General features: G+C 69.1%; 51 protein-coding genes, 1 tRNA gene and 1 other RNA gene. 24 read left to right on the top strand and 29 right to left on the bottom strand.

What is annotated here, in order from left to right; translation table 11 throughout:
* Positions 1–124 precede the first annotated feature (124 nt).
* The 3 genes from ACFWW9_RS07830 to ACFWW9_RS07820 form a co-directional block, all read right to left on the bottom strand.
* Positions 125–601 carry a Dps family protein gene (locus tag ACFWW9_RS07830; protein WP_390372965.1) on the bottom strand — a complete coding sequence of 159 codons (477 nt, stop codon included), beginning with the start codon at positions 599–601 and terminating at the stop codon, positions 125–127.
* A 17-nt stretch (positions 602–618) separates the two neighbouring features.
* Positions 619–1,044: an organic hydroperoxide resistance protein gene (locus tag ACFWW9_RS07825; protein ID WP_390372963.1), complete on the bottom strand. Its 426-nt coding sequence runs from the start codon at positions 1,042–1,044 to the stop codon at positions 619–621.
* 128 nt (positions 1,045–1,172) lie between these two features.
* Positions 1,173–1,733, bottom strand: coding sequence for an NADPH-dependent FMN reductase (locus ACFWW9_RS07820; RefSeq protein ID WP_390372961.1), 561 nt, complete (start codon positions 1,731–1,733; stop codon positions 1,173–1,175).
* Positions 1,734–1,854: 121 nt separating this feature from the next.
* Here ACFWW9_RS07820 and ACFWW9_RS07815 point away from each other — a divergent pair, with 121 nt between their 5' ends.
* On the top strand, positions 1,855–2,943 hold the full coding sequence (locus ACFWW9_RS07815; protein WP_390372959.1) for an alpha/beta hydrolase: 1,089 nt from the start codon (positions 1,855–1,857) through the stop codon (positions 2,941–2,943).
* Positions 2,944–2,980: 37 nt separating this feature from the next.
* Here the strand turns inward: ACFWW9_RS07815 and ACFWW9_RS07810 are convergent, their stop codons facing one another.
* Positions 2,981–4,429: a catalase gene (locus tag ACFWW9_RS07810; protein WP_390372956.1), complete on the bottom strand. Its 1,449-nt coding sequence runs from the start codon at positions 4,427–4,429 to the stop codon at positions 2,981–2,983.
* 149 nt (positions 4,430–4,578) lie between these two features.
* Between ACFWW9_RS07810 and ACFWW9_RS07805 the strand changes: the two genes are divergently transcribed.
* Positions 4,579–5,763 carry an MFS transporter gene (locus ACFWW9_RS07805; RefSeq protein WP_390372954.1) on the top strand — a complete coding sequence of 395 codons (1,185 nt, stop codon included), beginning with the start codon at positions 4,579–4,581 and terminating at the stop codon, positions 5,761–5,763.
* Here the strand turns inward: ACFWW9_RS07805 and ACFWW9_RS07800 are convergent, their stop codons facing one another.
* The 3 genes from ACFWW9_RS07800 to ACFWW9_RS07790 all read right to left on the bottom strand — a co-directional run bounded on the left by ACFWW9_RS07800 (position 5,764) and on the right by ACFWW9_RS07790 (position 9,621).
* Positions 5,764–7,230 carry a gluconokinase gene (locus ACFWW9_RS07800; protein WP_390372951.1) on the bottom strand — a complete coding sequence of 489 codons (1,467 nt, stop codon included), beginning with the start codon at positions 7,228–7,230 and terminating at the stop codon, positions 5,764–5,766.
* 61 nt (positions 7,231–7,291) lie between these two features.
* The gene (locus tag ACFWW9_RS07795; protein WP_390372949.1) at positions 7,292–8,359 is read right to left on the bottom strand and encodes an aspartate-semialdehyde dehydrogenase; all 1,068 of its coding nucleotides are present in this window, start codon (positions 8,357–8,359) and stop codon (positions 7,292–7,294) included.
* Positions 8,356–9,621, bottom strand: coding sequence for an aspartate kinase (locus ACFWW9_RS07790; RefSeq protein ID WP_390372946.1), 1,266 nt, complete (start codon positions 9,619–9,621; stop codon positions 8,356–8,358). The genes ACFWW9_RS07795 and ACFWW9_RS07790 overlap by 4 nt, the downstream gene beginning before the upstream one ends.
* Before the next feature lie 99 nt (positions 9,622–9,720).
* Between ACFWW9_RS07790 and ACFWW9_RS07785 the strand changes: the two genes are divergently transcribed.
* Both ACFWW9_RS07785 and ACFWW9_RS07780 read left to right on the top strand, forming a co-directional pair.
* A complete protein-coding gene (locus ACFWW9_RS07785; protein WP_390372943.1) occupies positions 9,721–10,929 on the top strand; it encodes a hypothetical protein in 1,209 nt (402 codons plus the stop codon).
* Positions 10,929–11,519, top strand: coding sequence for a nitroreductase family protein (locus ACFWW9_RS07780; protein WP_390372941.1), 591 nt, complete (start codon positions 10,929–10,931; stop codon positions 11,517–11,519). The genes ACFWW9_RS07785 and ACFWW9_RS07780 overlap by 1 nt, the downstream gene beginning before the upstream one ends.
* Here the strand turns inward: ACFWW9_RS07780 and ACFWW9_RS07775 are convergent.
* Positions 11,484–11,804 (bottom strand): hypothetical protein, encoded by a 321-nt coding sequence (locus ACFWW9_RS07775; RefSeq protein WP_390372938.1) that lies wholly within the window; start codon positions 11,802–11,804, stop codon positions 11,484–11,486. The genes ACFWW9_RS07780 and ACFWW9_RS07775 overlap by 36 nt on opposite strands.
* Before the next feature lie 35 nt (positions 11,805–11,839).
* A complete protein-coding gene (locus tag ACFWW9_RS07770) occupies positions 11,840–12,139 on the bottom strand; it encodes a hypothetical protein (protein WP_390372935.1) in 300 nt (99 codons plus the stop codon).
* A gap of 229 nt (positions 12,140–12,368) precedes the next feature.
* Between ACFWW9_RS07770 and leuA the strand changes: the two genes are divergently transcribed.
* A complete protein-coding gene (leuA, locus tag ACFWW9_RS07765) occupies positions 12,369–14,162 on the top strand; it encodes a 2-isopropylmalate synthase (protein ID WP_390372932.1) in 1,794 nt (597 codons plus the stop codon).
* Here the strand turns inward: leuA and ACFWW9_RS07760 are convergent.
* The gene (locus ACFWW9_RS07760) at positions 14,159–14,818 is read right to left on the bottom strand and encodes a DedA family protein (protein ID WP_390372929.1); all 660 of its coding nucleotides are present in this window, start codon (positions 14,816–14,818) and stop codon (positions 14,159–14,161) included. The two genes, leuA and ACFWW9_RS07760, sit on opposite strands and share 4 nt — an antisense overlap.
* A gap of 159 nt (positions 14,819–14,977) precedes the next feature.
* Between ACFWW9_RS07760 and ACFWW9_RS07755 the strand changes: the two genes are divergently transcribed.
* Entirely contained in the window at positions 14,978–15,571 is a 594-nt protein-coding gene (locus ACFWW9_RS07755) for a DedA family protein (protein ID WP_390372927.1), read from the top strand.
* On the opposite strand, the gene ACFWW9_RS07750 is transcribed toward ACFWW9_RS07755, so the two are convergent.
* Positions 15,543–16,142: a TetR/AcrR family transcriptional regulator gene (locus tag ACFWW9_RS07750; RefSeq protein WP_390372924.1), complete on the bottom strand. Its 600-nt coding sequence runs from the start codon at positions 16,140–16,142 to the stop codon at positions 15,543–15,545. The two genes, ACFWW9_RS07755 and ACFWW9_RS07750, sit on opposite strands and share 29 nt — an antisense overlap.
* Positions 16,143–16,228: 86 nt before the next feature.
* Between ACFWW9_RS07750 and ACFWW9_RS07745 the strand changes: the two genes are divergently transcribed.
* On the top strand, positions 16,229–16,777 hold the full coding sequence (locus ACFWW9_RS07745) for a TIGR03086 family metal-binding protein (protein WP_390372921.1): 549 nt from the start codon (positions 16,229–16,231) through the stop codon (positions 16,775–16,777).
* A 340-nt stretch (positions 16,778–17,117) separates the two neighbouring features.
* On the opposite strand, the gene ACFWW9_RS07740 is transcribed toward ACFWW9_RS07745, so the two are convergent.
* Genes ACFWW9_RS07740 through ACFWW9_RS07720 form a run of 5 tightly spaced genes read right to left on the bottom strand, consistent with a single transcriptional unit; the run spans position 17,118 to position 22,901 of the window.
* Positions 17,118–18,221 (bottom strand): ABC transporter ATP-binding protein, encoded by a 1,104-nt coding sequence (locus ACFWW9_RS07740; protein WP_390372917.1) that lies wholly within the window; start codon positions 18,219–18,221, stop codon positions 17,118–17,120.
* A complete protein-coding gene (locus ACFWW9_RS07735; protein ID WP_390372914.1) occupies positions 18,218–19,213 on the bottom strand; it encodes an ABC transporter ATP-binding protein in 996 nt (331 codons plus the stop codon). The genes ACFWW9_RS07740 and ACFWW9_RS07735 overlap by 4 nt, the downstream gene beginning before the upstream one ends.
* A 5-nt stretch (positions 19,214–19,218) precedes the next feature.
* Positions 19,219–20,154: an ABC transporter permease gene (locus tag ACFWW9_RS07730; protein ID WP_390372911.1), complete on the bottom strand. Its 936-nt coding sequence runs from the start codon at positions 20,152–20,154 to the stop codon at positions 19,219–19,221.
* Positions 20,155–20,158: 4 nt separating this feature from the next.
* Positions 20,159–21,163, bottom strand: a complete 1,005-nt coding sequence (locus ACFWW9_RS07725) for an ABC transporter permease (RefSeq protein WP_390372908.1) — start codon at positions 21,161–21,163, stop codon at positions 20,159–20,161.
* A 55-nt stretch (positions 21,164–21,218) separates the two neighbouring features.
* On the bottom strand, positions 21,219–22,901 hold the full coding sequence (locus ACFWW9_RS07720) for an ABC transporter substrate-binding protein (protein ID WP_390372904.1): 1,683 nt from the start codon (positions 22,899–22,901) through the stop codon (positions 21,219–21,221).
* A 262-nt stretch (positions 22,902–23,163) separates the two neighbouring features.
* On the opposite strand from ACFWW9_RS07720, the gene ACFWW9_RS07715 reads away from it, so the two are divergent.
* Positions 23,164–26,406: a BTAD domain-containing putative transcriptional regulator gene (locus ACFWW9_RS07715; protein WP_390372901.1), complete on the top strand. Its 3,243-nt coding sequence runs from the start codon at positions 23,164–23,166 to the stop codon at positions 26,404–26,406.
* Here ACFWW9_RS07715 and ACFWW9_RS07710 read toward each other — a convergent pair.
* Genes ACFWW9_RS07710 through ACFWW9_RS07700 form a run of 3 tightly spaced genes read right to left on the bottom strand, consistent with a single transcriptional unit; the run spans position 26,403 to position 27,837 of the window.
* On the bottom strand, positions 26,403–26,879 hold the full coding sequence (locus ACFWW9_RS07710) for a uridine kinase (RefSeq protein ID WP_390372898.1): 477 nt from the start codon (positions 26,877–26,879) through the stop codon (positions 26,403–26,405). The genes ACFWW9_RS07715 and ACFWW9_RS07710 overlap by 4 nt on opposite strands.
* Before the next feature lie 2 nt (positions 26,880–26,881).
* A complete protein-coding gene (recR, locus tag ACFWW9_RS07705) occupies positions 26,882–27,490 on the bottom strand; it encodes a recombination mediator RecR (protein WP_106185201.1) in 609 nt (202 codons plus the stop codon).
* Positions 27,490–27,837: a YbaB/EbfC family nucleoid-associated protein gene (locus tag ACFWW9_RS07700; RefSeq protein ID WP_330877550.1), complete on the bottom strand. Its 348-nt coding sequence runs from the start codon at positions 27,835–27,837 to the stop codon at positions 27,490–27,492. The genes recR and ACFWW9_RS07700 overlap by 1 nt, the downstream gene beginning before the upstream one ends.
* 70 nt (positions 27,838–27,907) lie before the next feature.
* On the opposite strand from ACFWW9_RS07700, the gene ACFWW9_RS07695 reads away from it, so the two are divergent.
* Complete coding sequence (locus tag ACFWW9_RS07695; protein ID WP_390372893.1) at positions 27,908–28,732, top strand: N-acetylmuramoyl-L-alanine amidase; 825 nt, start codon at positions 27,908–27,910, stop codon at positions 28,730–28,732.
* On the opposite strand, the gene ACFWW9_RS07690 is transcribed toward ACFWW9_RS07695, so the two are convergent.
* From ACFWW9_RS07690 to ffs, 6 genes are all read right to left on the bottom strand, one after another.
* A complete protein-coding gene (locus tag ACFWW9_RS07690) occupies positions 28,729–29,388 on the bottom strand; it encodes a response regulator (RefSeq protein WP_390372890.1) in 660 nt (219 codons plus the stop codon). The genes ACFWW9_RS07695 and ACFWW9_RS07690 overlap by 4 nt on opposite strands.
* On the bottom strand, positions 29,385–30,554 hold the full coding sequence (locus ACFWW9_RS07685; protein WP_390372887.1) for a sensor histidine kinase: 1,170 nt from the start codon (positions 30,552–30,554) through the stop codon (positions 29,385–29,387). The genes ACFWW9_RS07690 and ACFWW9_RS07685 overlap by 4 nt, the downstream gene beginning before the upstream one ends.
* Before the next feature lie 28 nt (positions 30,555–30,582).
* Positions 30,583–31,428, bottom strand: coding sequence for an ABC transporter permease subunit (locus ACFWW9_RS07680; protein ID WP_390372884.1), 846 nt, complete (start codon positions 31,426–31,428; stop codon positions 30,583–30,585).
* On the bottom strand, positions 31,428–32,354 hold the full coding sequence (locus ACFWW9_RS07675; RefSeq protein ID WP_390372881.1) for an ABC transporter ATP-binding protein: 927 nt from the start codon (positions 32,352–32,354) through the stop codon (positions 31,428–31,430). Before ACFWW9_RS07675 ends, ACFWW9_RS07680 begins: the two co-directional genes overlap by 1 nt.
* Positions 32,355–32,478: 124 nt before the next feature.
* Complete coding sequence (locus ACFWW9_RS07670; protein WP_390372879.1) at positions 32,479–34,497, bottom strand: DNA polymerase III subunit gamma and tau; 2,019 nt, start codon at positions 34,495–34,497, stop codon at positions 32,479–32,481.
* Positions 34,498–34,568: 71 nt separating this feature from the next.
* Positions 34,569–34,663: signal recognition particle sRNA small type (ffs, locus tag ACFWW9_RS07665), an RNA gene on the bottom strand.
* An 82-nt stretch (positions 34,664–34,745) separates the two neighbouring features.
* On the opposite strand from ffs, the gene ACFWW9_RS07660 reads away from it, so the two are divergent.
* Positions 34,746–34,830 (top strand) — tRNA-Ser (locus ACFWW9_RS07660).
* A gap of 93 nt (positions 34,831–34,923) precedes the next feature.
* Entirely contained in the window at positions 34,924–35,577 is a 654-nt protein-coding gene (locus tag ACFWW9_RS07655; protein ID WP_390372877.1) for a GPP34 family phosphoprotein, read from the top strand.
* Between the two features lie 45 nt (positions 35,578–35,622).
* Here the strand turns inward: ACFWW9_RS07655 and ACFWW9_RS07650 are convergent, their stop codons facing one another.
* Positions 35,623–38,103, bottom strand: coding sequence for an endonuclease/exonuclease/phosphatase family protein (locus ACFWW9_RS07650; RefSeq protein ID WP_390372874.1), 2,481 nt, complete (start codon positions 38,101–38,103; stop codon positions 35,623–35,625).
* 713 nt (positions 38,104–38,816) lie between these two features.
* Here ACFWW9_RS07650 and ACFWW9_RS07645 point away from each other — a divergent pair.
* On the top strand, positions 38,817–39,053 hold the full coding sequence (locus ACFWW9_RS07645; RefSeq protein WP_390372871.1) for a hypothetical protein: 237 nt from the start codon (positions 38,817–38,819) through the stop codon (positions 39,051–39,053).
* 1,224 nt (positions 39,054–40,277) lie between these two features.
* Here ACFWW9_RS07645 and ACFWW9_RS07640 read toward each other — a convergent pair.
* Positions 40,278–41,237, bottom strand: coding sequence for a hypothetical protein (locus ACFWW9_RS07640; RefSeq protein ID WP_390372869.1), 960 nt, complete (start codon positions 41,235–41,237; stop codon positions 40,278–40,280).
* 493 nt (positions 41,238–41,730) lie between these two features.
* On the opposite strand from ACFWW9_RS07640, the gene ACFWW9_RS07635 reads away from it, so the two are divergent.
* Positions 41,731–42,774 (top strand): hypothetical protein, encoded by a 1,044-nt coding sequence (locus tag ACFWW9_RS07635; protein ID WP_390372866.1) that lies wholly within the window; start codon positions 41,731–41,733, stop codon positions 42,772–42,774.
* 620 nt (positions 42,775–43,394) lie between these two features.
* On the opposite strand, the gene ACFWW9_RS07630 is transcribed toward ACFWW9_RS07635, so the two are convergent.
* Together ACFWW9_RS07630 and ACFWW9_RS07625 are read right to left on the bottom strand one after the other, a co-directional pair.
* Positions 43,395–44,153: a protein phosphatase 2C domain-containing protein gene (locus tag ACFWW9_RS07630; protein ID WP_390372863.1), complete on the bottom strand. Its 759-nt coding sequence runs from the start codon at positions 44,151–44,153 to the stop codon at positions 43,395–43,397.
* A 9-nt stretch (positions 44,154–44,162) separates the two neighbouring features.
* Entirely contained in the window at positions 44,163–44,936 is a 774-nt protein-coding gene (locus ACFWW9_RS07625) for a GntR family transcriptional regulator (protein ID WP_390372860.1), read from the bottom strand.
* A 121-nt stretch (positions 44,937–45,057) separates the two neighbouring features.
* On the opposite strand from ACFWW9_RS07625, the gene ACFWW9_RS07620 reads away from it, so the two are divergent.
* The 11 genes from ACFWW9_RS07620 to ACFWW9_RS07570 all read left to right on the top strand — a co-directional run bounded on the left by ACFWW9_RS07620 (position 45,058) and on the right by ACFWW9_RS07570 (position 52,755).
* Entirely contained in the window at positions 45,058–45,429 is a 372-nt protein-coding gene (locus ACFWW9_RS07620; RefSeq protein WP_390372857.1) for a hypothetical protein, read from the top strand.
* On the top strand, positions 45,429–45,932 hold the full coding sequence (locus ACFWW9_RS07615) for a Pycsar system effector family protein (protein ID WP_390372852.1): 504 nt from the start codon (positions 45,429–45,431) through the stop codon (positions 45,930–45,932). Before ACFWW9_RS07620 ends, ACFWW9_RS07615 begins: the two co-directional genes overlap by 1 nt.
* On the top strand, positions 45,932–46,372 hold the full coding sequence (locus tag ACFWW9_RS07610; protein ID WP_390372849.1) for an RRQRL motif-containing zinc-binding protein: 441 nt from the start codon (positions 45,932–45,934) through the stop codon (positions 46,370–46,372). Before ACFWW9_RS07615 ends, ACFWW9_RS07610 begins: the two co-directional genes overlap by 1 nt.
* A 118-nt stretch (positions 46,373–46,490) precedes the next feature.
* Positions 46,491–46,655 (top strand): hypothetical protein, encoded by a 165-nt coding sequence (locus tag ACFWW9_RS07605; RefSeq protein WP_390372847.1) that lies wholly within the window; start codon positions 46,491–46,493, stop codon positions 46,653–46,655.
* A 34-nt stretch (positions 46,656–46,689) separates the two neighbouring features.
* A complete protein-coding gene (locus tag ACFWW9_RS07600; RefSeq protein ID WP_390372844.1) occupies positions 46,690–47,148 on the top strand; it encodes an NUDIX domain-containing protein in 459 nt (152 codons plus the stop codon).
* 92 nt (positions 47,149–47,240) lie between these two features.
* On the top strand, positions 47,241–47,600 hold the full coding sequence (locus ACFWW9_RS07595; protein ID WP_390372842.1) for a hypothetical protein: 360 nt from the start codon (positions 47,241–47,243) through the stop codon (positions 47,598–47,600).
* Complete coding sequence (locus ACFWW9_RS07590; protein ID WP_390372840.1) at positions 47,597–47,863, top strand: hypothetical protein; 267 nt, start codon at positions 47,597–47,599, stop codon at positions 47,861–47,863. The genes ACFWW9_RS07595 and ACFWW9_RS07590 overlap by 4 nt, the downstream gene beginning before the upstream one ends.
* Entirely contained in the window at positions 47,860–49,062 is a 1,203-nt protein-coding gene (locus ACFWW9_RS07585) for a hypothetical protein (protein ID WP_390372838.1), read from the top strand. The genes ACFWW9_RS07590 and ACFWW9_RS07585 overlap by 4 nt, the downstream gene beginning before the upstream one ends.
* A gap of 52 nt (positions 49,063–49,114) precedes the next feature.
* Positions 49,115–51,337, top strand: coding sequence for a cell division protein FtsK (locus tag ACFWW9_RS07580; RefSeq protein ID WP_390372836.1), 2,223 nt, complete (start codon positions 49,115–49,117; stop codon positions 51,335–51,337).
* 137 nt (positions 51,338–51,474) lie between these two features.
* On the top strand, positions 51,475–51,765 hold the full coding sequence (locus ACFWW9_RS07575; protein WP_390372833.1) for a hypothetical protein: 291 nt from the start codon (positions 51,475–51,477) through the stop codon (positions 51,763–51,765).
* A 153-nt stretch (positions 51,766–51,918) separates the two neighbouring features.
* Positions 51,919–52,755, top strand: a complete 837-nt coding sequence (locus tag ACFWW9_RS07570; protein WP_390372830.1) for a hypothetical protein — start codon at positions 51,919–51,921, stop codon at positions 52,753–52,755.
* Positions 52,756–52,915: the final 160 nt, after the last annotated feature.

Here is a 52,915-nt window from a genome sequence, read left to right as displayed (position 1 = left end):
GGGTCGGTGGTTATGGTGTTGTCTATCAAGCAGCCGGCGGCCGCGGTGCCTTTCGCGCTGCGCCACCGGCCGACATAGCCCCGCCGGGCGCGGCCGCCGCGTAAAAACCGCGGCGCCCGCCACGTCACGCCTGCTGGGCCTGCCACATCCAGTGCGCCTGCTCGACCTGCTTGGTGATCTCGATCAGCAGGTCCTGGGTGACCAGGTCCGGCTTGTCCGTCGCCTCGATGCGCGTGCGGAGCCGCTCGATGAGCTGGGCGAGGATGCCGACGATCGAGCTGATCACCGTGTCCTCGTCCTGCCAGCCCTCCGGGAAGTCCAGCACGGAGTTCTCGGCGACCACGCGCACCTTGCCGTTGGGCGAGACGCCCAGCGCGCTGGCGCGCTCGGCCACCTCGTCGGTGTACGTCCGCGCGAACGTGACCAGCTCGTCGAGCTGGAGGTGCACGCTGCGGAAGTTCTTGCCGACGATGTTCCAGTGCGCCTGCTTGGCGATCAGGGACAGGTCGACCAGGTCGACGAGGGTGCTCTGGAGCACCTCGCCCACCGCGTCCTTCTCGGCCTGGCCGAGCGGGGAACTGATCGGTGACTTGACTGGCATGGCTTTCAGCGCCTCCTTCAGACGGTGGCGGTCACGGCCACCTCGATGTTGCCGCGAGTCGCGTTGGAGTACGGGCAGAGCTGGTGCGCGTCGTGGACGAGCTTGTCGGCCACGGACTGCTCGACGCCCTCGACGCGGGCGACCAGGTCCACGGTCAGGTGCATGCCCACCGCGTCGCCCTCGACGCGGCCGATGCCGACCTTCGCGGTCACCTCGGTCACGCCGATCTGGATCTTGGCGATGCGCGCCGACGCCCGCAGGGCGCCGTTGAAGCACGCGGCGTAGCCCGCGGCGAACAGCTGCTCCGGGTTGGTGCCGCCTCCGGGGCCGCCCATCTCCTGGGGGATCGCGACCAGCTCGTCCAGCACGCCGTCCGAGGAGCGGATCTCGCCGTTGCGGCCTTCCCCGACGGCGACGGCTTCGGCGGTGTAGAGCACGTTCATGGACGCTCTCCTTCGAGCTGAGGTGGTTTCCCGGAGTTTCTACTGCTTGGTAACCACTCCACAACCCTCTTCGACTCCCGGTGGTGGGGCAACTCACCCGGCGAAGGCGTACCCGAAGGCGTGACCGGTCAACCTGACTGTGACAGGGCGAACTCGGCCACCTGGCGGCCGATCACGCGGAGCGTCTCGGCCACCGCCGGGTCGGAGCAGCCGCCGTCCTCGTCGAACGTCACGTCACCGGAGTGCACGGCCGCGCCCAGCGGCGTGGGCCAGCCGCGCAGCGCGTGCACGATGGAGCGCAGCGCGGTCAACGTCGTGACGGACGCCTGCCACCCCTGCGCGGCGGCGACGCAGCCGACCGCGCGGCCCGTGAGGTACGGGCGTTCGTCGGTGCGGAGGTCCTCGACGTAGTCGAGCGCGTTCTTCACCAGCCCGGACACCGTGCCGTGGTAGCCGGGCGACACCAGCACCACGCCATCGGCCTCGCGCAGCGCCTTGACCAACCTGGACGCGGCTTCGGGCCGGTCGGCGACGTGCGGGTCGTAGAACGGGAGCACGAGGTCGGGGCCGGTCACCTCGACGGTGTGCGCACCGGCTTCCCGCGCGCCCGACAGCGCGATCCTCATCGCGCGCTCGGACTGCGAATTGGGGCGGATGGAGCCCCCGATGCCCACCACGGTGACCGTCATTCCTGGAGATCCTTCCACCTGCGCGAACCGACCGACCCCGACCGTACGACCTCCAGCGCGCTGGAGGTCCACTCGGTCGGGACCCTCGTCACACCGCCTACCGATGGGTAACATCCGTTCCATGTCGAAGCTCGCCGAGTCCGTGCCCACCGGCGTCCTCGCGGGCGCGCTGCGTTTCGCGTTCGGCCTCCCCGCCCCGCTGCGCCGGCTGGTCACCGGGAGGCCGATCGTCGTGGACGGCCAGCGCCTGCACCCGGACGCCCAGCTGCTGCTGCGACTGCAACAGCTCAGCGGCCTGGAGTGGGGCATGACCACGCCCGCGGAGGACCGCGTCGCCCTGGCCCAGACCAACGCCCTCGTCTGCGGCCCGGTCGTGCAGGGCGTGGCCGTCCGGCCGGTGCGCATCCCCCGTGAGGACGGCCAGATCCCCGGCCGCGTCTACGAGCCGGTCGGCCTGGCCCCGGACTCGGCGATGTTGATCTTCTACCACGGTGGCGGCTGGGTCAGCGGCGATCTCGACAGCCACGACAACCTGTGCCGCTTCCTGGCGCTGGAAGCGGGCGTCCGCGTCCTCGCGGTCGACTACCGCCTCGCTCCGGAACACCCGTTCCCGGCCGCCGTGGACGACGTCATGGTCGCCTTCGAGTGGGCCGTGGAGCACGCAGCCGACCTCCGGGTCGACCCGGCCCGCATCGCCTTGGGCGGCGACAGCGCGGGCGGCAACCTGGCCGCCGTGACCGCCCTGCGAGCGGCCCAAGCGGGCGGCCCGACCCCGGTGTTCCTGCTGCTCCTCTACCCGGCCGTGGACGCCTCGACCCGCCGCCGCTCCCGCGACCTGTTCGGCAACGGCTTCTTCCTCACCGACGCGAAGATGGACTGGTTCCGCGACCACTACGCCCCCGAGGCCGAGTCCTGGGTGGACCCGCGCCTCTCGGTGCTGCTGGCCGACGACCTCAGCGCGCTCCCGCCGACCTACCTGGCGACCGCGGGCTTCGACCCGCTGCGGGACGAGGGCGAGGCGTTCGCGGAGAAGCTGGCCAAGGCGGGCGTCCCGGTGGTCCTCCGCCGCCACGAGGGCCTGTTCCACGGCTTCGCCAACGTCCTGGGCCTGGGCGGCATCTACCGCGAGGCGGTCTCGGAGGCGGTCGGCTCGCTCCGGACCGGCCTGGCACTGGCCAACGCGCGGCAGGACGTGCCGAAGACCGCCTAGCCGAGTGGCCCTGGGCCAGGCCCAGGGCCACCCCCGGCTACTTCCCGAAAGCCGACGCGATCCGGTCCCCGGTCTCCTTGTCGATGTTCCGCCAGTACTCGAACACCCGCTCCAGCACCCGCTCGGACACCCCGTTCCCGGCGTGCCCGACGACGGTCTCCACCAGCCGGTCCCGCTGCTCGGCCATGAACACCTCGCGCACCAGCACCCCGGCCTGCCCGAAGTCGTCGTCCTCGACGTGCAGCTTGTAGGCCGCCCGCACCACGGCGTCCTCGACCCCGTAGGTGGAGGTCACCTCACCCGCCAGCGCGGGGTTGGCGTGCGGCCCGCCGTAGGAGTTGGGCGCGTAGACGGGATCGGACGCGTTGCCGTACCGCATCGCCCCGTCCTTGGAGTACGAGTTCACCGGCGACTTGGGCCGGTTCACCGGCAGCTGCGCGTAGTTCGCCCCGATCCGGTACCGGTGCGCGTCCGGGTAGGCGAAGATCCGCCCGATCAGCATCTTGTCCGGCGAGGTCCCGATCCCCGGCACCAGGTTCGTCGGCTCGAACGCCGCCTGCTCGATCTCCGCGAAGTAGTCCGCGGGGTTCCGGTCCAGTGTCAGCTTCCCGACCGTGATCAGCGGGTAGTCGGCGTGCGGCCACACCTTCGTCAGGTCGAACGGGTTGAACCGGTAGTTCTCCGCCTCCGCGTACGGCATCACCTGGACCTTGAGCGTCCACGACGGGAAGTCCCCGCCCTCGATCGCGTGCCACAGGTCGGCGCGGTGGGCGTCCGCGTCCTCCCCGGCGATCCGGGCGGCCTCCTCGGACGTCAACGTCTCGATGCCCTGGTCCGTCTTGAAGTGGTACTTCACCCAGAACTTCTCGCCCGCGGCGTTCTCCCACAGGTACGTGTGCGAGCCGTACCCGTTCTGGTGCCGCCACGTCTTCGGGATCCCGCGGTCCCCCATCAGCCACGTCACCTGGTGCGCGGTCTGCGGCTGCAACGTCCAGAAGTCCCACTGCATGTCGTGGTCGCGGCGCCCGGTGTCCACGCGGCGCTTCTGCGACCGGATGAAGTCCGGGAACTTGATCGGGTCGCGCAGGAAGAACACCGGGGTGTTGTTGCCGACGAGGTCGTAGTTGCCCTCGGAGGTGTAGAACTTCAGCGCGAAGCCGCGCGGGTCGCGCCACGTGTCGGGCGAGCCCAACTCCCCGGCGACGGTGGAGAAGCGCAGCAGCGTCTCGGTCTTCACGCCGGGCTGGAACAGGGCCGCGCGGGTGTACCGGCTGACGTCCTCGGTCGTCTCGAAGTGGCCGAAGGCGCCACCACCCTTGGCGTGCACGACCCGTTCGGGCACGCGTTCGCGGTTGAACTGCGCGTTCTTCTCGATCAGGTAGTGGTCCTGGAGCAGGATCGGCCCGTTGGCGCCCAGGGTCAGCGAGTGGTCGTCGCTCGCCACCGGGATGCCGACGTTGTTCGTGGTGGGACGCGGTCGGGTCACGGAGTAAGCCCCTCGTTCGTGGTGGTGACCGGCACTCCCGCACCGGCGGGGTCCCGGCGTCACGGCCAGTCCATGTGACCACGTTTACTGGAATGGGTCAAGAAAAGACCGGGGGTTAAGGAGTTGACCCGCTGAGGCACCATGGGGTCGTGAACCCCGCTAACTACCTCGACGTCCTCCGCCTGCCCAGGGTCCGCCCGTCGATGCTGCTGATGCTCCTCGCGAGGATCCCCACGACGGCCTCGGGCATGACGCTGACGCTGCACGTGGTGCTGGCGCTGGACAAGGGGTACGGCGCGGCGGGGCTGGTCGGCACGACGGGGACCATCGGGATCGCGCTGGGCGCGCCGCTCATGGGACGGCTCATCGACCGGCGCGGGCTGCGGACCGTGATGGTCCTGAGCACGGTCACCGAAGGCCTGTTCTGGTTCACCGCACCTTCCCTGTCCTACCCGGTGCTGCTGGTGACCTCGCTGCTGAGCGGGATCACCGTGCTGCCGATGATGTCCATCGGACGGCAGGTGCTGACCGCGCTGGTGCCGGTCGCGCAGCGGCGCACGGCGCTGGCGATGGACTCGATGGCCGTCGAGGTCTCGTACATGGCGGGCCCCGCGCTGGGCGTGCTGCTGACCACGACCGCCGACAGCCGGACCGCGCTGTGGGTCGTGGGCGCGGCGATGGTCGCGTCCGGTGTGGCGCTGTGGATCGCGAACCCGCCGGTCCGCAACGAGGAGGAGGCGTTCGCCGGGGAACGGCCGCCGCGGCGCGAGTGGTTGACGCCCGCGGTGCTGGCCCTGCTCGTGACGTCCTCCGGCGCGATCCTCGTGCTGGCGGGCACCGAGGTGGCGCTGGTCGCCGCCCTCCAGGAGCAGGGGCACGTCCGGTGGACCGGTGTGCTGGTCATCGGCATGTGCCTGGCCTCGATGGTCGGCGGCTTCGTCTACGGCGGGCTCGCCAAGGCCCCGACCCCGCGCTTCCTGATGGCCACGATGGGGCTGCTCGCGATCCCCGTCGGCCTCGCCACCGGGTCGCTGTGGCTGCTCGCGCTGGCGCTGCTCCCGGCGAACTTCCTGGCCGCGCCGATGATCGCCAGCAGCGGCGAGGTGCTCACCCGGTTGACGCCCGCGGCGGTCCGCGGCGAGGCGATGGGGTTGCAGGGGTCCGCGTTCACCGTGGGCGCGGCGTTCGGCGGCCCGCTGGCCGGGTTCGTGATCGACCACTCGTCGGCCGGGTGGGGCTTCGCGGCCGTCGGGGCGGCCGGGGCCGGGATCGCCGGGATCGGCGCGCTGGTGGACCGGCGGGCCGGTCGGCGCGAGGTCGTCGAGGTCGGCTGATCAGCGCGCCAGGTCCGCCGTGAGGTCGTGCAGCGCGTGGTAGACGCGCTCGACCAGCGGGCGGGTGCGGGCGAGGTGGCGGACCGCCTCCGGGTCGGGCGCGATCGTCTTGGTCGGCACGACGAGGTCCGCCGCCGCGGTCAGCGACGGCAGCACGTCCAGGGCGCGCCAGGCGATCAGCGCCGCGCCGACGCCGGAGCCCTCGCTGTCGTCGGCGAGTTCCAGCTCCATGCCGAACGCCGAGGCCAGCACCGTGGCCCACAGGTCGTTGCGGAACGCGCCGCCGGTGACGCGGATGCTGTCCACGCGGGCCCCGGTGGAGCGGACGCCGTCCAGCACCAGCGCCAACTGCTGGCCCACGCCCTCCACCAGGGCGCGGGTGATCTCCGCGCGACCGTGTTCGCGGCGCAGGCCCACGAGGGTGGCGCGCGGGTCCGGGTCCCACCACGGCGCGCGCTCGGCCAGGAGGTACGGCAGGGCCACGAGCCCGTTCGCCCCCACCGGGACCGCGGCGGCCTCGTCGAGCAGCGCGCTCACGTCGACCCCGAACGTCTCGGCGGCCCACTGCGCCACGACGCCGCCGTTGCTGATCGCGCCGCCCAGCACCCACAGGCCCTCGCCGATGGCGTAGCAGAACACCCGGCCCCGCTCGTCCACACCGGGCTGGTCGCGCACGACCCGCAGCGCGCCGCTGGTGCCCAGCGACAGCGCCGCCACACCCGGAGCCACCGCGCCCACGCCGAGGTTCGCCATCGGACCGTCGCCGCCGCCCATGACGACCGGCAGCCCCACGGGCAGGCCGGGGACCACGGCGGTCAGCGGCGCGGAGTCGGTGGGGGCCAGCAGTTCCGGCAGCTGCGCGGCCGTGACGCCCGCGAACGCCAGGGACTCCGGGTGCCACGCGAGGCGGTGGATGTCCATCAGACCGGTGCCGGACCCCGAGGAGTGCTCGGTGGCGAAGCGGCCGGTGAGGCGGAGACCGATGAAGTCCTTCAGGCCGCACCAGCGGGCCGACGACGCCAGGTCCGGGTGGTGCTGCGAGAACCAGGCCAGTTTGGACAGCGGCGCGAACGGGTGGATGGGCGTGCCGGTGATCCGGTGCAGCGCGGTGCCCTCGGCGGTGCCGCGCAGCCGGGCGGTCTGCTCGGTGGCGCGGTTGTCGGCCCAGCTCAACGACCCGGTCAGCGGCTCGCCGTCGGCGTCGACCGCCAGCAGGGTGTGCATGGCCCCGGTCAACGACAGGGCGACCACGTCCACACCGGACTGGGCGCACCACGCCGCGACCTCGCGCAGGGCCAGGAGCGCGGCCTCCAGGACCTGGAGCGGGTCGTGGGTGGCCTCGCCCGACGGTGTCGTGCGGAGCGGGTAGCCGTGCTCGGCGCCGAACAGCACCCGAGCCCGCTGGTCCACCGCGATGACCTTCGTCGCGGTGGTGCCGAGGTCCACACCGAGCACTGCCTGCGTCATGCGGGAGACGGTAATCGACGGGGCGCTCCCGACGTGTCGGAAGCGCCCCGCGATCGGAGGATCAGAGCCGGTCGACCAGGCCCTCGGCGATCTCGTAGGTGTTGAGCGCCGCGCCCTTGCGCAGGTTGTCGCCGCAGACGAAGAAGTCCAGCGTGTTCGGGAAGTCCAGCGCCTGCCGGACCCGCCCGACGTACGTCGGGTCCTCGCCGACGACGTCCACCGGCGTCGGGAACTGCTTCACGGTCGGGTCGTCGACCAGCACGATGGACGGCTGCGCCTCGAAGATCTTGTGCGCCGCCTCGACGGTGACCTCGCGGGCGAACACCGCGTGGACCGCCAGCGAGTGCGTCGTCACGACGGGCACGCGGACGCAGGTCGCGGAGACCTTCAGGTCCGGGATGCCGAGGATCTTGCGGGACTCGTTGCGGACCTTCAGCTCCTCGCTGGTCCAGCCGTCGTCCTTGAGCGAGCCCGCCCACGGGATGACGTTCAGCGCCAGCGGGGCCGGGAACGGCGAGTCCGAGACCGGCAGGCCCGCCGCGTCGAGGACCTCGCGCACGTCGCCCGCGCGGACGCCGACGTCCTTGCCCGCCACCGCTTCCAGCTCGGCGCGGAGGCGGTCGATCGCGGGCTGGCCGCCACCGGAGGCCGCCTGGTAGGAGGAGACGACGAGTTCCTTCAGCTCGAACTCGCGGTGCAGGGCGCCCAGCGACGCCATCATCGACAGCGTCGTGCAGTTCGGGTTCGCGATGATCCCCTTGGGGCGCTGGGAGATCTGGTCCGCGTTGACCTCCGGGACCACCAGCGGGACCTCGGCGTCCATCCGGAACGCGCCGGAGTTGTCGACGGCCACCGCGCCGCGCGACGCCGCGATCGGCGCCCACTCCGCGGAGACCTCGTCCGGCACGTCGAACATGGCGATGTCGACGCCGTCGAACGCCTCGGGCGACAGCGCGACGACGGTCAGCTCCTCACCGCGGACGGTGAGCTTCTTGCCCGCCGACCTGGCCGAGGCGATCAGCCGGATCTCGCTCCACGGCACGGATTCCCGGCCGTTCATGATGTCGATCATGACGGTGCCGACGGCCCCCGTCGCGCCGACCAGCGCCAGAACCGGGCCCGTGCTCATCGTCCACTCCCCGCGTACACCACAGCCTCCTCGTCGCCGCCCAGCTCGAACGCGTCGTGCAGGGCACGGACGGCGTCGTCGAGCTGCGTGTCGCGGCAGATGACCGAGATCCGGATCTCCGACGTGGAGATGATCTCGATGTTGACGCCCGCCGTGGCGAGCGCCTCGCAGAACGTCGCCGTCACGCCGGGGTGCGAGCGCATCCCCGCGCCGATCAGCGACACCTTGCCGACGTGGTCGTCGTAGAGCACCGCGTCGAAACCGACGTCCTCACGGGCCTTGTTCAGCGCCGCGACGGCGCGCGGGCCGTCGTCCTTCGGCAGCGTGAACGTGATGTCGGTGCGGCCGTCGGCGGCGCGCGAGATGTTCTGCACCACCATGTCGATGTCGATCTCGGCCTGCGCCACGACGCGGAAGATCTTGGCCGCCACGCCGGGGTGGTCGGGCACGGCGGTCACGGTGACCTTGGCCTCCGACCGGTCGTGCGCGACACCGGTGATCATCGCCTGTTCCACGGGCTTGTCCTCCACTGACCCGGACACGATGGTCCCTGGCTTGTTGCTGAACGAAGAGCGGACGTGCACGGGGACGCTGTAGCGGCGCGCGTACTCGACGCAGCGCAGCATCAGCACCTTCGCGCCGCAGGCGGCCATCTCGAGCATCTCCTCGTAGGTGATGGTCTCGAGCCGCTTGGCGTTGGGCACGATGCGGGGGTCGGCGGTGAACACGCCGTCCACGTCGGTGTAGATCTCGCAGACGTCGGCCTTGAGCGCGGCGGCCAGCGCCACCGCGGTCGTGTCCGTGCCACCGCGCCCGAGCGTGGTGATCTCCTTGCTGTCCTGGCTGACGCCCTGGAACCCGGCGACGATCGCGATCGCCCCGTCGGCCAGCGCGTCGGAGATCCGGCTCGGCGTCACGTCGATGATGCGCGCCTTGCCGTGCACGGACGTGGTGATCACGCCCGCCTGCGAGCCGGTGTACGAGCGGGCCTCGGCCCCCAGCGCGTGGATCGCCATCGCCAGCAGCGACATCGAGATGCGCTCACCGGAGGTGAGCAGCATGTCGAGCTCGCGGGCGGGCGGCACCGGGGACACCTGGCGGGCCAGGTCGAGCAGCTCGTCGGTCGAGTCGCCCATCGCGGAGACCGCGACCACGACGTCGTTGCCGGCTTTTCGGGTCGCGACGATCCGCTCCGCCACCCGTTTGATCCGCTCGGCACTTCCGACCGAGGAACCGCCGTACTTCTGGACGACGAGCGCCACCGACTGACCTCCTTGTGGATCAAATTCCCACGTCGCAGGCAGCCTACCTGTGTCAAGGAGTGGACTACGGCGGCCGTGACGGGCACTACTCTCGTGGCCGTGTCGACAGTCCAGGCGGTGGCCGATCCCCCGGCGGAGCGCGACGAGGAGCCCTCGTTGCGCGAACGGCTGGCGCTCGTGCTGAGACATCGCGTGACGCTGCTGCTCGCCCCGGCGCTGGTGTTCCTGGTGATCCGCCAGCTCGGGCTGCTCGTGCTCGGGCTGATGGCGGACCGGTGGCACAAGAACCCGACGACGGCGCTGACGTCGTGGGACGGCCAGTGGTTCCTCGGCATCGCCGAGGGCGGCTACGGCGACGTGCCGCGGTTCCTGGTCGACGCGTTCGGCAAGCGCACGCCGGAGACGCCGCTGGCGTTCTTCCCCGGCTACCCGGCGCTGATCCGCTGGGTCGACGGGCTGCCGGGCGTGGAGACGCGCGGCGCGGCGTTCACCGTGAGCCTGGTCGGCGCCGTGTTCTGCGCGTACGGGCTGTTCCGGCTCGGGTCGGCGATCCGCGGCGGGTCGCCGAGGGCCGGGCTGGTGCTGGTGGCGCTGTTCGCCGCGTCCCCCATGGCGATCGTGCTGTCGATGACGTACTCCGAGGCCACGTTCTGCGCGCTGGCCGCGTGGGCGCTGGTCGGCGTGGTGGAGCGGAAGTGGGTGCTCGCGGGCCTGTGCACGGCCGCGGCGGGCCTGGTCCGGCCGACGGCGGCGGCGCTGCTGCTGGCCGTGGGGCTGGCCGCGCTCGTGGCCGTGATCACCCGGCGGGACGGCTGGAAGCCGTGGGTGGGCGGCCTGATCGCGCCGCTGGGCCTGCTCGGCTACCTCGGTTACGTGGCCGCGCGCACCGGGCAGCTCGACGGCTGGTTCGCGGTGCAGCGGCGCGGCTGGGACTCGCGGTTCGACGGCGGCGCGGCGACGTGGAAGTTCGCGCTGGCCAACCTCGGCGAGCCGCGGTCGGTGCTGGAGCTGACGACCGTGTGGTTCCTGCTGATCGCGATCGCGCTGGTGGTGCTGGGCTTCCGGCGGCGGCTGGAGTGGCCGCTGCTGGTCTACGGGATCGGGGTGCTGGTGATGGACCTCGGCTCGAACGGCCTGATGAACTCGAAGGCCCGGCTGCTGCTGCCCGCGTTCACGCTGCTGATCCCGGCCGCGCTGGCCCTCGCGAAGCGGCGGACGTCGACGGCCGTGGCCCTGCTGACCGGGCTCGCGGTGTTCAGCGCCTGGTTCGGGGCGTACGCCATCACGGCCTGGCAGTACGCGATCTGATGATCCCGGCGATCGAGCAGCGGTGGAGCCCACGGGCGTTCGACCCCGTGGCGGAGGTGTCCCCCGAGCAGGTGGGCGTGCTGCTGGAGGCGGCGCGGTGGGCCGCGTCGCACGGCAACACGCAGCCGGCGCGGTTCCTGCTGGGCTACCGGGGCGACCCGACGTTCACCCGGATCCTGGAGGCGCTGCGGCCGAAGAACCGGACGTGGGCGCACCGCGCGTCGGTGCTGCTGGTCGGCGCGGTCGTGACCGCCGACGAGCGCGGGCCGCTGCCGAACACGGTGTACGGGCTGGGGCTGGCGGTGCAGAACCTGGTGCTCCAGGCCGTGGACCTCGGGCTAGTCGCGCACCAGATCGGCGGGTTCGACAAGGACGCGGTGCGGACGGCGTTCGCGCTGCCCGACGACGCGGAGCCGGTGGTGGCCATCGCCGTGGGGAGGCTCGGCGACGTGGCGGACCTGCCGGAGGAGCTCCAGGCCAGGGAGACCCGACCGCGCAAGCGCAAGCCGTTGACCGAGCTGGTGTTCAGCGGGACGTGGGGCGAGCCGGCGTTCTCAGGCGAGACGGCGGACGAGCCGCAGCACGAGTGACCTGACGAAGAGCCAGAAGAGGGCCGCGATCCCGAAGTTCACGATGACCGCGAGCGTCGGGTCGGCGGGCGCGAACAGGTCGTGGAAGCCCAGCGAGAGCGGCTGGGCGAGGTCGCTGATCGTGGACGTGATCCCGTTGTCCGGGTTCGCCTTGCCGACGGTCAGCACCACGTGGGCGACGAGGACCATCGCGATGGCGAGGCCCGCCCAACCGACGACGACGGCCACGGCGCCCACGACCTTCGCGCGGACGCCGTGACCGGCGCTTACCTGGTTCTCGGCCATGTCAACCAGTGTGACACAGACTTACCGACCAGTAGCTAGCGAGCGAGGAGACGGGCGATGATGCCCGTGACGACCAACCAGAACACGGCCGCCAGACCGTAGTTCAGGATGATGCTGAGGTTGTAGCTCTCGAAGCTGAACAGGCCCGGGAAGAAGAGCGCCAAGGGCTCGGCGAGCGACTTCACGAACGAGAAGAACGCGTTGGCCTGGTTAGCGCCTAGCACGATCATGAGAATGTAGACGATCTCGATGATCGCGAACAGCGCGCCAACACCGCTGATCACCCTGGCAGCCGTGTAGCTGCCGCTGCGAGTACCCGTACGCCATCTGGACATGCGCAAGAGATTCCCGTCGGGGTGACCAGGCAAACACTTTCGGGTGAAGTTCCACCATGTGGACGAATGGTTCGGGCTCGGCGGGAATTCTGGTTACTCTGTCGGGGTGGCGCGTGCCCTCCTGCTTCGCTGCCGTGACGGGGTCTGACCAGACCGGCCCCCCGTCGCGGAGTCGAGCACTGCCGCCGGTCGTCTGCGTTCCCCAGCGACCAGCAGGAGACTCACGATCATGACCACCAGCCCCGACGCCTACACCTCCGGCACCAGCCGCCTGCGCCCGCCGTCCCGGCCCGCGCCCGCCGACCAGCCGAAGTGGAACACCCAGCGCGGCAGTTCGATGCCGTTCCACCGCTACCGCCCGTTCGCCGACGAGGTCGAGCCCGTCTCGGTACCCGACCGGACCTGGCCGTCGAAGACGATCACCCAGGCCCCGCAGTGGTGCGCGGTCGACCTGCGTGACGGCAACCAGGCGCTGATCGACCCGATGTCCCCGGCCCGCAAGCGCAAGATGTTCGACCTGCTGGTGCGGATGGGCTACAAGGAGATCGAGGTCGGCTTCCCGGCCGCGTCCCAGACCGACTTCGACTTCGTCCGCGAGATCATCGAGGACGGCGCGATCCCGGACGACGTGACGATCCAGGTGCTGACCCAGTGCCGCCCCGAGCTGATCAAGCGGACGTTCGAGTCGCTGGACGGGGCTCCGCGCGCGATCGTGCACTTCTACAACTCCACGTCGATCCTCCAGCGGCGGGTCGTGTTCAAGTCCGACCGCGAGGGCATCAAGAAGATCGCCGTGGACGCCGCGAAGTACGCGCTGGAGGTCGCCGCGAACTACCCGGAGACCGAGTTCCGCTACGAGTACTCCCCCGAGTCCTACACCGGCACCGAGCTGTCGTACGCCCTGGAGGTGTGCGACGCGGTCACCGAGGTCATCCAGCCCACGCCCGAGCTGCCGATGATCATCAACCTGCCCGCGACCGTCGAGATGGCCACGCCGAACGTCTACGCCGACTCCATCGAGTGGATGTCGCGCAACCTGGCCCGCCGCGACTCGATCGTCCTGTCGCTGCACCCGCACAACGACCGCGGCACGGGCGTCGCCGCCGCCGAGCTGGGCTACCTGGCGGGCGCGGACCGCATCGAGGGCTGCCTGTTCGGCAACGGCGAGCGCACCGGCAACGTGTGCCTGGTGACGCTGGGCATGAACATCTTCAGCCAGGGCGTCGACCCGCAGATCGACTTCTCCGACATCGACGAGATCCGCCGCACGGTCGAGTACTGCAACCAGCTGCCCGTGGCCGAGCGCCACCCGTACGGCGGCGACCTGGTGTTCACCGCGTTCTCCGGCAGCCACCAGGACGCCATCAAGAAGGGCCTGGAGGCGCTGGAGGACGAGGCGAAGGCCGCCGACCAGCACGTGGACTCCTACCCGTGGGAGGTCCCGTACCTGCCGATCGACCCGAAGGACGTCGGCCGCAACTACGAGGCCGTGATCCGGGTCAACTCGCAGTCCGGCAAGGGCGGCGTGGCGTACCTGATGAAGACCGAGCACCACCTGGACCTGCCGCGTCGGCTCCAGGTCGAGTTCTCGCGGGTGATCCAGGAGGTCACCGACACGCAGGGCGGCGAGATCGGCCCGAAGGACATGTGGGACGCGTTCTCCGAGGAGTACCTGACCCCGGCCGTGCCGCTGAAGCTGGTCGGCCACCGCATCTCCAGCGACGACTCCGGCCACGCCGAGATCACCGTGACGATCTGGGCGGACGGCGAGCGGGTGGAGATCACCGGCAACGGCAACGGCCCGATCGCCGCGTTCGTCGACGCGCTGGCGTCCATCGGCTACGACGTGCGGGTGCTGGACTACGTCGAGCACGCCCTCACGGCGGGTGACGACGCCCGCGCCGCCGCGTACCTGGAGTGTGCCGTGGGCGACCGCGTCCTGTGGGGCGTCGGGATCGACCACTCGACGACCGCCGCGGCCCTCACGGGCATCGTGTCGGCCGTGAACCGCGCGAACCGCTAGGCGAGCTTGGAGACGGGGTCCGGTTCCACCTCACCGGACTCCGCCTCCATCTTCTCGGCCATCTTGGCCGCGCGCCGCTTCATGAACAGCGCCGTGCCGATGCCGAACAGCACGGCGGCGAGCAGCCCGATCCAGGAGAACCGGCTCAGCCACTTCTCCGCCACGATGCCCAGGTAGTAGATGACGGCCGTGGTGCCACCGGCCCACACGATCCCGCCGAGCGCGTTCGCCGTGAGGAACTTCCAGTAGCGCATGTGCAGCGCCCCGGCCAACGGCCCCGCGAAGATGCGCAGCAGCGCGATGAACCGCCCGAAGAACACGGCCCACATGCCCCACCGCTCGAACGCCTTCTCGGCGGTGGCGAGGTGCGCGGGCCCGAAGTGCTTCGGGAACTTGTTCCCCGCCCAGACGAACAGCGGCTTCCCGCCCTTGCGCCCGATCGCGTACCCGATCGAGTCGCCCACGACCGCCCCGGTGATCGCGGCCAGCGCCACGGCGATCGGGCTGACGACGTGCTGCGCGGCCAGCAGCGACGCGCTGACCAGCACGATCTCACCGGGCAGCGGGATGCCCAGGCTCTCCAGCCCGATCACGAACCCGACCAGCAGGATGATCGCCAGCGGGGGGATCGTCTGGAGCCACTCGTTGATGTGCACCTCCGGATCCTGCCAGGAGCTGAGGAATAGCTGAAGGTCCGACCTGGATCGTTGTGCGACGCAGTCCTCAATGGGCGGTGACCAAGCGCACTACCTGTAGGAATGCTGAAGTTGTCCCAACGGGGAAGCCGTTTCCGCAGTTCACGCGTTGCACCGGTTATGAACGCCGTTCTGGCCAGCCTCCTGGTGCTCTTCGTGGTCGCGGTGGTGCCACTGGCACCCACCGAGGCGGTCCTGATCGGCTACGGCGTCCTCGCGGCAGCAGGCGAACTACCGCTCGCCTGGGTGATCGTCGTGGCGGCCATCGGCTGCACCCTCGCCGACTTCGTCAACTTCGGCCTGGGCCGCACCCTAGGCACCCGAGCCCTCACCCGCTTCAACCGCAGCACCGGCTCCCGAGCCATGGTCTCCTGGACCGCAGGCCACCTAGCGGACCACGGCGAGCCAATCCTCGTAGCGATCCGCTTCGTCCCAGGCGGCGGCATCATCGGCGCACTACTGGCAGGCTCCCTCAAGTGGCCAAAACGCCGCTTCCTCCCAGTAGCCGTCATCGGCGCGGCCCTGTGGAGCACCTACGCGGCCCTGCTCGGCTACATCGGCGGCCAACTAGTCACCGAACCCGCCCTGGCAATGCTCATCTCCCTGGGCGTAGCCCTGCTGATCAGCGTCCCAGCCGGAATGCTCATCAAGGCAGCCCAACGCCGAGTAGTCGACACCGCCACGACTACTCAGCAGCTCCCTCTACCCGTGTGAGCCGCTCCCGAACAGCCACCCGTGCACGGTCGTACGCACCGGGAAAGTCGTGCAACACCGCCTGCACGTTCGCAGCCTCGAGAAACGCCACAACCTCGAACGCCAACTGATCAGGATCCTCCAGCCCAGACTGGACTGCGGCTTCCCGAATCAACGCCGTCCACTTCTCCCCGGCCTCAGCGATCGAGTCCCGCACCCGCCCTGGCCGCGAACTGAACTCCGGCTGCACAGCGGCAAAAAAACACCCGCCGGGAAACGTACGACGCTCGGAGTAGTCCAACCACCCCTCGCACAACGCCCGCAACCGAGGAAGCCCCACAGGCTCCCGAAAAGCAGGCGTCACCACCGTGTCGACAAAGATCTTCGCAGCCGCCCGAACAGTGGCCAGCTGCAACTCCTCCTTCGACCCGAAGTGAGCAAAAACCCCACTCTTGCTCACATCCAACTCAGCAGCCAACCGCCCGATGGACAGCCCCTCCAGCCCCTCCACCGAAGCGATGTCAGCAGCCCGCCGCAGGATCAACCGCCGAGTCTGCTCCCCACGCTCAACACGACCATCCACACGCGTCACGACCCAACGGTAACTGTTGACACCTACCCCCACTCAAGTAATAGTACGACCGTTCGTACAGTTACCAACACCCTGGGGGCCACCCGATGGACCTGCTGGACCTGGACCGACGCGCCTGCGAACTGAACATCAAGCTGCTCAAGGAGATGAGCCGATCAGACCTCTCGATGGCCACCCCGTGCGCGGAGTGGAACATCCGAGAACTGGTGCAACACCAGGTGGACACCACAGCCACCTTCGTAGCCGAGGTTCGCGGCACCAAAATCACCGGAGCCCCAGTGGGCAACGACCCCTTGGGCGTCTACACGGCCGCCGTCCAGGAAGCCTGGAACGCCTTCGACACAGCGGGAATGCTCGACGCCGAGTGGAACTTCCCAGGCTTCGGCAAGCAATCAGGACGAACGATCGTCGCCGCGCACTACCTGGACAACCTCATCCACGCCTGGGACCTGGCAAGAGCAGTAGGCCAGCACCTGACGTTCGACGACGACATGGCACAAGCAGCCACCCGAATCGCCAGCCACTACCCAGAAGGAATCTCCGCCTTCGCCCCACCAGTACAGGTGGACGAGAACGCAACAACCACGGACCGCTTGGTAGCCAGCCTGGGCCGCTCACCCCACTGGCCCGCCTGACCACAACACCGCACAAGGCCACCAACGGCCCCCGGCCCCAACTCACCCCCGTGACCAACCGGCGCAATCACTAACCAGCACCGCACGGAACTGCTCTCTCTATCTTCCGGCCCCCGGCCGGCACCCGCACCGCGCGGTACTGGACTAAAAATCTTCCGGCCCCCGGCCGGCACTCGCACCGTGTGGGACTGGACCGTGCCGGCAGGTTCTTCTAACCCCCAACCCTGGCAGCCCCCGATTGTTTTTGCGCCCCCACCCTCTTTCGCTTTGTCAAGGCGTCTTTCCAGCCTTGACAAAGCGAAAGAGGGTGGGATAATTGGCGCAATCGGGGGTTCAGCCCCTACGGGTTCAACGCCTCGGTCACCGACACAGGCCCCACCAACGGCACATCAGGCGAAATCCCGCCTTCTTCGACAAGCACCGCCTCAACCTCGTGCTGCCGAATCTTCCCATCCCGAATGTCCTCAGCCCAGTGACAGGCCACCTTGTGCCCAGGCACGACTTCCCGCAACGCAGGCCGCTCAGTATCACACTTGGTGTTCTGCTTCCACGGACACCGAGTGTGGAACCGACACCCAGTAGGCGGGTTAGCAGGCGACGGCAAGTCCCCCTGCAACAGAATCCGCTCCCGCCGATCCTCAACCTCAGGATCCGGCACCGGAATAGCCGACAACAACGCCCGCGTATACGGATGCAACGGCTCAGCATAAAGATCGTCCGAAGTGGCCTCTTCAACAAGCCCACCCAGATACATAACCCCAACACGATCAGAGATATGCCGAACAACAGCCAGATCGTGCGCGATCACCAGATAAGTAAGCCCGAACTCCTCCTGAAGATCCTCCAGAAGATTCACCACCTGAGCCTGCACCGACACGTCCAACGCCGACACAGGCTCATCAGCAATGATCAGATCCGGCTCAACAGCCAACGCCCGAGCAATCCCGATCCGCTGCCGCTGCCCACCAGAGAACTCGTGCGGGTACTTCCGAAGGGAGGTAGACGGAAGTCCAACCGAGGAGAGCAACGACCTCAACCGCTTAGCAGTAGCAGCCTTGTCCTTGTCCAACCCGTGCGCGTGCAACCCCTCAACGAGGATCGACTCCACAGACTGCCGTGGATCCAACGAGGACATCGGATCCTGGAACACCATCTGCATCCGCCGCCGCATCTTCCGCAGCTCTTCACCCTTGAGCGAAGTCAGATCCGTCCCGTCGAACACCACCCGCCCAGCAGTGGGCTCGGTCAGCCGAAGAACCCCACGCCCAAGGGTCGACTTCCCACACCCGGACTCACCCACAAGCCCATAGGTCTCACCACGCTGAATCGTCAGATCCACACCGTCAACGGCGTACACATGCCCAACCGTCCGATCCAGCACCACTCCGCGCTTGATCGGAAAATGCACCTTGATGCCTTCGATGGACACCAGCGGAGCGCTCATGCCGACACCTCCTGCGGCACCTCGGGCTGCACGGGGTTGTGGCACCGCAACAACCTCCCACCGCCGAGGTCCTCTTGAACCGGCGTCTGCTCCCGACAGATGTCCAACGCGTTGGGACACCGCGGCGCGAACGCACAAGCGTGATCCCACGGAATGTTGTCCGCGACCGACCCCTGAATCGGGTTCAACCGCTCCCCACGGGGCGCGTCCAGCCGCGGAATCGACGCCAGCAGCCCGTGCGTGTACGGGTGCCGCGGTTCACCGAACAACTCGTGCCGCTGAGCCTTCTCCACAACACGACCGCCGTACAGCACGTTCACCTCATCGCACAGCCCGGCAACCACACCCAGGTCGTGCGTGATCATGACCAGCGCCGTCCCAAGATCCTGCACCAGCCCCTTGAGCAACGTCAGGATCTGCGCCTGAATCGTCACGTCCAACGCCGTCGTCGGCTCATCCGCGATCAACAACCGCGGCCGACAAGCCAACGCAATGGCAATGAGAGCCCGCTGCCTCATCCCACCGGACAACTGGTGCGGGTACTCCGTCAACCGACGCTTCGGATCCGGAATCCCCACCTTGTCCAGCAGATCAGCGGCCTCGACCATCGCCGCCTTACGACTCAACCCTTGGTGCCGCTCCAGCACCTCGGTCACCTGAAGCCCGATCGGGATCACCGGGTTCAACGACGACAACGGGTCCTGGAACACCATCCCCAGGTCCCGCCCGCGCTTGTCCCGCAACTGCTTGTCCGACAGCGAGAGCAGGTCGACACCCTCGAACATCACCGATCCGGAGACCTTCGCCCCGCGCTTCGGCAACAACCCCATGATCGCCAGGGACGTCACCGACTTCCCGCACCCGGACTCGCCGACCAACCCGACGGTCTGCCCCGGCTCGACGTCGAAACTCACCCGGTCCACAGCGGTGAACGACTTCTCGCCCTTCCGCTGGAACTCCACGGTGAGGTCACGAACTTCCAGTAGCGCCACGGGACTCACCGCCTGTTCTTCGGGTCGAGCGCGTCGCGCAGGGATTCGCCCACGAGCGTGAACCCCAGGGCGATGGCGATGATGCAGCCCGCGGGCCAGAAGGCGAGCTGCGGGTGCGTGTCGATCACGGTCTGGGCGCCGCCGAGCATCTGCCCCCACTCCGGGATCCGGTCGTCCGGGTTCCCGAGTCCGAGGAACGACAGGGCGGCCGCGTCGATGATCGACGTCGCGAGCACCAGCGTCGACTGCACGATCACGGGACCGAGCGAGTTCGGCAGCATGTGCCGGAACACGATCGACCCGTGCTTCACGCCCAACGACGTCGCCGCCAGGACGTGGTCGCTCTCCCGCTGCGCCAGCATGGAGCCGCGCAGCAGCCGGGCGAACACCGGGATCTGCACGATCGACACCGCGAGGATGACGGTGAACAGGTTCGGTTTCGCGAAGAGCGCGCCGATGCCGAACGCCAGCAACAGCTGCGGGATCGACAGCATGACGTCGACGATCCGCATGACCAGCGAGTCGACCCAGCCGCCGAACGCGCCCGCGAGGGTGCCGAGCGCGAGACCGCCGATGAGGCCGATCACGGTGGCGAACACACCGACGAGCAGGGTCTGCTGGGCGCCGACGAGCAGGCGCGACAGGAAGTCGCGGCCCTGGAGGTCGCCGCCGAGCGGGTAACCGGGCTGCGGCTTCGGGATCTCGTTGCGCGCCTTGATGACCTGGTCCGCGAGGTCGCGGGCCGACGGGTCGTGCGGGGCGATCCACGGCGCGATGATCGCGACGATCACGAACGCGACGATGATGAAGGAGCCGAACAGGAACACCGGGCTGCGGCGCAGGCGCTTCCACGCGCTGGCCGCGAGGCTGACCCCGGAGTCGTCGGCGGACGACTCGGCGAGCGAGTCGATGCGCTCTTTCTTGGCACTTCCGATGGCCACGGCGCTACCTCGTCCTGATCCGCGGGTCGATCAGCGCGTACGACAGGTCGACCAGGAGGTTGACCACCACGTACACGACCGCCGCGACCATGATGAGCATCTGGAGGACCGGGTAGTCGCGGCGTTCGAAGCCGAGCGCCAGCGCCTCACCCACCCCGGAGAACGCGAACACCTTCTCGGTCAGCACGGCGCCCGCGAGCAGCGCGCCGATCTGGAGGCCGATGGTGGTGACGACCGGGAGCATCGCGTTGCGCAGCACGTGGCGGGTGCGCACGATCTGCGCGGTGAGGCCCTTGGCCTCGGCCGTGCGGACGTAGTCCTCGTCCATCACGTCGAGCACCGCGGCCCTGGTGATGCGGAAGATCACCGCGAACGGGATGGTCGCCAGCGCGATGGCGGGCAGGAACAGGTGCTTCAGCGCGTTCCACGCCGCGTCCCACTCCTGCGTGAGGATGCCGTCGAGGACGAAGAAGCCGGTGACCCTCGTCGCGCCGATGGCGTCCTGCCTGCCGACGGACGGGAGGCCGAGCTTGGAGGCGAGCACTTCCTTCAGCACGAAGGCGAGGAAGAAGACCGGGACGGCGACACCGATCAGGGACCCGCCGACGCTGAGGTTGTCGAACCAGGTGCCGCGGCGCTTGGCCGCGACGTAGCCGAGCGGGATGCCGACGATCACCGCGAGGACGATCGCGAAGACGCTGAGTTCGATGGTGGCCGGGAACCGCTGGACGAAGATGTCGACCACCGAGTCGCCGGGCTGGACACCGGTCGAGTTGCCGAAGTTGCCGGTCAGGGCTCGACCGAGGAATTTGAAGTACTGGACGATAACCGGCTGGTCAAGGCCGAGTTGCTTCTCCAACGCCGCCCGCGACTCGTCGGTCCCGCGGTCCCCCAGGAGGGCCGAAGCCGGCCCTCCTGGGAGTGCGCGCAACCACGCGAAGACGAGCAACGAGAGCACCAGCACCACGCCGAGCAGCTGGATGAGCCGCCTTACGGTGTAGCGGAGCACGTACCTACCCCGTTGTTCTCTCTAGTTGTTCTCTCGGACGACGGTGGAGCGGGGCTCAGCCCTTGCTGACCGGGCCGAACTTCTCGTCGGTGAGAGGGCTGGGAACGACGCCCTTGATGTCCGACTTGAGCACCAGCGCGGGCGGCGAGTGCGAGACCGGGACCGCGGGCAGGTACTCGGACATGATCTTCTTGTTGAGCTCCTCGTACGCCTTGAGCCGCTTGTCGCGGTCCGGGATGGCGTCCGCGGCCTTCAGGTCCGTCGCGAGGGTGGCGCCCCACGCCGACTTGCCGGTGCTGAAGCGGTTCTCCGGGTTGCCGAAGAACGTGCCGATCCAGTTGTCGGCGGAGCCGGTGTCACCGGTCCAGCCGAGCAGGAAGACGTCCGGCACGTGCTGGTCGACGTCGGTGAGGTAACCGCCGTTCCACGGCTTGGTCGTGGCCTCGACCTTGATGCCCGCCTTCTCCAGGTCCGCGGAGATGGCGCCGAAGATGTCCTTCGGGCTGGGCATGTACGGGCGGGTGACCTCGGACGGCCAGTAGAACTTCAGCGTCAGGTCGGACGCGCCCGCCTCGGCGAGCAGCGACTTGGCCTTCGCGAGGTCGTACGGGTACTTGGTGACGTCCTTGGTGTAGCCGCCGACGGTCTCGGGGATGAACTCGTCCGCGACCTTCGCGCCCTCGGGCAGCTGCGACTTGACCAGCTGGTCGCGGTTGATCGCGTAGGCCAGCGCCTGGCGGACCTTGAGGTCCTGGAGCTTCGGGTTCCCGGCCTGGTTGATGCCGAAGTACATGACGTTGAACGCCGGGCGGATGGCGACGTTGAAGCCGGCCTTCTTCAGGCCTTCCCAGTCAGCCGCGGCCGGGAAGTCGTAGCCGTCGATGTCGCCGGACTGGAGCGCCTGCTTGCGGGCGGTCTCGTCCGGGATGATCCGGAAGACGACCTTGTCCAGCTTCGCCTTGGTGCCGTGGTAGTCGTCGTTGCGCACGAGCTCGACCGTGTTGTTGGCCTTGTCGTACGAACCGAACTTGAACGGCCCGGTGCCGGTCGGGTGCTCCATCGCGTACGCCGGGAAGACGAAGCTGTCGCCCTGCGCCTGCACGTTGTCGGCGTCGTACTGCTTGAGCGCCGTCGGGCTCTGCATGGAGAACGAGGGCAGGCCCAGGATGTCCGGGAACTTCGAGGTCACCGACGTGAGGACGACCTCGGCGGTGGACCCGTCCTTCGCGGCGCACGACTTGTACAGCGACGGCTTCGCGCCGTCGGCGAACCCGCCGAAGTTGTCCACGTAGTACTGGGAGACGGCGTCGGACGTGCCGGCGCCCCTCTGGTTGTACCAGCGGTCGAAGTTCGCGCAGACGGCCGCGGCGTCGAACGGCGTGCCGTCGTGGAACTTGACGTTCTGCTTGAGCTTGAAGGTCCAGGTGAGACCGTCGGAGCTGGGCGACCAGCTCTCCGCCAGCTCGGGAGCGGGCTCGGCCGTGCCGGGCTTGAAGGTGGTCAACCCCTCGAACATCTGGCGGGCGACGCGGAACGTCTCACCGTCAGTGGCGTAGAACGGGTCGAACAGCTTCGGCGCGCCGGCGGCACCGAAAGTGAAGGTGCCACCCACTTTGCCGGAACCTGAGCTGTCGGTGGCGCGATCGGATTGCGCACAGGCCGACAAGGCGAGCGCGGAGACGCTGACCAGGCCGATCGCGGCCAGCCAACGGCTCCGAGCCGTTCGGGATTGAAGCATCAAGCACCCCTTGGTGAATCCGACGATCTCACGGTGTGGTCGCCGACCCTAACCGGTGCAAGTTGTCCTTCCGGAACCCTGCAGGTCACGATACGGCCACGCGAAGGGCCATTGTGGTACGTCCGGCGCACGCCCGCTGACCCAACGTGACCACGGACGATCCGGTGAGCGCTCTCCTAGGCTGTACAACGGAGATGTCGGATCGGCGTGTGACGCGCGGGTTCGGCCGGAAGACTTCGGACACGGGCGGAGGAGGTCGCGGATGGGCTCGCAGCTCGAGTTCCACCTCCTCGGACCCCTCCAGGTGGTGGTCGACGGCGAGCCGATCCCGGTCCGCGCGGGCCGCCAGCGGTCCCTGCTGGTGTCGCTGCTGCTGCGCGCCGGGTCCAGCGTGTCGGTGGACGAGCTGGCCGAGCACGTGTGGGGCGCGGACCCGCCCGCGCGGGCGCGCGGCACCCTCCAGACCTACGTGATGAGGCTTCGGCAGGTGCTCGGTCGGCACGTGCCGATCCGGACCGTGCCGGACGGGTACCTCGTCGACGTGGACGAGAAGACCATCGACGTCGTCCGCTTCGGCGGGCTGGTCGAGCAGGGCGAGCAGGAGCGGACGCACGGCAACCTGCACGCCGCCTCGGGGCTGTTCACCACGGCGCTGGCGCTGTGGCGCGGACCCGCGCTGGTGGACGTGCCGTCCGAGGCGCTGCACCGCGACGAGGTGCCGAGGCTGGTGGAGCAGCGGCTGCACGCGGTCGAGCGGCGCGTGGACGTGGACCTGGAGCTGGGGCGGCACGCCGAGCTGGTGCCGGAGCTGTCGCGGCTGACCGCCGAGCACTCGCTGCGGGAACGGCTGTGGGCGCAGCTCATGCTCGCGCTGTACCGCTCGGGCAGGCAGGGCGACGCACTGGGCGCCTACCGCCGGGTCCGCGACCAGCTCGCCGACGAGCTGGGCATCGACCCCGGCGACGAGCTGCGGCGCGTGCACCAGCAGGTGCTGGCGGGCTCGCCGGAGCTGGACCTGGCGAAGACCGCGTCGCCGATGGCCAAGCGCGACCGGGTCGTGCCCGCGCAGCTGCCCGCCGACATCGGCGACTTCGTCGGCCGCGCGCAGGCCGTGGTGCTGATAGAGGCACTGCTGCGGACGGCGCAGGGCGTGCCGGTCGTGACCCTCGCGGGCCCGCCGGGCGTCGGCAAGACGGCGCTGGCCGTGCACGCCGCGCACCAGATGCGGGCGAACTTCCCCGACGGGCAGCTGTACGTGAACCTGCGCGGGTACGCGCCGGGCCCGCCGCTGAGCGCGGTGGACGTCCTGCCCCGGTTCCTGCGGGCGCTGGGCGTCGCGCCCGAGTCCGTGCCGCTGGACCAGGACGAGCAGGAGGCGATGTTCCGGTCGCGGATGACCGACCAGCGGGTGTTGCTGCTGCTGGACAACGCGGCCAACGCCGAGCAGATCCGGCCGCTGCTGCCCGGCTCCCCCGGCTGCGCCGTGCTGGTGACCAGCCGGGACACCCTGCGCGGCCTGGCCGTCAGCCACGCGGCCAGCAACGTGCGGCTCGACGTGCTGGACGGCGAGGAGGCCAAGGCGCTGCTGGCCGGGATGCTCGGCGAGGACCTGGTGCGCGAGCAGAGCGCCGCCGCCGACGAGCTGACCGCGTTGTGCGCGCACCTGCCGCTGGCGCTGCGGATCGCCGCGGCGAACCTGCTGAGCCGCCCCGAGATCACCATCGACTCCTACGTCGAGGAGCTGCGGGCGGGCAACCGGCTGGCCGCGCTGACCGTCGAGGGCGACGAGCGGGCCGCTGTGCACGCCGCGTTCGACCTCTCCTACGCGGCGCTGAAACCCGAGCTGGCGCAGCTGTTCCGGCTGCTCAGCATCACGCCGGGCACCGACATCACGGCGGACGTGGCCGCGGCGCTCGGCGGCCTCACGACCCAGGACGCCCGACGGCGGCTGGACCGGCTCGCCACCGCGAACCTGGTCGACAACCACGCGCCGGGCCGCTACCAGTTCCACGACCTGCTGCGGGACTACGCCGCCGAACGGCTGGCGTTCGAGGACGACCCCGCCGAGAGCGGGCAGGCGTTCCGGCGGCTGCTGGACTGGGCGATCCGGTCGGTCGACAACGCCACCGACGCGCTGAAGAACACCCTGATGCGCCTGCCCCGCGAGGCGACGTCGTCCGACGTGACCCCGCAGACGTTCGTCGCGCCGGACGACGCGCTGGCCTGGCTCGACACCGAACGGGCCACCCTCGTGGCGCTGGTCGTGCACGCGACCGACGGCGAGCCGAGCGCCGACTGCTGGCAGCTGGCCGACGCGCTGCGCCGCTACTTCTACGTGCAGGGCCTGCCCGTGGAGTGGCTGGCGACCGGCAAGGCCGGGCTCGCGGTGGCGCAGCGGATCGGCGACGAGGTCGGCGAGGTCGCGATGCTGTCGTCGCTCGGCACCCTGTACTGGGCGATCGGCAGGCACCGGGTCGCCGTCGACTACTACCTGCGGACGTTCCCCATCCAGGAGCGCGGCGCGACCGCGCCCGCCGCGAACGCCGCCGTGCTCTCCAACGTCGGCACCGTCTACATCGACCTCGGCGAGCTGGAGCAGGCCGCGCACTACCTGGAACGCGCGCTGGTGATCACCCGCGAGATCGGCGCGTCGCAGCAGGAGGGCATCGCTCTGCTCAACCTCGGCGGCGTCTACTTGCTGCTGGGGCAGCTCGACCGGGCCACCGCGTCGTTCGAGGGCTCGCTGGAGGTCGGCAACCGGCTCGACGCGTGGATGACGCAGGCCAACAGCTACCGCGCGCTCGGCGAGGTCCACCTGCTCCAGGGCCACCCGGACCGCGCCGCGGCCCTGTTCGACCGCGCGGGCGTCCTCTACAGCCAGGCCGCCGCCCGCAGCTTCGCGAACCTCCCGCACGAGGGCCTGGCGCAGGCGCACACGATGCGCGGCTGGTGCGCGGAAGCCGTGGAGGAGGCCAGGAAAGCCCTCGAACTGGCCGAGGAGTCCGGCAACATGAAGAGCGTGTGCGACGCCCGCAACGTGCTCGGCGAGGCGCTGGCCGGGCTCGGGCGGCACGAGGAGTCGCTGCGGCAGCACACCGAGGCGCTGCGCATCGCCGAGGAGACCAGCTACCCGTGGGGGATCTGCGCGGCCCGCAAGGGGTTGGCGCACGCGCAGCGCGCGGCGGGCGGGCTGGACGAGGCGCTGCGGTCGGCGACGCTGGCCTTCGACAACGCGCGCTGCTACCGGCTGCGGATCGCCGAGGTGGACGTGCTCGTCCTGCTCGGCAGGCTGCACCTGGACCTGGGCGACCGCAAGCAGGCCGCGGAGTGCGCGGCAAGGGCCGTGGAGCTGAGCGCCGCGACCGGGCAGCGGCTCGTGCACGCGCGGGCGTTGCAACTGGCGGGCGACGCGGGCGGCACGGACGACCACCGGCGGCAGGCGTTGGAGCTGTACACGGAGATCGGCGCGCCGGAAGCGGCGCCGCTGCGCAGCCTGCTCGGCTAGACGACCTGGTCGGCCCGCGCGCGGGTGCCGTCCACGGCGAACCAGCCGCGCTCGAACCGCTGCCACCGCCGCAGGTGCTCACGGCTGGCCTCGCCGTCACGGGCCACGGCCCGTTCGAGGCGCTCGGCCTCGGCGGGCCCGTCCACCCACACCGCGAGGTCGAGCCTGGCCGCGATCGACCGGCGCGCCGAGGACACGCCCTCGACGATCAGCACGTCGGCGGGCTCGACGGTGACCCACTCACCGAGCCGCGGCCAGCCCTCGGACCAGTCCATCCGTTGGTAGCGGCCGGATTCACCGCGGGCCAAGGGGTCGATCACGCCCTCTAACAGCCGCGGCCACCACGCCACGGGGTTGTCCCAGGTGGCGAAGTGGTCCGTCGAGATGAGCGTCGCGCACATCTCTATGGCGAGCGCGCGGGCCACCGTGGACTTGCCAGCCCCGGAAGGCCCGTCCACGGCGACCAGCCGCATCTCTAGACGACCCTCCGACCGGACATGGCCCGGCCCAGCGTCAGCTCGTCCGCGAACTCGAGGTCGCCGCCCATCGGCAGGCCGGACGCCAAGCGCGTCACAGTCAGGCCGGGGAAGTCGCGGAGCATCCGGACCAGGTAGGTCGCGGTCGCCTCGCCCTCGGTGTTCGGGTCGGTCGCGATGATGATCTCCGCGACGTCCTTGCCGTCGACCTGGTTGCCGATCCGCTGCAACAGCTGCCGGATCCGCAGCTGGTCGGGGCCGACACCGGACAACGGGTCCAGCGCCCCGCCCAGCACGTGGTAGCGGCCCTTGAACTCGCGGGTCCGCTCGACCGCGAGCACGTCCTTCGGCTCCTCGACCACGCAGATCAGCGTCACGTCGCGCCTGGTGTCGCGGCAGATCCGGCAGGTCGTCTCGGCCGAGACGTTGCCGCAGACGTCGCAGAACACGACGCCTTCCTTGACCTTCTGCAACGCGTCCTGCAACCGCCCGATGTCGGCCGGTTCGGCCGCCAGCAGGTGGAAGGCGATGCGCTGCGCGCTCTTGGGCCCGACGCCCGGCAACCGGCCGAGTTCGTCGATCAAGTCCTGAACGGGACCTTCGTACATCAGCCGAGCAACCCGCCCAGACCGCCGAGATCACCCATGCCGCCCATGCCACCGGCGAGTGGGCCCATCTTCTGGGCGGCGAGCTCCTGCGCGGCGCGGTTGGCGTCGCGGACCGCGGCGACCACGAGGTCGGCCAGCGTCTCGGTGTCCTCGGGGTCGACCACCTTCGGGTCGATGTCGAGGCTCTTCAGCTCGCCCGCGCCGGACACGACGGCGGTCACGAGGCCGCCACCGGCGGTGCCGGTGACCTCGGCGTCGGCGAGCTCCTCCTGGGCGGTGACCAGCTGCTGCTGCATCTTCTGCGCCTGCTGGAGGATCTGCTGCATGTTGGGCTGACCGGGTTGCACCGCGGTTCCTCTCGTCGGATTTGCCACCGCCCACGAGCGTAGTCGCGTCGCTTCTGGCACCGTGGGCGGCGTGCGCAGGTGGTGGCCGACCGTGGTGGCCGTGGGACTCGTGGTGGCCGGGTGCGGCGGCGAGCCCGTGGCCGAGCACACCCCCGTGCTGGACCCGATCGTGACAGTCGGGATCCCGCCGAGCGCGTCCGCCTCCTCCTCGCCGCCACCCGTCGCGACGACCACGTCGACCCCGCCACCTGTGGTGATCGTGCTGAACCCCGGCCACAACGGCGGCAACGGCGGCCATCCGGACGAGATCGCCCGGCAGGTCCCGGCGGGCGCGGGCAAGACGAAGGAGTGCGACACCACCGGCACCCAGACCAACGCCGGGTACCCCGAGCACGCGTTCACCTGGGACGTGACGCTGCGGGTCCGCGACGCGCTGGCGATCAGGGGCGTGACGGTCGTGATGACCCGCGAGAACGACACCGGCGTCGGCCCGTGCGTGGACGAGCGCGCGGCCATCGCCAACCGGTCGGACGCGGCGGCCGTCGTGTCGATCCACGCCGACGGCTCGGAGGCGGCGGGCGCGCACGGCTTCCACGTCGCCTACCCGCTGCCCGCGCTCAACGAGGCGCAGGGCGAGCCGTCGCTGCGGCTCGCGACGGTGCTCCGCGACGGCCTGGGCAAGGCCGGGTTCGCGCCGGCGAACTACATCGGCCAGAACGGCCTCGACGGGCGAGGCGACCTGGCGGGGCTGAACCTGTCGGAGAAGCCGTCGGTGTTCGTCGAGTGCGGCAACATGCGCGACGCCGCCGACGCGGGCGTGCTCGGCAGCGAGGACGGCAAGCAGCGCTACGCCGTGGCCATCGCCACCGCCCTGATGACGTACATCGGCCGCTAGGGCTGGACCAGGCCCGTCTGGTAGGCGATCACCACGAGCTGGGCGCGGTCGCGGGCGTGGAGCTTCATCATCGCGCGGTTGACGTGGGTCTTCGCGGTGAGCGGGGAGACGAACAGCTTGGCGGCGATCTCGTCGTTCGACAGGCCGCCCGCGACCAGGACGACGACCTCGCGTTCGCGCTGGGTCAGCACGGCCAGGCGTTCCGGGGTGGCGGCGCTCGTCGTGGGCTGCGAGAGGAACTGGCTGATCAGCGCCTGGGTCGCCTTCGGGGACAGCAGGGCGTCGCCCTCGGCGACCGTGCGGATCGCGGTGATCAGCTCGGCCGGTTCCACGCCCTTGCCGAGGAAGCCGCTGGCGCCCGCGCGGATCGCCTTGGCGACGTAGTCGTCGATCTCGAACGTGGTCAGGATCAGCACCTTCACGCCCGCGAAGTCGTCGTCGGCGATGATCCGCCGGGTCGCCTCCAGGCCGTCCAGCTCGGGCATCCGGATGTCCATCAGCACCACGTCGGCGCGGGTCGTGCGGACCAGCTTCACCGCCTCCAGGCCGTTCGTGGCCTCCCCCACGACCTCCAGGTCCGGCGCGGAGTCGATGAGCACGCGGAACCCGGCGCGGATGAGCGCCTGGTCGTCGGCGAGCAGGACGCGGATCGTCATGGCTTCTTCCCCAACTGGAGTGGCAGTGTCGCTCGGACGTGGAACCTCTCGTCCGCCTCGATCCCGGCCTCGATGGCGCCGCCGACCGCGCCGGCCCGTTCCCGCATCCCGACGAGACCGAGGCCGGAGCCCCCGGCGTGCGGGTGGGCGGCGGGCGCGTTGACGACCTCCAGGACGATCTCCGACGGCGTGTAGGCCACGGAGAGGCGCGTGGTGCCGGAGCCGTGCCGGTGCGCGTTGGTCAGCGCCTCCTGCACCACCCGGTACGCCACCAGGTCGACGGTGGCGGGCAGGTCGTGGACCTCGCCGGTCAACGAGGCCCGCAGGTCGAGGCCGGACGCGCGGAACGACTCGACCAGGTCGTCGAGCTGCGCCATGCCGGGCGCGGGCTCGGTGGGCGTGTCCGACTCCTCGGGCCTGCGCAGCACGCCGAGGAGGCCGCTCAGCTCGTCCAGGACGGCCCGGCTGGACCGGCGGACGTGCCCGAGCGCCTCGGCGGCGGCCTCCGGCTGGGAGGTGATCAGGTGGCCCGCCACGCCCGCCTGCACGTTGATCACGGCGATGTGGTGCGCGACCACGTCGTGCAGCTCGCGGGCGATGTGCAGCCGCTCCTCGGCGACCCGGCGGCGGGCCTCCTCCTCGCGGGTCCGCTCGGCCCGCACGGCCCGTTCCTCGATGGCGGCGATGTTCGCCCGCCTGCTGCGCACGGCGTCGCCGATCGCCGCCGCCATGGCGATCCAGGCGAACCGGCCGAGGCTCTCCCAGGTGAAGCCCGGAGCGGGGGTCAGGAGCATCACCACGAGCATCAGGAACAGCGCCGTGGGCACCGCCGACCGCAGCGCCGTCCACCGGTCGGTGCGCACCGCCACCGTGTAGGTCGCGATGACCACCGGGATGAGGAACGGCTCCATCTGGAGGCCGAGCACGACCGCGGGGACCACACCCGCGGTCGTGAGGACGAGGGTCGCCAGCGGCCACTTGCGGCGCACCGCCAGCACGGCGACCGCGGCGGCCAGGAACGCCAGCGTCGCGGGCGACCGGAGCTGCTGGTGCACGGTCCCCGGCGGCCCCTTCGGCACGGCGGCCGCGAAGTACACCACCAGCGCGCCGAAGGCGTCCACGACGGTCGGGTGCCGTCGCGCGAGGGCGCGGAACCTCGACGTCATCGTGGACACCTCCGAAGCCTAGGGCCGGTTACGCGTCGCGGCGGCGCAGCAGCACCGCGGCGACTACCAGCGGGACGACGACCCAGGCGGCGAACACGAGCGCGCCCGCAGTGGTGCCGAGCATGTCGGAGGCCGGGGTGACGCTGGTGAACGAGCTGCTCGCGTTGGACGGCAGGTACTTCAGCACGTCGTCGCGCCACGAGGTCGGCAGCAGCAGCTGGCCGAGGCCGGGGGCGAGGAACACCAGGGCGAACAGCGTGGAGATCGCGCCGGCGGTGCTGCGCAGGATCGAGCCGAGCGCCACGCCCATGACGGCGACGCCGGTCAGCGCGGCGGCGGACCCGACGACCGCGGCGAGCACGCCGGGGTCGCCGATCGCGGCCGTCGGCAGGGTGCCGCCGCTCATGATCGCCTGGCCGCCGAAGAACGCGCCGAGCGAGACCGCGAGCATCGTCGGGAACACCGAGCCGATCACCACGGCGACCTTCGCCGCGAGCACCGGGAACCGGGTCGGGACACCGGTCAGGGTGGACCGGATCATGCCGGTCGAGTACTCGTTCGAGACGACCAGCACGCCCAGCACACCGATGATGAGCTGCGCGAACGTGACGCCGCTCAACGAGATGGCCGTCGGGTCGGTCATCCCGCCGCGCGGGCCGGGACCGTTGCCGACGCCGTTGTTGCTGATCGTCGAGGCGAAGACCAGGCCGGCGGCGAGCATGGCGAACGCGGCCCCGAGCAGGGTCAGCGCGCTGGACCGGACGCTGCGGAGCTTGATCCACTCGCTGCGCAGGACACCGCCGAACGACAGGCGGAGGGCGGGCTTCGCGGGCGGCGGCACGACCACCGGCGCGTCCAACGTCAGGGTGCTCATCAGGCTGCCTCTCGCAACGTCGCGGTCGTCCCGCCGTGGTACTCGACGGACGCCTCGGTCAACTCCATGTAGGCCTCCTCCAGCGACGCGCGCTGGGGGGTGAGTTCGTACAGCGGGATCCCGGCGGCCAGCGCCCGGTCCGCGATGTCCTCGGTGGTCCGGCCGATCACGTCCAGGACGCCGCCGCCCAGCGAGGTGATCTTCACGCCGTCGCCGTTGAGCAGCCGGACGAGGTCGCTCGCGCGGGGCGTGCGGACGTGCACGCCGCGGGTGGCGGACTCGATCAGCGCGGCCACCGACACGTCGGCGATGAGCTTGCCGCGGCCGACGACGACCAGGTGCTCGGCGGTCAGCGCCATCTCGCTCATGAGGTGCGAGGAGATGAAGACCGTGCGGCCCTCGGCGGCCAGGCCCTTGAGGAGCTGGCGGATCCACTTGATGCCGTCCGGGTCGAGGCCGTTGACCGGCTCGTCCAGCATGACGGTGTGCGGGTCGCCCAGCAGCGCGACGGCGATGCCGAGCCGCTGGCCCATGCCGAGGGAGAAGTTGCCGACCCGGCGGCGGGCCACGTCGGTCAGGCCCACCAGCTCCAGCACGTCGTCGACCCGCTTGGCGGTGATGCCGTGCGTGGCGCCGATGGCGAGCAGGTGGTCGCGGGCCGAGCGGCCGGGGTGCACGGCGCGAGCTTCGAGCAGCACGCCGATCTCCTGCAACGGGGCGGAGTGCTCGGCGTACCGCTTGCCGTTGACCTTCGCGGTGCCGGACGTCGGCGTGTCCAGGCCGACGAGCATCCGCATGGTGGTCGACTTGCCCGCGCCGTTCGGGCCGAGGAACCCGGTCACCGTGCCCGGCTGGACCGTGAAGGTGAGCCCGTCGACCGCGGTCTTGGCCCCGTACCGCTTGGTGAGGTTCGCTACCTCGATCATCGCCGCTCCTGAGGTTCCGTTGTGGTCCCTCAAGAGTCGTCCGATCGGCGGCGAAGATCGTCCTACCGCCGCAGACACCTCGGCGTACCGCGATCGCGGTACGCCCCTCCACCCGTGGTCGTACTCAGCGCTTCGCGCGCTCCGACTTCAGGGGACGAGCGCCGAGCTGGTCGGCGAGGAGTTGCAGCACAGCGGCCTCGGGGTCGGCCCTCGGCGCGCCGGGGTCGGTCGGGGGCATGGCCGCGACCTCGGCGAGCATCTCCTCCTCGTCCATCGGCTCCGGTGGCAGAGGGGGTTCGTCGAGGTCCGGCGGCTCGGGCGGCGGCGGCACGTCGTCGGCGGGCGGGCGCCCGGTCGGGGCCTGCCGCTGCGGCGGCTCCGGCGCTGCCACGGGCCTGCCCTGCTGGCTCGGCCGCGTCGGCGCGGGCCGGGCGGTCTTGACCTGCGTCGGCCGCACCGGACCGGAGCCCGGCTCGCCGTGCACGACGCTGACCTGCCACGTGCCGCCCAGGACCTTGCCGAACGCCTGGGTGATCGCCCCGGCGTTGCGCGGCTCGTTCGTGAGCCTGCCCGCGATGGGCGCGGACGGGTGCGTCAGGACGATCGAGTTGCCCTCGACCTCGGCCACGGTCGCCGGTCCGAGCATCGCCCCGGCGACGGCGTTGACCTGCCGCACCGCGGTGACCAGCTCGGCCCACCGGCGGCGGATCGCGGCGATGTCCGTGCCCGCGGGCTCGGCCACCGGTTCCGGCGCGGCCGGGGCGGGTTCCGGACGGCTGGGCGGGGTGGCCGCGGCCGGAGCGGGTTCGGGCTCGGGCGGGCGCTGGGACGGTCGCTGGAAGGCGGGCTTCCCGGCCACCGGCGGGGCCGCGGCGGGCGCCTGAGCCGCCGGGGCCGCGGGAGCCTGGGCAGCGGGAGCCTGGGCGACAGGGGCCGCCGCGGCGGCGGGAGCGGACGCGGCCACGACCTGGCCGACCGGCCTGCGTTCCAACTGCTCGACCCGTTGCAGCACAGCGGCTTCGGTGTCACTGGCCGACGGCAGCAGCATCCGCGCGCACAGCAGCTCCAGCACGAGCCGCGCGGCCGTCGCGCCGCGCATGTCGACCAGACCGGTGTGCACGATCTCGGCGAACCTGGTCAGCGTCGCGGGCCCGATCTTCTTGGCCTGCTCGACCATCCGGGCCAGCTCGTCCTGCGGGGCCATCACCAGGCCCCGGTCGGCCGCGTCCGGCACCGCGCACAGCAGCACCAGGTCGCGCAGCCGCTCCAGCAGGTCCGAGGCGAACCGGCGCGGGTCGTGCCCGGCCTCCACCAGCCGGTCGACGGTGCCGAACACCGCCGCGCCCGCCTGGAGCCGGTCGGGGTTGGCCAGCCCGTCGACCATGTCGTCGATCAGCGCCACGTCCGTCACGCCGAGCAGCGCGATGGCGCGGTCGTACGTCACGCCCTCCGGCCCGGCGCCGGACAGCAGCTGGTCGAGCACCGACTGCGTGTCACGGGCCGACCCGCCGCCCGCGCGGATGACCAGCGGGAACACGGCGGGGGCCACGGTCACGCCCTCGGCGGCGCAGTTGCGCTCCAGGAGCGCGCGCATCGCGCCGGGCGGGATCAGCCGGAACGGGTAGTGGTGGGTCCGCGACCGGATGGTCGGCAGGACCTTCTCCGGCTCCGTGGTCGCGAAGATGAAGATCAGGTGCTCCGGCGGCTCCTCCACGATCTTCAGCAGGGCGTTGAAGCCCTGCGTCGTGACCATGTGCGCCTCGTCGACGATGAACACCCGGTACTTGGCCTCGGCCGGGGCGTAGAACGCCTTGTCCCGCAGCTCGCGGGCGTCGTCCACGCCACCGTGGCTGGCCGCGTCCAGCTCCACCACGTCGACCGTGCCGGACCCGTTCGGCGCCAACCCGATGCACGAGTTGCACTCGCCGCACGGGTCGGGCGTCGGGCCCTTCACGCAGTTCAGCGAGCGCGCCAGGATCCGAGCACTGGACGTCTTGCCGCAGCCGCGCGGCCCGGAGAACAGGTACGCGTGGTTGATGCGGCCCGCACCGAGCGCGATGCGCAGCGGATCGGTGACGTGCTCCTGCCCGACCACCTCGGCGAAGGTGGCCGGTCGGTACTTGCGGTATAGGGCGAGCGCCACGTTCGAGACCCTACCGGTGGGGGACGACAGTCTTGGACGCACTGGGAGCGGACCTGCTCTGACCAGGGCATAAAAGGGGACCCCGTGCACCTACCAGAGCCCGCTTATCCTTGCTGCCTTCCGGCCCTGGGGAGATTCGCGAGATGAGTACCGCACGAGGTCCGAGGCAAGTGTAGCCGGTCGTGATCCGCACCCGCCGCGTCGACCCCGTTTTGGAGGGATCACGGGGGTCCGCTAGGCTGGACCACGGAGGATTCGCATAGTGGCCTAGTGCGCACGACTGGAAATCGTGTTGGGTTAACCCCCTCACGGGTTCAAATCCCGTATCCTCCGCTCTCGAAGCAGAAGCCCGGACACCTCGCCGTGTCCGGGCTTCTGCCTTTTCGGCAGATCGCCGTCTTCCCGGCGATCCAATAACGTTGGGGCATGCCAACTCTCGCCGAGGACCTGTTGCTGCTCCTGCTGGACGACGACTCCGGCAAGCTGATCACCGACGGCACCTCCACCGACCACGCGCTCGCGGGCGCGGTGCTGGTGGACCTCGTCACGGCCGGTCGGGTCGCCGAGGAGGGCGGCAAGCTGCACGTGATGGACACCGCCGCGCTCGACGAGCCGGTGCTGGAGGCGGGCCTGGCGCGGTTGACCGAGAAGGCTCCCGCGAAGCCGCAGCGGGCCGTGGAGGCGCTGACCAAGCACGTGCGCGAGACCGTGCTGGAGGCGTTGACCGGGCGCGGGCTCGTCAAGCAGGAGAAGGACAAGGTGCTCGGGCTGTTCCCGCGCAAGACGTGGCCCGCGATCGACTCCGCGCACGAGGACTCGGTGCGGGCGGAGCTGACGGCGGCGCTCGTCGGCGGGCAGCAGCCGAGCGAACGAGCGGGAACGTTGATCGCCCTGCTGCACGCCATCGGCGTGGTGCCGAAGGTCGTGGAGGGCGACAAGAAGGCGCTCAAGGCGCGGGCCAAGGAGATCAGCGAGGGCGACTGGGTCGGCGTCGCCGTGAAGAAGGCCGTGCAGGCGATCCAGGCCGCCGTGACGGCCGCCGTCGTGGTGGCGTCCTCCTCGGGCTCCAGCGGCTCCTGAGAACGCCGGACGGGGCCCGCCGGAGCGGGCCCCGTCCCCTGGACGTCAGACCTGGCGCTGGAGGTGCTCCAGCAGGTCCTCGACCAGGAACAGGATCTCGTCGGCGAGCGCGCTGCCCGTGCTGGGCCGCACCTTCACCACCTGCGGGTCGTGGTCGCTCGCCTGGTCGGCGAACTCCGCGTTGATGTGCACGACGTCGTAGTTGAAGCGCTTGATGTTCTTGCTCAGGAACAGGTGGTCGAGCACCTGGGCGTTGCCCTCGAACACGTAGCTGTAGCGCTCGAGCGGCGGCAGCGTGCCGATCAGGTCGACGACGGCTCCCCCGGCGGTCAGCTTCTGCACCGCGGGCGAGAACTGGTAGTCGTTGATGTCACCGGCGAGGACGATGTTCGCGCCCTTGTCGATCGCCTGCACCTGGTCGACGAACGTCCGCAGCGACGCGGCCTGCGCCTGCCGCTGCACCTCGGAACTGCGGGCGGGCGGCTGGAAGCGGCCGTGCATCGCCTGGTCGCCGCCCTTGGAGTTGAAGTGGTTGGCGACCACGAACACCGTGCGACCGCGGAACGTGAACTGGCCCGCGAGCGGCTTGCGGCTGCTGTTCCACGCCGGGTTCGCCGGGTCGACGCGGCCGGGCGAGACGGACAGCGCCGCGCGGCCCCTGTCCTTCACGACGGCGACCGGGGTGGTCGCGTCGCCGCCGGGCTTGTCCACGAACGACACGCGCGCCGGGTTGAACAGGAACGCGACCCGGATGTTGCCGCCCGGCTCACCGCCGTCGGTCTTGTTGCCGGGGTCGATGGACCGCGACTGGTAGCGCGGGCCGCCCGCGGCGGCGATGGCGTCGACGAACTTCGCCAGCGTCACGTCCGCGGCGACCGTGCCGTCGTCGGTGGCGCCGTTGTTGTCCTGGATCTCCTCCAGCACCACGACGTCCGGGCTCTTGAGGTTCGCCACGACCGCGGCCGCGAGCCGGTCGAACTTGGCCTGCGGGTTGGTCGGGGCCAGGTTCTCCACGTTGTACGTGGCGACCGACAGCTCGCTCTGCTTCTGCGAGCCGGTGACCTCGGGCTTGATGCCGCCGGAGGTGTACGTGCCGAGCGAGTTCGTGGCCAGCGTGTAGCCGCCGAAGTTGGTGTACTCCAGCGCGCCCACGGTCGCGCCCTTGAGCACGTCGCCGACGTTCGCCTTCGGCAGCTCCGCGCTGCCCGCCTTGACCTTCAGGCGACCGCTGTTGGGCTGGTCGTAGCCGAGGTAGACGGTGCCGCCGCGGGCCGACGGGTTCTGCTGCGGCTTGGTGGTGATGAAGCCCTCGCCGAACTCGTTGACCGGGCCGGTGAAGCGGGCGTCGTCGACCTGGAGGAGCTGGCCCTCGCGGGACTCCAGGAAGTCGAGCGCGTACTTCGTCGGCTCCAGCGGCAGGGTCTCGATGGTCGCGCCCGCCGCGTCCGGGGCGTAGGCCTCGGGGATGGACGTCGGGGTGAGGACCTCGGCCGCCGGGACCGGGTTGCCCTTCGACACCACGGTGATCTTCGTGGGCGTGGCGATCTCGGTCAGGGTCTGGTTGGTGCCGGTGTCGCCGCCGGGCCGGTACTCGGCCACGGTGCCGTTGACCAGCACGGAGTCACCGGGGACGACGGTGAACGGGACGGCGTTCGTGTAGACGAACACGCCCTCGCTGGTGCGCGGGTCCGAGTCGACCTGGGTGTCCTGGATCCAGAACCCGCGGTCGCCGGAGGTGCGGGTACCCGTGACGACGCCGGGCACGCCGGTGACCTGCTGGCCGACCAGCGGGGACACCCGGCCGGGGCCCTGGATGTCGTGGATCCGCTTGTCGCCGGGCACGGGGTCGGGATCGGGGTCCGGGTCGGGGTTGCCGCCGCCGGGCGTCTGGCCCTTGCTGTTGACCGGCGTCGGCGTGCCGACGGTGAAGTCGGCGGCGTTGTCGTCGGTGTCGGCCAGCGCCGCGCCGCGGGCGGCCGACGTGGTGTTGCCGAGGTTGCCGGTCGGCGTGCCCTCGCGGACGACGGTCGCGGTGCCGTAGCCGACCAGGTCCTTCACGCTGGGGTCCGCCGCGCAGGCAGCGGCGGTCTTGCAGGTCAGCGCCGTGGTGCCCGCGACGAGCGCGACCGTGCCGCCGGTGCCGGACATCGCGATCGTGCCGGTGGCGTCGGTCGTCGGCAGCTCGATCGTGCCGCCGGTCCCCTTGGCCTCCCCGACGAGGAACCGCCCGCCCGCGGCGATGGAGCCCGCCAGCGGGGTGGCCTGCCACGTGCTGGACGCGCTGGCGCTCGCGGGCAGGTACTGCACGCTCCAGCCGTCGACGGCCACCGCGGCCGCGCCCCTGTTCGCCAGCTCGACGAAGTCCTGGGTGAGCGTCGCGCCGGAGTTCCCTCCGCCGCCGTACACCTCGGCGATCAGCGCGTCCGGGCTCGGCGCGGCGTTCGCGGTCACCGGCAGCGCCACGGCCAGCGTCACGGCGGTGGCGGCGGTGACCGCCAGTCCGACGCGGGGCAGTGATGGTCTCAAAACGTCCTCCGGATGTTGGCGGGTCCGCGAATCCTCCCCGTATCGAGTGAACGAAGGAAGGCTTAGTTACTAACGGTTAACCCGCCCATTGAGAGGTTGACATCTGCCGTAACGAACCGCCCACAGGCGTGGATAGATAGGGTCGGTTCACGCTTCGCGATCCCTGCCGCAACCAAAAGGTGACAGGATCACTCGAACGTGTGTTCGAAGATGCGCTAGGCTGATCACGAGGGTGCGAGCCGGTGGCCCTCCCAGCGCCGGCACCACACAGCGGATCAAGGACGAGGCGCTTGCGACCTGACGAGGTGGCAGGCGCCTCGTGCTGCACCCGCCCTTGTTCGAGGCGCGCGCCAGCCCCGTCGAACCCCAGGAGGAGCGGACCTCAAGCCCACCGACAGGACGGCGGCCACACCGACTCCAAGCGGCTGACCAGCGCGAATGCGACCGGAACGCAGAGAGCCCCGCACCTCGTGAGGTGCGGGGCTCTCTGACCAGCGGTGGCGGTGGGATTTGAACCCACGGAAGCTTTCACTTCACACGCTTTCGAGGTCTGCGAGTCACGGACCGCTAGCAATCGTCTAGCCGGTTTTTCCTGGTGGGCCCCACCCTGCGGCCAGAGGCGGCCGCCCGCGAAGCGGGGCGAATGCAACCAGAACTGCAACCGGCTCAACGCTATCCGCCCACCGCCAGCACGCCTAGGCCATCTACCTGACGTGGACGATCTGGACGCCCTCGCGGGATATGTGGATGTCGACTGGAACAACCCAGAACACACCCGCGCCGAGGCTGACCGCGACCGAGATCAGCACAACAGCTCGAAAAGTTGCCGCCCAACTAGCCAGGGCGCGATCGGCTGCACCGGTCACCCCGCACCGGTCACCGCACCCAGCGTGCTGGTCACCGGATTGCCCACCTCGGCCTACTGGAGATTCTTGGCCATCGGTCCCTAGGGTCAAGTCGTACTCCATGTGTGTGAGGGACGAAGCGGGGCGGCCGACTAGGCCCGGACGGTCAAACCGGCCGCCACGCACGGCCACCGCATGGAGCAGGGCTGATGCGTCTGGCAACGCGTTCAGTCCAGACGGGCGGCTCCCCGCGGGGAGCCGCCCGTTGCCATCTCCGCACGGCGGTACCGCGACTCTATGAGCGATCATCTTCTCGCTCAGCTCCCTGACGACGAGAAGGCCTCCGGATGCGCCGGGCGGCCACTAGGAGTTCGTGCGCGCTGTCGATGTCTAGACCAACAAGTCACCGTTCATCAGCGGATTCGACCACTGCGGCCTTCTGCGTTGGTGTCGGGATGGCTGTACAGCCCGGCCTTGACGACCCGGCCCACTTGCAGCTTCTTCCCGGTTCAGAGCCCTGCGACGAAGGCCCTGAACCGTGGCGAGCACTGACTTAACGGGAGCGCGTACGGCGGCCAATGAGACGACCACTGCCCATAGCGGACAGGTACTGGGTCCCACGGCAAGAAAAGATCAATTCACACTTGGGTCGCTTCATCCATTTCGATGACAAAATCCCTGCATGTCAGCGCAGCTTCGCGAACAGCGCCCGCCCGTATTGTCAAGGCCACGTCATCGACACTTACGTTTACAGATTTGAGCTTCTTTATGACAGAAGCCATGATGCTTCTTCCTCTAACGCCGTTCTCAAGTCGAGTTGACCCATAAGTTGCTGACTGACCGGTAGCATGGGCGCATACTACTCGCTGCGCGGGTTACTGTCATTCGAATGCATAGTCTCCTGAGAGGGATATATCATTAGGTCAACGTGGGAGACTTTCGAGGTGCCGAACACGGCAAGTTGACGCTGCGCCAGTTGAGCACTCGAACCGGCATTCTGCTCGACGATTCTCGAGCGGTCCTCAGAGCTTTCGTGGATGCGGGAATTCTGCTGGAGTGTGTCGAGTCGCTGTCATGCCAGAACGCTCCCGTCATCCGGCACTACCGCCTGGCCGACGACGGGGAATGCCCTCGGGCGAGGCGGTGCATGAACCGCGGCGGTGTCCGCTCCAGGGTGGGTAGCCGTCCCAACAGCACTGTCGCTTGCCAAGTCTCAGATGTAACACCGTCGTACTTGAAGCAGGGCGCCAGGGACGCGAACCCTGCTACGCCGAGCCTGGGGCTGACGCTCATTTTCGTCATCTCAGAGTGGAAGGATCTCTGCTCCGGTTACAGCATCTTCAAGAAGACATGAGTACGATGCCATTCGAAGTACTTCTCCCGGTTTTCGGTCCACCACGCTATCACCCGATCTTGAAGGTGACTTTGAATCATCGCTGTCACTTCGGGCGACTCGACAGCTTTGGTGCTGACCATAAGTTCGCCCCCGCGGCCAACTGCGATGTACCCGCGTTCGAACAGGCCGTCACAGCCAAGCAGGCACGCCAACATCCCGACGTTGTCGAAGTCGCGGCGTTCGTCCTCGGTGCACTTCGATCGCTTCTTGATGTGAGCTCCGACGAGGAGACCTGGTGGTAGTACCCGTCCGCACAGCGCGCAGCTGCCTCTGCCGATCTCGTTGAGCCGCTTCTTGAACTGGGGCTGTTCGAGCCGGATGGCGCTTGCGCGTTCCCCATCGGTCGGGCCGTCGAAGATCCGAGTCAACTGCTCGTGCGCGTCGCGGTCGCTACCTGCTACCTCTACTGGGGCTTCCTCGGCCGGAGCTAGGTTGCATAGCTCCCGCAGCCCCTCGGCATCTTGGGCGTGATAGATGTTGAAGCCCTGTACGACTGCCTTCGGCTTCCACTCCAGCAGAAGCCTGACCTCCTGGATCGGGACATCGATCTGCCGCACATCCGTCAGGGCGTACATGTGCTCCCAGGTCTGAGGTACGTCCGACTTGTCGAACCCCCACAGGCGCTTGGCCAACGCTGCGTTGTGCCAGCGGAGGACTACGGTGCCCGCCAGGTACAACCTGCCGCTTCCGTAGAACAACACGAAATCACCCGCTCGAAGGCGTGCGACCTTGCCTACGTTCACGTTCCGTTTGCCGGGCACCACCCCCCACATTCGCGCACGTCCATCTGGGAAGAGGCGATGCAGATCCGCCAGTACCGATGGCGCCAACAGGTCAGCGTGTTCGTCGAAGACGACCAGGCGCTCAATGGTGTCCTCGTAGTGCTGCAGCACATCACCTACGAGGTTTGCCGGCTGTAGAGCTACTCGCATACCTGCCCCCTGAGCTCACGCTGGCCCTCTCCAGGACCAAACCTGGGGGATCTTGGCACGCCACACCGACAGTTCCAGTTCGGGACGCCTTCAACCGACGGGGTCTCCGCGCGGCGGCTCTAAGCCAACGGGCCAGCCGAGATGTCCACTTGCCGCGCAGCGTGCGTTGTTCGCAGACCTGTTCGTTACGAGGGAATCTCGCCGAGCGAGAGACCTGGGCTCTCCTACTGCTACGACCTGGTCAGGATGTTGTGGTCGTCCATGGTCGTCCGGGGGGATCCAGTGGGACTGTCACGCACCTAGTCACGCAGAGACCTCCGCTGCTGTGCCGAGGTCGGCTCTGACTTAGGTCCTTGAGAGGGCTCGCCCACCTGGCCAGCCACAGGTTATTGCAGCGTAGCCCCCCTTCGGCGTGGGGAAGGCGCGGGATCCACGGATTTTGTAGAGTTGGCGGATGAGCCCGAGTCAACTTCCATTTTCAAAATCGCAAGCTGAGCGCCTTGGCAAGCGACTAGTCGCAAACCCGGTGCCGGACCCCGGAGACTTGGACCTTCTTCGTGAGTTTCTGGCTGCATACGATGACACGCTCAGTGAGGCAGTTGAACGCGTGGAGCGCGAGACAGGTTTTCGGGCGACTCCTCGACTGAAAAACACTCCAACTATTCTTGAGAAACTAAGAAGGCAGGGAGGGCTCCCTAATATTCAAGACCTTGCCGGGATGCGAATAGTCGAAGACTTTGATCTTGTTCAGCAGCTGAATCTGGGTTATGATATTAAGCGCCTATTTTCCGATGCGCCGAAGACGCCTAGGTTAGTCAACCGGGTCAACGAACCGATGTTCGGCTATCGCGCAGTGCACGTGGTTGTGTACCCCAATAAAATTCCCGTCGAAGTTCAGATTCGAACGAAATGGCAGAGCAACTGGGCTAATCTCAATGAAAAGATCGCCGATGTCGTCGGCCGAGGAATTCGATACGGAAAAGACCCGGACTATTTAGACCACAAATTCGGCCAACTGATTCTCAAAACAATTCGCGACTCCCCACGACCACATGGGAAGGTATTTGCCAATGCACTTCAGTGGCTCGAGTCGCGCGAAAGGCTTCTTGAACTCGTACTGGAGAATATGGGGTACATTTCTGAACTTATCGCGAAATACGAGTGGATGAAGGCCATTCAGGATAATAGCGAGACCCTTTCTGCACATCCCGGATATGATGAATTGGTCGAAGCTGTCAATCAGAGTGGAGTGTCCACCGAAGAAGCCAGGGTAGCACTCGCTAGCACTTACGACATATACACAGACGACATCATTGACAGCATGGCGAAAGCCCGAAACGATATGTTCGATATGTTCGATAGGGTAGGCAGGACAATCATTGAGTCATCCTTGCGAAAATTTGAGCAATCAATTCCCGGCTTGAAGCCGACGGAGGCACAAAAAGAATTTGCAACGAAAGTCCTCCTTGAAGGGCTCGCGAAAAATGAACAGAAATGATACACTAGGGACCGTGACCTATACATTCTTGATCTATGACCGCTCTGCTGGTCAGTTGATCAGCAGTCGACGGTTCGCTCTGCGGTCCGAGGCGCTAGCTGCTCGGTTCACGGCCGAACGGGATCTTGAGAATGCGGACGGAAATATCGAGATGGTAGTGCTTTCGGCTACATCTGATGAGGATCTTATGCGTACCCATCCCCGCTACTTCCAGTCGCTAGAGGAGTTGGCCAGACGTCCTGCCTAGTGCGGCCCAGCTGACTTCGAGTGGTGTCGCCAGCGTAGCCCGCTGACGACTCCCTGCAGAGACAGGGACGCAGTAGGCCGTCAGCGTCGAAATCCCGTCCGTACCCGTGTCCTCACGGGGTTTCACACGGTGCGCCGCTCTGCGAGTTCAATCGCCACACACAGCCGGAAGGGTAACCGTCCCAGCCGTCCCAACCGTCCCACCGCAGATCAGCCTGGGACGGCACGAGGAGTTGGGACGGCTCAATCCGTCCCGGAGAACAGACCGCCCCCACCTGACCTGCGGTGGGACGGCTACCCCACTAGGTCATACGCTTCCAGCAAAGCGTGCCGAGCTATGGAGGTAGTTGGTGCGCATCCGGTCGCGGTCGCTCTTACGGTCCCAAGTCCACGAAGACGGCGGTTGCGTCATCGTGGTGCTTACGTTTCCGCCCATCACCTGACGAAAACCCCTGGATTTCGGCCTTCCGGGTCTGGGCTATCAGACTTCGAGGCCCCTCGTCCGACAGAATGCGGAATAGCTCTTCCCACGACAGCATCCCGAACGCGTCGACAAGGCGACTCGCGCCGTCTGACAGCAGTGCGGCCGAAGTTACCTCCATGGCTGGAAGGCTTCCGCACACGGCTTGATAAGCGGCATCGGGCATGGTGTTAGCCACGTAGTAGCCACCTGGCGTGTTCTGTACTGCTATAACCGCTTCATATGAGTAATCATTCAGATTGGCCATCCGCTCGTCTAGAATTGGTTCGACATTTCCGGAACGGCTGATTAGTAGCGGGGAGTCTCCGAGTACCAGGTAGTCAAGGACGTCGCCCTGATTGCGCAATATTGTGACTGTCGACGACGGACTATCGGGATTACTCAGATCACAGGTCTTATCATGCGCCGAGCAAGTTCGTGTAATCGACTCGGCAAGAGCATCGGTCAGCGCTATTTCAGGCGCTAAGGTCAACAATTGAGCCAGGTTCCCGGCCAGTTGACGAACCACCCAAGGAACGTTGTGGATACATCCGTTCTCCGCAGGTCTCAGTGCGGTCGCCCCATCGAGTACGACGGCCCAGCCCAGGCCAACTGCTGCGTAATCGTCGTTCTTCCGACCGGGCGTCGCTTGGCTCTCTACTACGGCTCGCATCTGGGCCCCTCAGTCGGGAATCGGGAATCGGTAGCGGAACGCGGCGGTGTCACCAGCGATCACGGAAATCATGACCTCTACCGCGCGACCAGTGTCGTCATAAATCGTCCTAATAAGCTCGAGAACGGGAGTACCCGGCGGAAGTTGAAGTGAAACAGATTCTGGCCCCGAGGGCATCCTGGTTGACAGTTCCTCTTCCACCTCTGCTAGTCGGTACCCGCTCTCCTCAAGGCGGGCCAGCCCACCTCCGGGTCCGGTGTCCGATTCCATGATTGCCGTTCCGCGAACGACGCCGAGCTCGTAGTAGCTGTCTGCGAGCTGATTAGGGCGTCCATCGACGGCGGTGGTCCTGCGTCGAGCCCACACAAGGGTTCCGATTTCCACTCGCAATCGATCAGCCACGAACTTTGGTGCAGGAACTTCTTCAAGTGCTCGAATCGATTGGCTCGCCTTGCCGTAGATTGAATCCCGTGGCGTGGCAACAAGTACCGTCTTGCCTGACTGCCAAAGGCTGCGCGAGTACCGCTCAATTCCCTGCAATTGTGCGATTGGATGCGAGCGAACAAAGGTTCCGCTGCCCTGCATCGTCACGATTAGCCCCTGCTGCTTCAGCAGATCGATTGCCTTGCGCACAACTGCAAGAGAGCAGTTGTGCGCCGCCGCAAGCTCGTCGAACGAGGGCAGCTTGTGGCCCGGCGGCCACTCGCCGCTCTCGATCTTCAGCCGGACGTCGTCGGCTACCTGCACCTGAAGTGGGCGAGCGTCAGTGAATCCGCTGGTCATGGAACCAGTCTAGAGCAGTCTGCATACAGAGTCTTGACAACGACTTCAGATGACTCCTAATGTCTGCATACAGACCGGCAGACATGCGAACTTGGTTCGCAAGATCCAGAGGGAGTCAACGATGAGCAGCACGAACAACTACCCCGACGGCCTCACCCAGGCGGCTCTGGCCCGCATCTCGGTCGAGGTTTCGGCGGAGATCGAGGTAGCCGCTCCGACGCCGGCGCTGCTGGACGGGTCCGCGCTGGAGCGCCGTAACCGCCGTATCGCCGCCCGCGCTCAGGCCGGGATCGTCGCCCAGTACGGCGTCACGCAGGCTCAGGCTCTCCGCGAGTCCGAGGGCACGCCGCTGCCGGTCATCACGGCCACCTTCCCCGAGCCGGTCTTCGGCAAGCCCAAGAGCACCAAGAGCAAGGGCAAGGGAAACCGCGTCGGGCGTAAGGCCCGCCGTCTGGCCGCTCGCACCGCGGCGACCATGGGGCGGGTGGCCTGATGAACGCCACTTCCGAGGTCCCCGCGCCGGAGATCACCGCCGTGATCGACCAGGCCGCGGCCGACGTCAACGTCCAGTTGGCCCGCGCGGACACCAAGGCCTCCACGTTGCTGCCGTTGTTCGGCGCGTTCCTGGCCGGGGTGGTGGCGCTGTCCACCAGGCCGATGCCCACGGCCGCAGTGGTGCTGTTGTGGGTGGCCGCGGTCCTGATGCTGGGCGCTGTTCTGGTGCTGCTGCTCGCGGTCCGTCCTCGATTCGGCAACGCTGACCCGTTCGGGTTCCCCCGGCTGGCTCGGTTTGTGGATCGGCCCGGTGAGGTGCTCAACGTCTTGGTCGAGGACACCACGCCGCTCCGGCAGGCAAAGGAGCTGTGCGGATTGGCCGTGATCGTGCGGGCCAAGTACGTCCGCGTGCGTCTGGCGGTCGATCTGATCGTGGCTGGCCTGGTGTCGCTGGCTGGGAGTCGCGCCACGGCTCAGCGGATCACCGCGGCGGTGTCGTGATGGCGGGCAAAGCGTTCGGGTGGGTCTGGACGCCCAGCGTGCCGTGGCAGACCGGTCCGACCTACACCCGCGGCACCCACGACGGGCTCCCGCTGCTCTCGCACGGCATGGCACCCCGTCACCTGCTCGCGACCTACCGGCAGTTGCGGTCGCTCAACCTGCGTCCCGGCGGGGCGGACCCGGTCGCGGTGCTCTACGGCCGCCACAACAAGTCCGGCAAGACCTGGTTCGCCTCGCTCTACCTCATCGCCGCCGCGGTCCCGGTCCGGCCGATGACGCCCGCCAAGTGGACCGCGATCGCGAAAGCCAACCTCGGTCGCCGGATCTGCCCGGAATGCGGCCACGACCGCGGCTACATCGTCCCGCGCTGGGACGGCCGCAAGTGCTGCGTGCCCTGCTTCGACACCGCCTGTGACACCGACCTGAAAGAGGCCGCCTGATGTGGATCACGTGCACCGCCTGCAACGGAGACGGCTGCTCCGACTGCGGCGATAACGGCGGGGCGAACTTCCCCGACAACGACCCCGACCAGTAGCCCACGAGAGGAGATCCACCGCCATGACCACGGGCAACGGCGTCCGGTGCACCCCCGAGTGGGGCGACCACGACGGCTACTACAACACCGGGCGGACCGGGACCAACCCGCTCACCGGCGACACCTTCGAGGTGTGGAGCTGCCAGTGCGGCGAGAGGACCTACGAGTCCTACCCGAAGTACCGCTAGCACCAAACCATCCACATCGGACACCCAAGCGAAAGTGAGAACCACTGTGAAAGCCCCGAACGCGTCCATCACCGCCGACATGGTCGTCATCGGCCACGACCCCCACGGCATCCCCAACGTGCTGCTCATCGAACGCGGCCACGACCCGTTCGCCGGACACCGCGCCCTGCCCGGCGGCTACGTCGAACCGGGCGAGACGTTCCGACAGGCCGCGGTCCGCGAGCTGGCCGAGGAAACCGGAGTCATCGTCGACCCGAACCGCCTGCACCAGGTCGGCATCTACGACGCCCCCGACCGCGACCCCCGCGGCCGTGTCGTGTCCGTGGCGTACCTCGCGATCGTCCCGGACCGGCCGATCGCCGTCGCGGCCGACGACGCCGCCATGGCCCGCTGGACCCGGATCTACGGGGTGCCGGACATCAGGAACCTCGCGTTCGACCACAGCGAGGTCCTGGCCGACGCGCTGAACCTGTTCCACACGCTCAGCCGCTAGCTCCGCCCCGAACCGGCGGTCCACTCCGCCAAGAACAGCCCGCCGGTTCGGGTCTCCCTCAACCCAGCAAGTGAGCCAAGGAGAGCACAAGCATGTCCCAGTCCCCGCCCCGGCACCACAACCACCCCGGCCGCCGCGCCGCGGCACCGACCACCGCCCTGATCACGTTCCTCGTGTTGCTGCTCTCCGCCTGCGAGCCCGGTACCACCCCGAGCCCGCTCGATCCGGCGGCCGTGCCGGTCGAGGTGCAGGACGCGCCCCGCGCCTCCGACATGGACGTCGAGTTCTCCGCGATGTGCGACGACACCGGGTTCGCCTACGACGTCGAGCCCGACACCGCCGAAGCACAGGAGGCCGCGCGTCGGTTCTGCCGCAACGCCGACACCGCGATCGACTCCGCCGACTGGCCCGCCGGTCTGCGCCCGCTCGGTGACGTGGCGGTGGACAAGTGAGTGCCGCCCTCGGGTCCCTGCCCCCGTCGTTCTGGCTGCTCGGTCTCGTGCCGGTCGTACTGCTGGTGCTGCTGTGGAAGCTCCTGGTCTCCGCCGCACTGGTCGCGCTGGCCGGATGGGCACTGATCGGCCACGGCAGCCACAACATGGCCGTGCTGATCGCGTTCCTCGCCCTCGCGTCCGCCGCGGCACTGCTGATGCCGCCCCGCCGAACCGCGCGTCTTCGCCCGTCCCGTCTGCACCGTCAGGAGGTCACGCCGTGAGCACTTACGCCGAGAACCGCCGCGCCGACCGCGCGGCCCAAGCAGAGCAGCGCCGCGCCGACCTGGCGGCCAAGACCGAGGCCGACCTCAAGGCCCGGCAGGTCGAGCGGGACGCCCGCCGCGCCGATCAGGTCATGCTGATCGAGCAGCGCCGCGCCACCCAGGCGGCCGACGCCCAGCGCGTGCAGGCCGAGAAGGCCGCGGCCCGTGACCGGCGCGCCCGTGCCTCACGCGCGGTGGCCGGGTGGGTGTCCGCGCACACCCTGGACCTGTTGTTCGTGCCGGTCATCCTGGTCCCCGCGGTGCTCGCGTGGTCGGCGATCTCCGGGTACGGCCACGACCTGTACGGGACGCCGGGGTGGACCCTGCCGCTCTACAGCGAAGCAGCGATGTGGGCGTTCGCGTTCGCCGTGGCTGCCGCCCGCCGCGGTTATCGACCGGTGGCGCGACTGCTGCTCGGGTTGTGGGTCTCCGCCGCGGTGTCCGCCACGTTGGCGTTCCTGCACGGCCTGACCGCCACCGGGGGCAGCGTCACCGATGGCGTGGTGATGGCGGTCGTCGCGGTCGGCGGGGTGATCGTGCACCAGATCGTGGACACCGCTTCCACCGCCGGACCGCGTCGGACCCGTGAGCAGCGCGCCGCGGACCGGTTGCACCGCCTGGCGGTCAAGCGGGTGGACGCGGTCCGCCGTGCCGCCGTGCGGACCGCGGTCGCCGACCTCGCCGCGGACGGCACCGCGACCCTGCTGCACCGGCCCGGTGTGGTCGGGCTGCGCCGCCGCCCGTGGGGCCGGGCGCGGCTGGTCGCGGTGACGGTGCCGGGTCTTCCCGTCGCGCCGCTGCCGGAGGTCGACGCCGTCGTCGACAGCCTCACCGACGAGATCAGCGCCTACCTGTCCACCCTGCCCACGGTCGAGCCGATTCCCCCCGCCGGAAACGACCTGGACCCCTCGGGAAATGCGGAAACGTCCGACCCGCTGCTCCTGGTGGAGCTGGCCGGACTGCCCGCGGACACCGCGGACAAGGTCCCCGGCTACGTCTCCCGTGTCCGCGCCGCGATCGACTCCGGTCGTCTCCCGGCCGCGCCGAGCCAGACCGCGGTGCGCAAGTTCCTGCGCATCCGCTCCGAGGTCGCCGCGGTCGTGCACCGCGTCCTGACCCACTCCGGTCCTGACGGCCCCACCCCCGTCACCGCATGAACACCCCGGCCGACACCGCCCTGTCCCACCGCAGCCGTACGAGGAGGTCACGATGAGCACCGAATCCCTGACCACGCCCGACCCCGACCTGTCGAACAACGTCGTACCGCTGCGCCGCGGAACCGAGGGGGACGTGACCCCCGCCGACGCCACGCCCGGCACCGACGTGGATCGCGCCCCCGAGGTCCTGGTCGGGGAGATCGTGGAGGACGCCCCCGAGGAGACCACCGCGATGGTGGCGGTCGACCAGCCCACCGCCGACACCTCCACGTGGGTGGACCGGATGCGCGGCACCGACCGGCAGCCGATCATCCCCGGCTACCTGCGCACCATGGAACAGGCCAAGGACACCGCGAAGTGGGTCGTGCGCCACTACGCCCACACCGCGGGCTTCCACGCCGTGCGCAGCCCGATCTACGCGGCCAAGCTCGCCGCACGGTCCCCCCGCGGGGCACTGCTGCTGCTGGCCTCCACCGGCCGCTGGGTCTCCGACGCCGAGGGACGTCCGGTCCGCCGGCAGATGGCCAACCAGGGCGCGGCCGACATGTACCTGAAGCTGGCGCAGCAACGGGACGCGCGGGTCCGTGCCCGCACGATCCTGCTGCTCATCGGCTCCACGGTCGGGGTGGTGCTGCTGTTCGCGCTGCCCATGGTGTCCCCGTCGTGGGTGCTGTGGACGTGCGGGCTGATCGCCGCTGCTCTGCTGGGCAGGCTCGGCACCCCGGCGGACAAGCCCGTCGCCGGTCGCGCCGTGTTGGGCGCTCAGGTCGCCAAGCTGACCTCGGACACGGTGGTCAAGGCGCTGTCGGTGCTCTCGATCAGCGGCATCAACTCCGCGCTGGCGAAGAACCCCAACGCGATCGGGTTCACCGCGCCCATCACCCGCGACGGGCCGGGCTGGCGGGCCGAGGTCGACCTGCCCGCAGGCGTCACCGCGGCCGAGGTCACCGAGAAGCGCGTCAAGCTCGCCTCCGGGTTGGGCAGGCCCCTCGGGTGCGTGTGGCCCGAGGGCAAGCCCGAAGTCCACCCCGGACGGTTGGTGCTGTGGGTGGGCGACCAGGACATGGGCAAGGCGCGTCAGCCCGCGTGGTCGCTGCGCAAGGGCACCGCGATCGACCTGTTCGCCCCGCAGCCCTTCGGCACCGACCAGCGCGGCAAGTGGGTCGAGCTGGTGCTGATGTTCGTCTCCGGGATCATCGGAGCGGTTCCGCGCATGGGCAAGACGTTCACGCTGCGGGAGCTGCTGCTCATCGCCGCGATGGACCCGCGGGCCGAGCTGCACCCGTTCGACCTCAAGGGCACCGGCGACCTGTCGCCGCTGGCACCGGTCGCCCACCGCTACCGCGCAGGCGACGACCCCGCCGACATCGAGTACGCGGTGCAGGACCTCCGCGAGCTGCGGGAGGAAATGCGGCGCCGCACCAAGGTGATCCGGGAGCTGCCCAAGGACCTGTGCCCGGAGTCCAAGGTGACCACGGAACTGGCCAACAACAAGTCGCTGGCGCTGCACCCCATCGTCGTCGGGGTCGACGAGTGCCAGGTGTGGTTCGAGCACGCCGAGTACGGCAAAGAGATCGAGGAAATCGTCACGGACCTGGTCAAGCGAGGTCCAGCCACCGGGATCGTGATGCTGCTGGCCACCCAGCGCCCGGACTCCAAGTCCATCCCCACCCAGATCAGCGACAACGCGATCCTGCGGTTCTGCCTCAAGGTCGCCGGTCAGGTGCCCAACGACATGGTGCTGGGCACCTCCTCCTACCAGAACGGGGTCCGCGCGACCACGTTCGCGTTCTCCGACAAGGGAATCGGCATCCTCAAGGGCGTCGGTGACGAGCCGCTGACCGTCAAGGGCGTCTACATCGACGCGCCCGACGCGGAAAAGATCGTGGGCCGCGCGCGGGCGCTGCGCACCGCGGCGGGACGGCTGACCGGCTACGCCGCCGGGGTCGACGTCGAGGTCGACCAAGAGGAGACCAACACCCTGTTGGAGGACGTGGCGACCGCGATCGGCGGGGCGGACAAGGCCTGGTCGGAATCCATCGTGGACCGCCTGGCGGAGCTGCGGCCCGCGACCTACGGGGCGTGGGGCGAACTGCCCACCGGTTCGGCAAAGGCGACCACCCTCGCGGGGGCGCTCAAGCCCTACGGCATCACCACCAAGCAGGTGTGGGGCACCGACCCCACCACCGGCAAGGGAGCCAACCGCATGGGCGTCGCACGGGACTGGATCACCGACGCTCTCACCGAGCGTGACGGAAAGCCAGCTCGCCGGTAGGACCCGCGGGGGTCTGGGTCTAGAGGTCACCCCCTCTAGACCTAGGCCCTCCCCTAGGAAGTCGAATACCACCTGATCAGCGCCCTAGCTCCTAGAGGCGCAGCCCTCGCGCGCCCAAAAACAGCCCAGGAGCACCCGTGAACACCCTCATCGCCACCATCGGCCTGCCCACCGCACTCCTCATTGTGGTCACGCTCTGCTACCTCGTGACGTGTGGGGTGTGGCCGTTCAAACCGTGCCGGACCTGCAAGGGAGCGGGCCGTTTCCGCGCCAGGCTCCTTGGCGCGGTCCGGTTGTGTCGCCGCTGCAAGGGCACCGGGCTGCGGCTGCGGTGGGGCCGCCGAGCGTGGAACGCGGCCACCAGGTTGCGCCGCGCCCGCCGCGCCGCCCGAACCGGTGCAGGTCCAGGGATTCAGATCGACCGCTGACGCGGACTGACCACAACGGACACCACATCGGCGCTGCTCACCACGGGGACGTGACAGCAGTTCCGTTGCGGGGAAAGGGAAACCGCCATGTGTCGATCCTGGCGTCGCTGCCGTGGTGGCAGCGGGAAGTCCACCCAGAACACCCGGAAAGCCGTGTCCCGTGCCAAAGCCGCGCTGGACGCGGCGAAGCAGACCGGTGACCTCGACCAGGTCACCGCGGCCCGCGAACGGCTCGACGCCGCACGGGCCGCGCACCGGGTCGCCAAAACCGCGGCCGCTGCCGAGGAATCCGCGCGTCACCACGGGGACGTGACATCCGAGCAGTCTCCGACCACAGAGGACGACCCGACGATGAACGACCAGCCGCACCAAGGCGACGACCACGACCCGCGACCGCGGATCATCCTGCACAACACCAACATCGTCTCCGGCAACGCCACGGTCGGCAGTCAGCACGACGTCAGCCACGACTCCTACACCGCCGAGCCCACCGCAGCCGACGCCGCCAAGCAGGCCGAACGCGCCAAGAAGCAGGCCAAGAAGGCTGCCAAGCGCGCCCGCCGCGCCGAACGCGACGCACACCACACCGTGAACGTGGCATCCGGTGATGCTGGCGTGGACCTGCAAGTCGGGGTCCAGCTCGGCGGAATGACCATCACCGGCGGTGTCGGCAACTACATCAGCGGAGCCACCGGCACGATCAACGTCAACAACGTCGGCGGACCCAACCGCGGCAGGGCGCGAGTCGACTTCGCCCACGACACGGTGACCTTCGGCCAGCCACCCCGCACAGGTCACAGCGGGGACGTGACACCCCCGACCACGAACGACCCGCACACGGACGACCACGGCACGCGGATCGTCCACACCCCCGACGGAACCACGCGCGTCGATCCGGACGGCTACGTGGAGTCCATCCGCGACGGACAGGTCCGGTTCCGAGGTCACGTCAGCGGCGAAATCTGGGTCGACGGCCAGCGCCTGCGCTGACAACCACCCTGCTCAGGCCGGGGACGTGACCTCGCACCACCCCTGCACCAGCTCGGTGCCGCGCCGGACGTGACCCCCCCCGCCCCCGCGCGGCACCCCGACCCCGTCCCCCGCACCCCCCCAGGTCGTGCTGCGCAAGGAACCCACCTGTCCGAAAACC

Origin of the sequence: Umezawaea sp. NPDC059074 (assembly GCF_042738955.1) — a bacterium.
Classification (GTDB): domain Bacteria; phylum Actinomycetota; class Actinomycetes; order Mycobacteriales; family Pseudonocardiaceae; genus Umezawaea.
Note: the sequence above shows the minus strand (reverse complement) of the source record. Positions and strands in the feature narration are given on the sequence as shown.

Bases quoted from the DNA above. Each gene is read 5' to 3' on its own strand.
- ACFWW9_RS07830 (WP_390372965.1), bottom strand. From the start codon at position 601: ATGCCAGTCAAGTCACCGATCAGTTCCCCGCTCGGCCAGGCCGAGAAG.
- ACFWW9_RS07825 (WP_390372963.1), bottom strand. From the start codon at position 1,044: ATGAACGTGCTCTACACCGCCGAAGCCGTCGCCGTCGGGGAAGGCCGC.
- ACFWW9_RS07820 (WP_390372961.1), bottom strand. From the start codon at position 1,733: ATGACGGTCACCGTGGTGGGCATCGGGGGCTCCATCCGCCCCAATTCG.
- ACFWW9_RS07815 (WP_390372959.1), top strand. From the start codon at position 1,855: ATGTCGAAGCTCGCCGAGTCCGTGCCCACCGGCGTCCTCGCGGGCGCG.
- ACFWW9_RS07800 (WP_390372951.1), bottom strand. From the start codon at position 7,230: ATGACGCAGGCAGTGCTCGGTGTGGACCTCGGCACCACCGCGACGAAG.
- ACFWW9_RS07795 (WP_390372949.1), bottom strand. From the start codon at position 8,359: ATGAGCACGGGCCCGGTTCTGGCGCTGGTCGGCGCGACGGGGGCCGTC.
- ACFWW9_RS07780 (WP_390372941.1), top strand. From the start codon at position 10,929: ATGATCCCGGCGATCGAGCAGCGGTGGAGCCCACGGGCGTTCGACCCC.
- ACFWW9_RS07775 (WP_390372938.1), bottom strand. From the start codon at position 11,804: ATGGCCGAGAACCAGGTAAGCGCCGGTCACGGCGTCCGCGCGAAGGTC.
- ACFWW9_RS07770 (WP_390372935.1), bottom strand. From the start codon at position 12,139: ATGTCCAGATGGCGTACGGGTACTCGCAGCGGCAGCTACACGGCTGCC.
- leuA (WP_390372932.1), top strand. From the start codon at position 12,369: ATGACCACCAGCCCCGACGCCTACACCTCCGGCACCAGCCGCCTGCGC.
- ACFWW9_RS07755 (WP_390372927.1), top strand. From the start codon at position 14,978: ATGAACGCCGTTCTGGCCAGCCTCCTGGTGCTCTTCGTGGTCGCGGTG.
- ACFWW9_RS07745 (WP_390372921.1), top strand. From the start codon at position 16,229: ATGGACCTGCTGGACCTGGACCGACGCGCCTGCGAACTGAACATCAAG.
- ACFWW9_RS07740 (WP_390372917.1), bottom strand. From the start codon at position 18,221: ATGAGCGCTCCGCTGGTGTCCATCGAAGGCATCAAGGTGCATTTTCCG.
- ACFWW9_RS07720 (WP_390372904.1), bottom strand. From the start codon at position 22,901: ATGCTTCAATCCCGAACGGCTCGGAGCCGTTGGCTGGCCGCGATCGGC.
- ACFWW9_RS07715 (WP_390372901.1), top strand. From the start codon at position 23,164: ATGGGCTCGCAGCTCGAGTTCCACCTCCTCGGACCCCTCCAGGTGGTG.
- ACFWW9_RS07710 (WP_390372898.1), bottom strand. From the start codon at position 26,879: ATGCGGCTGGTCGCCGTGGACGGGCCTTCCGGGGCTGGCAAGTCCACG.
- recR (WP_106185201.1), bottom strand. From the start codon at position 27,490: ATGTACGAAGGTCCCGTTCAGGACTTGATCGACGAACTCGGCCGGTTG.
- ACFWW9_RS07690 (WP_390372890.1), bottom strand. From the start codon at position 29,388: ATGACGATCCGCGTCCTGCTCGCCGACGACCAGGCGCTCATCCGCGCC.
- ACFWW9_RS07685 (WP_390372887.1), bottom strand. From the start codon at position 30,554: ATGACGTCGAGGTTCCGCGCCCTCGCGCGACGGCACCCGACCGTCGTG.
- ACFWW9_RS07680 (WP_390372884.1), bottom strand. From the start codon at position 31,428: ATGAGCACCCTGACGTTGGACGCGCCGGTGGTCGTGCCGCCGCCCGCG.
- ACFWW9_RS07675 (WP_390372881.1), bottom strand. From the start codon at position 32,354: ATGATCGAGGTAGCGAACCTCACCAAGCGGTACGGGGCCAAGACCGCG.
- ACFWW9_RS07655 (WP_390372877.1), top strand. From the start codon at position 34,924: ATGCCAACTCTCGCCGAGGACCTGTTGCTGCTCCTGCTGGACGACGAC.
- ACFWW9_RS07635 (WP_390372866.1), top strand. From the start codon at position 41,731: ATGAGCCCGAGTCAACTTCCATTTTCAAAATCGCAAGCTGAGCGCCTT.
- ACFWW9_RS07630 (WP_390372863.1), bottom strand. From the start codon at position 44,153: ATGCGAGCCGTAGTAGAGAGCCAAGCGACGCCCGGTCGGAAGAACGAC.
- ACFWW9_RS07625 (WP_390372860.1), bottom strand. From the start codon at position 44,936: ATGACCAGCGGATTCACTGACGCTCGCCCACTTCAGGTGCAGGTAGCC.
- ACFWW9_RS07620 (WP_390372857.1), top strand. From the start codon at position 45,058: ATGAGCAGCACGAACAACTACCCCGACGGCCTCACCCAGGCGGCTCTG.
- ACFWW9_RS07615 (WP_390372852.1), top strand. From the start codon at position 45,429: ATGAACGCCACTTCCGAGGTCCCCGCGCCGGAGATCACCGCCGTGATC.
- ACFWW9_RS07610 (WP_390372849.1), top strand. From the start codon at position 45,932: ATGGCGGGCAAAGCGTTCGGGTGGGTCTGGACGCCCAGCGTGCCGTGG.
- ACFWW9_RS07605 (WP_390372847.1), top strand. From the start codon at position 46,491: ATGACCACGGGCAACGGCGTCCGGTGCACCCCCGAGTGGGGCGACCAC.
- ACFWW9_RS07595 (WP_390372842.1), top strand. From the start codon at position 47,241: ATGTCCCAGTCCCCGCCCCGGCACCACAACCACCCCGGCCGCCGCGCC.
- ACFWW9_RS07580 (WP_390372836.1), top strand. From the start codon at position 49,115: ATGAGCACCGAATCCCTGACCACGCCCGACCCCGACCTGTCGAACAAC.